The 54,639-nt window shown below is 63.9% G+C and carries 62 protein-coding genes and 1 pseudogene (1 of these 63 only partly in view); 32 read left to right on the plus strand and 31 right to left on the minus strand.

Going from position 1 to position 54,639, the window contains the following annotated elements; all coding sequences use genetic code 11:
- Positions 1-105 precede the first annotated feature (105 nt).
- Complete coding sequence (locus tag R4P47_RS20720) at positions 106-576, minus strand: hypothetical protein (RefSeq protein ID WP_317785592.1); 471 nt, start codon at positions 574-576, stop codon at positions 106-108.
- A 60-nt stretch (positions 577-636) separates the two neighbouring features.
- Between R4P47_RS20720 and R4P47_RS20725 the strand changes: the two genes are divergently transcribed.
- The 3 genes and pseudogenes from R4P47_RS20725 (at position 637) to R4P47_RS20735 (ending at position 2,143) form a co-directional block, all read left to right on the plus strand.
- On the plus strand, positions 637-1,005 hold the full coding sequence (locus R4P47_RS20725) for a glyoxalase (RefSeq protein WP_317785593.1): 369 nt from the start codon (positions 637-639) through the stop codon (positions 1,003-1,005).
- Positions 1,006-1,185: 180 nt separating this feature from the next.
- On the plus strand, positions 1,186-1,629 hold the full coding sequence (locus R4P47_RS20730; RefSeq protein ID WP_317785594.1) for a tetratricopeptide repeat protein: 444 nt from the start codon (positions 1,186-1,188) through the stop codon (positions 1,627-1,629).
- Between the two features lie 82 nt (positions 1,630-1,711).
- Positions 1,712-2,143: pseudogene (locus R4P47_RS20735) on the plus strand (PPOX class F420-dependent oxidoreductase).
- A gap of 107 nt (positions 2,144-2,250) precedes the next feature.
- Here the strand turns inward: R4P47_RS20735 and R4P47_RS20740 are convergent.
- A complete protein-coding gene (locus R4P47_RS20740; RefSeq protein WP_317785595.1) occupies positions 2,251-3,120 on the minus strand; it encodes an AraC family transcriptional regulator in 870 nt (289 codons plus the stop codon).
- 69 nt (positions 3,121-3,189) lie between these two features.
- On the opposite strand from R4P47_RS20740, the gene R4P47_RS20745 reads away from it, so the two are divergent.
- Complete coding sequence (locus tag R4P47_RS20745; protein WP_317785596.1) at positions 3,190-3,720, plus strand: aldo/keto reductase; 531 nt, start codon at positions 3,190-3,192, stop codon at positions 3,718-3,720.
- A 7-nt stretch (positions 3,721-3,727) separates the two neighbouring features.
- On the opposite strand, the gene R4P47_RS20750 is transcribed toward R4P47_RS20745, so the two are convergent.
- Together R4P47_RS20750 and R4P47_RS20755 are read right to left on the minus strand one after the other, a co-directional pair.
- Complete coding sequence (locus R4P47_RS20750) at positions 3,728-4,192, minus strand: GNAT family N-acetyltransferase (protein ID WP_317785597.1); 465 nt, start codon at positions 4,190-4,192, stop codon at positions 3,728-3,730.
- Entirely contained in the window at positions 4,189-4,563 is a 375-nt protein-coding gene (locus R4P47_RS20755) for a cupin domain-containing protein (RefSeq protein ID WP_317785598.1), read from the minus strand. Before R4P47_RS20755 ends, R4P47_RS20750 begins: the two co-directional genes overlap by 4 nt.
- A gap of 573 nt (positions 4,564-5,136) precedes the next feature.
- Here R4P47_RS20755 and R4P47_RS20760 point away from each other — a divergent pair.
- Positions 5,137-5,541: an HAD hydrolase-like protein gene (locus tag R4P47_RS20760; protein ID WP_317785599.1), complete on the plus strand. Its 405-nt coding sequence runs from the start codon at positions 5,137-5,139 to the stop codon at positions 5,539-5,541.
- Positions 5,534-5,776: a hypothetical protein gene (locus R4P47_RS20765; RefSeq protein ID WP_317785600.1), complete on the plus strand. Its 243-nt coding sequence runs from the start codon at positions 5,534-5,536 to the stop codon at positions 5,774-5,776. Before R4P47_RS20760 ends, R4P47_RS20765 begins: the two co-directional genes overlap by 8 nt.
- Before the next feature lie 46 nt (positions 5,777-5,822).
- Here the strand turns inward: R4P47_RS20765 and R4P47_RS20770 are convergent, their stop codons facing one another.
- Positions 5,823-6,272 carry a MarR family winged helix-turn-helix transcriptional regulator gene (locus R4P47_RS20770; protein ID WP_317785601.1) on the minus strand — a complete coding sequence of 150 codons (450 nt, stop codon included), beginning with the start codon at positions 6,270-6,272 and terminating at the stop codon, positions 5,823-5,825.
- An 80-nt stretch (positions 6,273-6,352) separates the two neighbouring features.
- Here R4P47_RS20770 and R4P47_RS20775 point away from each other — a divergent pair, with 80 nt between their 5' ends.
- Complete coding sequence (locus tag R4P47_RS20775; protein WP_269595828.1) at positions 6,353-6,997, plus strand: hypothetical protein; 645 nt, start codon at positions 6,353-6,355, stop codon at positions 6,995-6,997.
- A gap of 6 nt (positions 6,998-7,003) precedes the next feature.
- On the opposite strand, the gene R4P47_RS20780 is transcribed toward R4P47_RS20775, so the two are convergent.
- From R4P47_RS20780 to R4P47_RS20790, 3 genes are all read right to left on the minus strand, one after another.
- Positions 7,004-7,216: an oxidoreductase gene (locus R4P47_RS20780; protein WP_068045421.1), complete on the minus strand. Its 213-nt coding sequence runs from the start codon at positions 7,214-7,216 to the stop codon at positions 7,004-7,006.
- A gap of 14 nt (positions 7,217-7,230) precedes the next feature.
- Positions 7,231-8,301 carry a phospho-N-acetylmuramoyl-pentapeptide-transferase gene (mraY, locus tag R4P47_RS20785; RefSeq protein ID WP_068045417.1) on the minus strand — a complete coding sequence of 357 codons (1,071 nt, stop codon included), beginning with the start codon at positions 8,299-8,301 and terminating at the stop codon, positions 7,231-7,233.
- A gap of 116 nt (positions 8,302-8,417) precedes the next feature.
- Positions 8,418-9,242, minus strand: coding sequence for an AraC family transcriptional regulator (locus tag R4P47_RS20790; RefSeq protein WP_269595826.1), 825 nt, complete (start codon positions 9,240-9,242; stop codon positions 8,418-8,420).
- Positions 9,243-9,288: 46 nt separating this feature from the next.
- Here R4P47_RS20790 and R4P47_RS20795 point away from each other — a divergent pair, with 46 nt between their 5' ends.
- Both R4P47_RS20795 and R4P47_RS20800 read left to right on the plus strand, forming a co-directional pair.
- Complete coding sequence (locus tag R4P47_RS20795) at positions 9,289-9,666, plus strand: VOC family protein (RefSeq protein WP_269595825.1); 378 nt, start codon at positions 9,289-9,291, stop codon at positions 9,664-9,666.
- Between the two features lie 18 nt (positions 9,667-9,684).
- Entirely contained in the window at positions 9,685-10,071 is a 387-nt protein-coding gene (locus tag R4P47_RS20800) for a VOC family protein (protein ID WP_068045411.1), read from the plus strand.
- Between the two features lie 4 nt (positions 10,072-10,075).
- Here the strand turns inward: R4P47_RS20800 and R4P47_RS20805 are convergent, their stop codons facing one another.
- From R4P47_RS20805 to R4P47_RS20820, 4 genes are all read right to left on the minus strand, one after another.
- Positions 10,076-10,468: a VOC family protein gene (locus R4P47_RS20805; protein ID WP_317785602.1), complete on the minus strand. Its 393-nt coding sequence runs from the start codon at positions 10,466-10,468 to the stop codon at positions 10,076-10,078.
- Entirely contained in the window at positions 10,465-10,977 is a 513-nt protein-coding gene (locus R4P47_RS20810) for a DUF664 domain-containing protein (RefSeq protein WP_269595823.1), read from the minus strand. The genes R4P47_RS20805 and R4P47_RS20810 overlap by 4 nt, the downstream gene beginning before the upstream one ends.
- Positions 10,978-11,078: 101 nt before the next feature.
- On the minus strand, positions 11,079-11,432 hold the full coding sequence (locus R4P47_RS20815; RefSeq protein WP_269595822.1) for a PLD nuclease N-terminal domain-containing protein: 354 nt from the start codon (positions 11,430-11,432) through the stop codon (positions 11,079-11,081).
- 87 nt (positions 11,433-11,519) lie between these two features.
- Positions 11,520-12,137 carry a LysE/ArgO family amino acid transporter gene (locus tag R4P47_RS20820; RefSeq protein WP_269595821.1) on the minus strand — a complete coding sequence of 206 codons (618 nt, stop codon included), beginning with the start codon at positions 12,135-12,137 and terminating at the stop codon, positions 11,520-11,522.
- 75 nt (positions 12,138-12,212) lie between these two features.
- Between R4P47_RS20820 and R4P47_RS20825 the strand changes: the two genes are divergently transcribed.
- The gene (locus R4P47_RS20825; protein ID WP_269595820.1) at positions 12,213-13,067 is read left to right on the plus strand and encodes a LysR family transcriptional regulator ArgP; all 855 of its coding nucleotides are present in this window, start codon (positions 12,213-12,215) and stop codon (positions 13,065-13,067) included.
- A gap of 1 nt (position 13,068) precedes the next feature.
- On the opposite strand, the gene R4P47_RS20830 is transcribed toward R4P47_RS20825, so the two are convergent.
- Positions 13,069-13,473, minus strand: coding sequence for a hypothetical protein (locus tag R4P47_RS20830; protein ID WP_269595819.1), 405 nt, complete (start codon positions 13,471-13,473; stop codon positions 13,069-13,071).
- A gap of 129 nt (positions 13,474-13,602) precedes the next feature.
- Between R4P47_RS20830 and R4P47_RS20835 the strand changes: the two genes are divergently transcribed.
- On the plus strand, positions 13,603-13,929 hold the full coding sequence (locus tag R4P47_RS20835; RefSeq protein ID WP_269595818.1) for a hypothetical protein: 327 nt from the start codon (positions 13,603-13,605) through the stop codon (positions 13,927-13,929).
- On the opposite strand, the gene lat is transcribed toward R4P47_RS20835, so the two are convergent.
- The gene (gene lat, locus R4P47_RS20840) at positions 13,926-15,254 is read right to left on the minus strand and encodes an L-lysine 6-transaminase (protein WP_269595817.1); all 1,329 of its coding nucleotides are present in this window, start codon (positions 15,252-15,254) and stop codon (positions 13,926-13,928) included. The two genes, R4P47_RS20835 and lat, sit on opposite strands and share 4 nt — an antisense overlap.
- Before the next feature lie 124 nt (positions 15,255-15,378).
- Here lat and R4P47_RS20845 point away from each other — a divergent pair, with 124 nt between their 5' ends.
- The 3 genes from R4P47_RS20845 to R4P47_RS20855 are packed head-to-tail and all read left to right on the plus strand — an operon-like array spanning position 15,379 to position 18,648.
- The gene (locus tag R4P47_RS20845; protein ID WP_300515835.1) at positions 15,379-16,914 is read left to right on the plus strand and encodes an aldehyde dehydrogenase family protein; all 1,536 of its coding nucleotides are present in this window, start codon (positions 15,379-15,381) and stop codon (positions 16,912-16,914) included.
- Positions 16,915-16,930: 16 nt separating this feature from the next.
- Positions 16,931-18,163 carry a hypothetical protein gene (locus R4P47_RS20850; RefSeq protein WP_317785603.1) on the plus strand — a complete coding sequence of 411 codons (1,233 nt, stop codon included), beginning with the start codon at positions 16,931-16,933 and terminating at the stop codon, positions 18,161-18,163.
- Between the two features lie 53 nt (positions 18,164-18,216).
- Positions 18,217-18,648 (plus strand): hypothetical protein, encoded by a 432-nt coding sequence (locus tag R4P47_RS20855; protein ID WP_317785604.1) that lies wholly within the window; start codon positions 18,217-18,219, stop codon positions 18,646-18,648.
- 88 nt (positions 18,649-18,736) lie between these two features.
- Here the strand turns inward: R4P47_RS20855 and R4P47_RS20860 are convergent, their stop codons facing one another.
- The gene (locus tag R4P47_RS20860) at positions 18,737-20,440 is read right to left on the minus strand and encodes a cutinase family protein (protein ID WP_411567365.1); all 1,704 of its coding nucleotides are present in this window, start codon (positions 20,438-20,440) and stop codon (positions 18,737-18,739) included.
- 104 nt (positions 20,441-20,544) lie between these two features.
- Here R4P47_RS20860 and R4P47_RS20865 point away from each other — a divergent pair, with 104 nt between their 5' ends.
- Genes R4P47_RS20865 through R4P47_RS20895 form a run of 7 tightly spaced genes read left to right on the plus strand, consistent with a single transcriptional unit; the run spans position 20,545 to position 27,157 of the window.
- On the plus strand, positions 20,545-21,057 hold the full coding sequence (locus R4P47_RS20865) for a GNAT family N-acetyltransferase (protein ID WP_317785607.1): 513 nt from the start codon (positions 20,545-20,547) through the stop codon (positions 21,055-21,057).
- Between the two features lie 26 nt (positions 21,058-21,083).
- The gene (locus tag R4P47_RS20870; protein ID WP_317785608.1) at positions 21,084-21,986 is read left to right on the plus strand and encodes a hypothetical protein; all 903 of its coding nucleotides are present in this window, start codon (positions 21,084-21,086) and stop codon (positions 21,984-21,986) included.
- Positions 21,983-24,169 carry a heavy metal translocating P-type ATPase gene (locus tag R4P47_RS20875; RefSeq protein ID WP_317785609.1) on the plus strand — a complete coding sequence of 729 codons (2,187 nt, stop codon included), beginning with the start codon at positions 21,983-21,985 and terminating at the stop codon, positions 24,167-24,169. Before R4P47_RS20870 ends, R4P47_RS20875 begins: the two co-directional genes overlap by 4 nt.
- A gap of 43 nt (positions 24,170-24,212) precedes the next feature.
- Positions 24,213-24,446 carry an RNA-binding S4 domain-containing protein gene (locus R4P47_RS20880; RefSeq protein ID WP_032397061.1) on the plus strand — a complete coding sequence of 78 codons (234 nt, stop codon included), beginning with the start codon at positions 24,213-24,215 and terminating at the stop codon, positions 24,444-24,446.
- Positions 24,443-25,180, plus strand: a complete 738-nt coding sequence (locus R4P47_RS20885; RefSeq protein WP_094638467.1) for a class I SAM-dependent methyltransferase — start codon at positions 24,443-24,445, stop codon at positions 25,178-25,180. The genes R4P47_RS20880 and R4P47_RS20885 overlap by 4 nt, the downstream gene beginning before the upstream one ends.
- Complete coding sequence (locus tag R4P47_RS20890) at positions 25,177-26,694, plus strand: NAD(P)/FAD-dependent oxidoreductase (protein WP_317785610.1); 1,518 nt, start codon at positions 25,177-25,179, stop codon at positions 26,692-26,694. The genes R4P47_RS20885 and R4P47_RS20890 overlap by 4 nt, the downstream gene beginning before the upstream one ends.
- A gap of 13 nt (positions 26,695-26,707) precedes the next feature.
- Entirely contained in the window at positions 26,708-27,157 is a 450-nt protein-coding gene (locus R4P47_RS20895; protein WP_411567366.1) for a GNAT family N-acetyltransferase, read from the plus strand.
- Between the two features lie 293 nt (positions 27,158-27,450).
- Here the strand turns inward: R4P47_RS20895 and R4P47_RS20900 are convergent, their stop codons facing one another.
- Entirely contained in the window at positions 27,451-27,900 is a 450-nt protein-coding gene (locus tag R4P47_RS20900; RefSeq protein ID WP_269595807.1) for an Hsp20/alpha crystallin family protein, read from the minus strand.
- 229 nt (positions 27,901-28,129) lie between these two features.
- Here R4P47_RS20900 and R4P47_RS20905 point away from each other — a divergent pair, with 229 nt between their 5' ends.
- Positions 28,130-28,474, plus strand: a complete 345-nt coding sequence (locus R4P47_RS20905; protein ID WP_094670403.1) for an ArsR/SmtB family transcription factor — start codon at positions 28,130-28,132, stop codon at positions 28,472-28,474.
- On the plus strand, positions 28,471-28,965 hold the full coding sequence (locus tag R4P47_RS20910; RefSeq protein ID WP_068045342.1) for an SRPBCC family protein: 495 nt from the start codon (positions 28,471-28,473) through the stop codon (positions 28,963-28,965). Before R4P47_RS20905 ends, R4P47_RS20910 begins: the two co-directional genes overlap by 4 nt.
- On the opposite strand, the gene R4P47_RS20915 is transcribed toward R4P47_RS20910, so the two are convergent.
- The 3 genes from R4P47_RS20915 to R4P47_RS20925 form a co-directional block, all read right to left on the minus strand.
- Complete coding sequence (locus R4P47_RS20915; RefSeq protein ID WP_176460232.1) at positions 28,935-29,954, minus strand: DUF5914 domain-containing protein; 1,020 nt, start codon at positions 29,952-29,954, stop codon at positions 28,935-28,937. The two genes, R4P47_RS20910 and R4P47_RS20915, sit on opposite strands and share 31 nt — an antisense overlap.
- A gap of 164 nt (positions 29,955-30,118) precedes the next feature.
- Entirely contained in the window at positions 30,119-31,264 is a 1,146-nt protein-coding gene (locus R4P47_RS20920; RefSeq protein WP_269595805.1) for an NAD(P)/FAD-dependent oxidoreductase, read from the minus strand.
- Positions 31,261-31,596 (minus strand): bifunctional 3-phenylpropionate/cinnamic acid dioxygenase ferredoxin subunit, encoded by a 336-nt coding sequence (locus tag R4P47_RS20925; RefSeq protein WP_269595804.1) that lies wholly within the window; start codon positions 31,594-31,596, stop codon positions 31,261-31,263. Before R4P47_RS20925 ends, R4P47_RS20920 begins: the two co-directional genes overlap by 4 nt.
- Before the next feature lie 177 nt (positions 31,597-31,773).
- Here R4P47_RS20925 and R4P47_RS20930 point away from each other — a divergent pair, with 177 nt between their 5' ends.
- Genes R4P47_RS20930 through R4P47_RS20940 form a run of 3 tightly spaced genes read left to right on the plus strand, consistent with a single transcriptional unit; the run spans position 31,774 to position 36,489 of the window.
- Positions 31,774-34,206, plus strand: coding sequence for an FAD-dependent oxidoreductase (locus R4P47_RS20930; protein ID WP_269595803.1), 2,433 nt, complete (start codon positions 31,774-31,776; stop codon positions 34,204-34,206).
- A 1-nt stretch (position 34,207) separates the two neighbouring features.
- Positions 34,208-35,347 (plus strand): N-methyl-L-tryptophan oxidase, encoded by a 1,140-nt coding sequence (solA, locus tag R4P47_RS20935; RefSeq protein ID WP_269595802.1) that lies wholly within the window; start codon positions 34,208-34,210, stop codon positions 35,345-35,347.
- Positions 35,344-36,489 carry an aromatic ring-hydroxylating dioxygenase subunit alpha gene (locus tag R4P47_RS20940; protein WP_317785611.1) on the plus strand — a complete coding sequence of 382 codons (1,146 nt, stop codon included), beginning with the start codon at positions 35,344-35,346 and terminating at the stop codon, positions 36,487-36,489. The genes solA and R4P47_RS20940 overlap by 4 nt, the downstream gene beginning before the upstream one ends.
- On the opposite strand, the gene R4P47_RS20945 is transcribed toward R4P47_RS20940, so the two are convergent.
- The 3 genes from R4P47_RS20945 to R4P47_RS20955 are packed head-to-tail and all read right to left on the minus strand — an operon-like array spanning position 36,463 to position 38,249.
- Positions 36,463-37,224 (minus strand): IclR family transcriptional regulator, encoded by a 762-nt coding sequence (locus tag R4P47_RS20945; RefSeq protein WP_269595800.1) that lies wholly within the window; start codon positions 37,222-37,224, stop codon positions 36,463-36,465. The two genes, R4P47_RS20940 and R4P47_RS20945, sit on opposite strands and share 27 nt — an antisense overlap.
- An 18-nt stretch (positions 37,225-37,242) precedes the next feature.
- A complete protein-coding gene (locus R4P47_RS20950; RefSeq protein ID WP_269595799.1) occupies positions 37,243-37,554 on the minus strand; it encodes an AzlD domain-containing protein in 312 nt (103 codons plus the stop codon).
- Positions 37,551-38,249 carry an AzlC family ABC transporter permease gene (locus tag R4P47_RS20955; protein WP_317785612.1) on the minus strand — a complete coding sequence of 233 codons (699 nt, stop codon included), beginning with the start codon at positions 38,247-38,249 and terminating at the stop codon, positions 37,551-37,553. The genes R4P47_RS20950 and R4P47_RS20955 overlap by 4 nt, the downstream gene beginning before the upstream one ends.
- A 66-nt stretch (positions 38,250-38,315) precedes the next feature.
- Between R4P47_RS20955 and R4P47_RS20960 the strand changes: the two genes are divergently transcribed.
- Together R4P47_RS20960 and R4P47_RS20965 are read left to right on the plus strand one after the other, a co-directional pair.
- Positions 38,316-38,873, plus strand: coding sequence for a helix-turn-helix domain-containing protein (locus tag R4P47_RS20960; RefSeq protein WP_068045319.1), 558 nt, complete (start codon positions 38,316-38,318; stop codon positions 38,871-38,873).
- 168 nt (positions 38,874-39,041) lie between these two features.
- Positions 39,042-39,869 (plus strand): SDR family oxidoreductase, encoded by an 828-nt coding sequence (locus R4P47_RS20965; RefSeq protein WP_317785613.1) that lies wholly within the window; start codon positions 39,042-39,044, stop codon positions 39,867-39,869.
- 118 nt (positions 39,870-39,987) lie between these two features.
- Here R4P47_RS20965 and R4P47_RS20970 read toward each other — a convergent pair whose 3' ends face one another.
- The 4 genes from R4P47_RS20970 to R4P47_RS20985 form a co-directional block, all read right to left on the minus strand.
- Positions 39,988-40,374: a hypothetical protein gene (locus R4P47_RS20970; RefSeq protein WP_317785614.1), complete on the minus strand. Its 387-nt coding sequence runs from the start codon at positions 40,372-40,374 to the stop codon at positions 39,988-39,990.
- A 28-nt stretch (positions 40,375-40,402) separates the two neighbouring features.
- Positions 40,403-40,909, minus strand: coding sequence for a DUF3558 family protein (locus R4P47_RS20975; protein WP_317785615.1), 507 nt, complete (start codon positions 40,907-40,909; stop codon positions 40,403-40,405).
- Between the two features lie 325 nt (positions 40,910-41,234).
- Positions 41,235-41,858 (minus strand): class I SAM-dependent methyltransferase, encoded by a 624-nt coding sequence (locus R4P47_RS20980; RefSeq protein WP_317785616.1) that lies wholly within the window; start codon positions 41,856-41,858, stop codon positions 41,235-41,237.
- Positions 41,855-42,091 carry a DUF2892 domain-containing protein gene (locus R4P47_RS20985; RefSeq protein ID WP_068045302.1) on the minus strand — a complete coding sequence of 79 codons (237 nt, stop codon included), beginning with the start codon at positions 42,089-42,091 and terminating at the stop codon, positions 41,855-41,857. Before R4P47_RS20985 ends, R4P47_RS20980 begins: the two co-directional genes overlap by 4 nt.
- 135 nt (positions 42,092-42,226) lie before the next feature.
- Here R4P47_RS20985 and R4P47_RS20990 point away from each other — a divergent pair, with 135 nt between their 5' ends.
- Together R4P47_RS20990 and R4P47_RS20995 are read left to right on the plus strand one after the other, a co-directional pair.
- Positions 42,227-44,407, plus strand: coding sequence for an MMPL family transporter (locus R4P47_RS20990; protein WP_094670408.1), 2,181 nt, complete (start codon positions 42,227-42,229; stop codon positions 44,405-44,407).
- 115 nt (positions 44,408-44,522) lie between these two features.
- Positions 44,523-44,786, plus strand: a complete 264-nt coding sequence (locus R4P47_RS20995; protein ID WP_011331580.1) for a metal-sensitive transcriptional regulator — start codon at positions 44,523-44,525, stop codon at positions 44,784-44,786.
- 283 nt (positions 44,787-45,069) lie between these two features.
- Here R4P47_RS20995 and R4P47_RS21000 read toward each other — a convergent pair whose 3' ends face one another.
- The gene (locus R4P47_RS21000) at positions 45,070-45,477 is read right to left on the minus strand and encodes a DUF302 domain-containing protein (RefSeq protein ID WP_068045290.1); all 408 of its coding nucleotides are present in this window, start codon (positions 45,475-45,477) and stop codon (positions 45,070-45,072) included.
- Between the two features lie 349 nt (positions 45,478-45,826).
- Between R4P47_RS21000 and R4P47_RS21005 the strand changes: the two genes are divergently transcribed.
- Positions 45,827-47,077 (plus strand): reverse transcriptase family protein, encoded by a 1,251-nt coding sequence (locus tag R4P47_RS21005; RefSeq protein ID WP_317785617.1) that lies wholly within the window; start codon positions 45,827-45,829, stop codon positions 47,075-47,077.
- A 78-nt stretch (positions 47,078-47,155) separates the two neighbouring features.
- Here R4P47_RS21005 and R4P47_RS21010 read toward each other — a convergent pair whose 3' ends face one another.
- The 4 genes from R4P47_RS21010 to R4P47_RS21025 are packed head-to-tail and all read right to left on the minus strand — an operon-like array spanning position 47,156 to position 52,458.
- Positions 47,156-49,288, minus strand: a complete 2,133-nt coding sequence (locus R4P47_RS21010; protein WP_317785618.1) for an alpha-galactosidase — start codon at positions 49,286-49,288, stop codon at positions 47,156-47,158.
- Positions 49,285-50,214, minus strand: a complete 930-nt coding sequence (locus R4P47_RS21015) for a carbohydrate ABC transporter permease (protein WP_269595789.1) — start codon at positions 50,212-50,214, stop codon at positions 49,285-49,287. The genes R4P47_RS21010 and R4P47_RS21015 overlap by 4 nt, the downstream gene beginning before the upstream one ends.
- Complete coding sequence (locus R4P47_RS21020; protein WP_068045284.1) at positions 50,214-51,113, minus strand: carbohydrate ABC transporter permease; 900 nt, start codon at positions 51,111-51,113, stop codon at positions 50,214-50,216. The genes R4P47_RS21015 and R4P47_RS21020 overlap by 1 nt, the downstream gene beginning before the upstream one ends.
- A 49-nt stretch (positions 51,114-51,162) precedes the next feature.
- A complete protein-coding gene (locus tag R4P47_RS21025; RefSeq protein ID WP_317532959.1) occupies positions 51,163-52,458 on the minus strand; it encodes an ABC transporter substrate-binding protein in 1,296 nt (431 codons plus the stop codon).
- A 211-nt stretch (positions 52,459-52,669) separates the two neighbouring features.
- Between R4P47_RS21025 and R4P47_RS21030 the strand changes: the two genes are divergently transcribed.
- Positions 52,670-54,639 carry the 5' portion of a beta-galactosidase gene (locus R4P47_RS21030; protein ID WP_317785619.1) on the plus strand. The gene runs 64 nt beyond the window's last position, so only the first 1,970 of its 2,034 coding nucleotides appear in the window; it begins with the start codon at positions 52,670-52,672; the stop codon falls past the right edge of the window.

Genomic DNA, 54,639 nt, shown 5'->3' on the forward strand with positions numbered 1-54,639 from the left:
CACCTTCGAAGGACGCATCACCCCGAACGGAAACTAACCGACGCCAAGGTCGGATCCACCGTTAATCTGACACTCCCGGTGCACCGAGCCGAATGCCGGGCAAATCTAGAGTTGCCGCAGTTTCTTCTCGAATGCGTCGAGGCGTGTGGTGTCCTCGAAGAAGTCTTCTTGGGAGATGATTTTTCCCCAGCTCGTGCGGACCAGCAGCACTGTGCGGTTGTTGTAGATCTGGGTGCCGTCGGCTGCGTGGGCCTGGTCGTCGAAGCGGGCGAGCAGGGTCATACGCCAGGGTGCGCCGCCGCTGTAGATTTCGGTGATCTGGCCTTTGATTCCGGCGGCGACAAAGTCCTGGAAGAATTTTTCGATGGCCGGGCGGCCGCGGTGTGTGCCCGACCAGCGGCTGTCACCATCGGCAAACTTCAGCACTGCGTCGCGATGGATGGACGACAGTAGCGGGCGGTAGTTGCCGTTGTTCAGTGCTTCGATGTCTCGCTGCAGCTTGAGTGTCAGCGCTCGCATCAGCAGGAGCTTGAATGCGAAGGCCGTCGAGATGCCGGCCAGAAATCTCAGTTGCATGCCCATACGTTTGCCTACCGTTCACCGGCGTGTCAATCGAGATGGCGGTAGGTTCGTTCGATGATCCACCACGTGCAAGTCGCATGTCCGGCGGGCGGCGAAGACCGCGAGCGGGAGTTCTACTCGGGTGCTCTGGGCTGGCAGGAGATCGCGAAGCCGCCGCTGTTGGCGGTCCGCGGCGGCTGTTGGTTTCGCGTGCCGGGAGTGGGCGGCCCCGATGGCGAAGTACATGTTGGCATCGAGGACGACTTTCGCCCGGCGCTGAAGGCGCACCCGGCCTTCGTCGTCGATGTCGATGCGACTGCTGCGGCGTTGACATCTGCCGGCTACCCAGTGAATTGGGCCGACCCTGAGGAGATCCCCGGCCGACGACGGTTCCATACCCGCGACGGTGTGGGTAATCGGATCGAATTCGTAGCAGCTCGATAGTTGTCGAGTGTCATCGCTGCGTCGGGGGAACCGGCCTCGTCCCTTTTCTGACCTACATGTCTCGTGTCGCGAAGACGACGCACCTGCCTAGAGATACAGCGGTGGCGGCAGGGCGCAGCATCGTGGACGATCGATTCCATGCTGAGTTGGGAAGATCGAATGGCCGAATTCTGGCGCGACGTGGACGATACAGACCCCGTTCGTATGCGAATCCAGATCGGTCAATTGCTCGCCGCTGCACCATGTTCTGATGCGCGTGCACTGTTCGAGCAAGCTTCGCTGGAAGACTTTTTGGGCGAAGAATCTGCGGCTGTTCCGCTGTACGAGGCGTCGTTGTTCCACGGGCTCGATATCGACAGGGAGAACGAGGCTCGGATTCAACTGGCGAGTTCGCTCCGCAACGTGGGTCGACAAGACGACGCCTTGCGAGTGCTGGAGGAGTTCGAGTTCTCAACCGAATACTCGTCTGCGCGAGATGCATTCGTGGCACTCGCACTTTGGGACAAGGGCGACGGTGCACAGGCTCTGCGGAACGCACTGCGTGCCGCAGACCCGGCGCTGGGCAGATACCGTCGAGCGATCGGGGCGTACGCGGCGGAACTGTTCGACGACAGACAACCGTGAGGTCGGACGGAACAACCGCGTCGTCGACGGCGTTCTACGGTGAAGTTCGTGCACGCTTGTTTCGACGACCGAAGGGGACTCCATGACCGGAACCACCTACGATCCACATGCGCTTCTCGAACAGAGCAGAATCGGCGTGCTCGCCACCATCAAAGCCAGCGGAATTCCGCAGCTGTCACCGGTGACGCCGTTCTACGATCGGGCAGCCGGCACCATCGCGATCTCGGTCACCGAAGGGCGAGCGAAAACGGCGAATCTACGTCGAGACCCTCGCGCCGCGCTCGAAGTGACCAGTGCCGACGGCACAGCGTGGGCGACAGCGGAAGGAACCGTCACCCTCACCGGCCCGGGATCGTCACCCGAGAGCCCCGAAGTCGATGCCCTGGTGGACTACTTCCGCGCCGCCGCCGGCGAGCACCCCGATTGGAACGAATACTGAGCCGTCATGGTCGCCGACCGACGAGTACTGGTGACCATCTCGGTGACACACGTTTACGGCCAATCGATCGCCTGACACCTGATCCAGTCCACTCGATGTGACATTGACCCCCGAAAAGGCCACTGAATGTCACATCGAGTGGACATGGTGGGCCGCGACGGGAGGGGAGGAGAGAAGGACGGCTAGTGGCTTCGTTGGACTGGAATCCAGAGTTCTCCCGCTCCCGAGGTCCAGTCGGGGGAGGTTTCTTTGACGGTCAGGATTTCCGGCCCCGGGATTGTTTCGTAGGGGTTGGAGGGGAACCATTCGCTGAAGGCGTCGGCCCAGAGTTGTTGGAGTGCGGGGGCGAGTGCGGTGTCGCTGCTCGTCTCGAACACCGCCCAGGTCGATGCGGTCACGGCGAGGGTGTCCCAGTCGGATGTTTCAGCCGAAGTGCTTGCAACGGCAAAGTAGTAGTCGAAGAGGCTGCCGTCTTCGCGTTCGGGCTCGAAGCCGTCGCTGACGAAGAGGATGTCAGGAAGCTCGGGCAAGTCTGCCAGTTCGAGTAGTTTTTCCCCGGTTCCAGGGGCGAGGCTACGGTGGAATTCGGTCATTGCGGTGTTCTCGCCGCGGAACCGCAGCGGGATTCGGGTGGATTTGCCGACGATGTGAAATGCCGGCAGTTCGGTGATGCGGTATCGCATGGTGCTTCGTCCTTCGATGGTCAGGTGAAATGTCACGGCTTGTCTGGAACGAAGGACTGCTCCGGATCGGCGGGCCTGAGATGGCGTGATGCCGTGCAGGTCTCGGAAGGCGCGGGTGAATGCGTCTGCCGTGTAGCCGTACTTGGTCGCGACGTCGAGCACCGCTGTACCGTCGAGAATGTCTGCTGCTGCCAATGTCATTCGGCGTTGCCAGATGTAGTGCGACAGAGGCAATCCAGCCAGTGCCGAGAACACGCGTCTGAAGTGGTATTCGGATGTCAACGTGATGCGGGCGAGCTCCCTCGCATCGATCTCGCGGTCGAGATTGTTCTCGATGTGGTCGAGTGCCGCGTTCCATCGTTCGAGCATGTGCAGGTGACCTTCCTTCGTTCTGTCCCAAACGATAGGAGCACTGCATCATCGGAGTCTCGACTTCCCGTGCCGCGAAAGGTCGGATTCAGATGGTGCGAAGGTGCCGTTGACGAGAGCGCAGGCGGTCGAGTTCATCGATCGCAGACGCGTCATTCCCTGGGCACTCTGGGCGGTGGAGTGCTGACCGGCAAGTACACCACGGCGGACCTCGCGGTGCCGGGTTCCGATGCGCCGGCGGGTACTCGACGCGATCATGCGAAGGCGAGCGGAACGCTGACTGCGCGGGGGCTCGCGATCGCGGACACGGTTGTCGGGGTCGCTCGCCAACTCGACGTGACTCCTGCTCAGGTGGCGTTGGCGTGGACGCTTCGGCATCCGTCCGTCGTCAGCTCGTTGATCGGCGCACGGACTCCGGAACAGCTGCAGCAGAACATCTCTGCCCTCGACGTCACCTTCGATGAATACCAACTCGCCACACTGTACGCAGCCAGCGCTGTCGACCTCGGGTTCCCGCACGGGTTCCTGATGCGACCCATGGTGCGCGGCGTCACGACCGGCCGTACCACGGTGAGACCCCGTCCCATCAGGACCTGGTGAAGCGAAATCACTGCCTCGGAGGAGACCGAAAGGTCATGGGATCACCGTCGTCGACCAGTGTGAACCCGGCGCGCTCGAGCACCCGACGCGAGGCGCTGTTGGCCCGGTGAACCTGCGCTGCCATCGGGAGACCATCCGTATGATCCTGCGCAAGAGCGATCAGTTCGCCTGCGTAGCCACGACCCCACTGGGCCGGATGCACCCAGTACCCGACCTCGAAGTGGTCGGACCGTCGAATCAGGCTGAGCAGACCGACGGGGTGCCGATCATCGTTGGTGCCGATGAACCATCTCTGTACGTCCGGCGTTCGGGCGTCCTTCGCGCTCAGGGCGCGCGAGAAACGGCTATCGAAATAGGCTCTACTCCAGGGCTTTCCGTCACCGACCCAACGGACGACATCGGGATTCGATGCCATCGAGAACAGGAAGTCGGCGTCGGACCCCACTGCGGGCCGCAACAGAATCCGTGTCACAACTCTCGGATCTGTGAGGTCAGGTTCCCGCCCGCATCGCCGGTGTTGACGGTGCCTGATCGCTCGAACAGAAGTGCAGAGACTTCTTCGACGGCTTTGGGGCAGTGTTCGACGCCCGCTGGGACCACAAAGACGTCACCGGGACCGAGAACGACATCGCGGTCGCGAAGCTGGATGGTGAGTTCTCCGCTGTGGACGAAGAACATCTCGTCGGTGTCGGGGTGTGTGTGCCAGACGAATTCGCCGAGCAGCTTCACCACCTTGACGTCGTAATCGTTGATGCTGGCCAGTCGGTGAGGCTGCCAGGGCTTCTCGATCGTGTTCAGCGCTTCGGCGACGTTGCGCACCTCGTCGTCCTTGCCCATATTCATGGGTTCTGCCTTTCATCGTCAGCCGATCGACTGTCACGATGAACTCTACCGTCGATCAGCTCGGATACAGGACCGATGTGAACAGCTCGATACACTCTGTGGCGCAGTAGATTTGCTTCCCGGTCGGTCAGCGTCCGCATCGACAGCCGGACAAGCGAGTGCAGATGACGGGCAGTACGATGCTCATGACCTGCAGACGGTATCGGCACGAAGAATCGGCCGCCATCGAATTTTCGCAAGGAGGCCCGGCCACATGAATCTCGCCGACTACGACGTGTTGAGCTTCGATTGCTACGGAACACTGATCGATTGGGAAACCGGCATCCTCGAGGTGCTCAGGCCATGGGCACAGCAAGCCGGTTCGCCGTTGTCCGACGACGAGCTGCTTGCGGCATACGGCACCAACGAATCTCAGGCGCAGCGTGATTCACCCGCTGCTCTGTACCCCCGGATCCTTGCCGACGCCTTCGTGGGGACCGGTGACACGCTGGGATACCTGTCTCGGCCGAGTGGGCGGACACGCTCGGGGCCTCCGTTCCGGACTGGCCGGCATTCGAGGACTCGGCCGACGCGTTGTCGTCCCTCGGCGAGAGCTACAAGCTCGTCATCCTGTCCAATGTGCATCGCGACGGCTTCGCGGGTAGCAACCGCCGCCTCGGCGTGCAGTTCGACTCCATCGTCACCGCCGAGGACGTCAAGGCCTACAAGCCGGCGGACAATCACTTCGACGCGCTCGACGGAGTTCTCGAGACGCTGGGTGTCCCACGATCACGACTGCTCCACGTCGCGCAGAGTCTGTTCCACGATCACGTGCCTGCCAAGCGCCATGGCATCCCGTCGGTGTGGATCGATCGGCGGCACGATCGCCCCGGATGGGGAGCAACGCCGGAGCCATCCGGGGAACACAGTGTCGACATGAAGTTCCCGAGTATGGCCGCTTTCGCAGCAGCGGCCCGCGAGGCTCGCTCGGATGCGTAAGGCCTCCACGTTCATCGGCTTCTCACTCGGGCTGATCGCGTCGATCGGTATCGTCCTGCGGGACGGCGCGCCGCGTCGAGTTAATTATGCATTCGTCGGCGGCGATTCGCAGTACTCGGAGTTCCTGGGTATGCCTGGGCAGTTGGCCACCCTCGTCGTCGGTTTGCCTGTTCTGGGCGCGGTACTCGGATTGGTTGTCGGTATTGTGATTTCAAGAGTGCGACGGATGCGCTGACCGGAGGTCGGTGAAGGCGAATGGCATTCGCCCCTGACCGGTGTCGTCACCAATGCCAGGCGTCGCCTCCGACGTTCTGGATCGTTCGCTGCAGCACTCGAATAGTGGTGACGTACTCGGTCTGTCCGATTCCCTGCATGCGTTCGTCCTGCAACATCTGTTGAACGTCTGCGGCTCGCCGAAATTGTGCTTCACCTTTCGGGGTGAACGTCACGCGCGAATTCGATTCCACGACCAAGCCTTTGGCGCGCGCGGACTCGATGGCCTCGACGATTGCTTCCGGCGTGTCGTTGTGCCCGATCTTCTCGACGGTCTCGGCGCGATCGGCCCCCGTGGGGTGCAGCGAGATCTGGTGCAGGAGCCACCATTCAGGTTGGCTGACACCGACCTCGGCCAGTGCTGCGCGGATCCGATTTCGAATGGCGTCGCCGGCGCGTGCGGTCCAGAATCCGATGGGCTGAAGTTCGGGTGGCTGCATGGGTCTCAGTGTGTTCATGAAAGCGACGATAGAACCTCGACAAAGCTTCAGGTCAAGTACTCGAATGGACCGGACAGGCCATGAGTAGAGTCCCGATCGTGGACAGGCCATCCGGTAAAGCGCTCGTCGCAGTGCTGGCCGCCGTCGGCGCGTCGATAGGCGCTGCGGCAGCGGTCGTCTGGCATGTCGCCGTAGCCGATGCGCAGGAACTCGGCGTGACCCACGCCCGCCCGAGTTGGTTTCCCGTGACGCTCTATCTCGTCGCAGCAGGGGTAGCAATAGGCCTGGTGGTGGCCTCGTTTCTCGTCGATTCGGGTCTGCGCATCGTTCAGGATCGGCAGCACAGCCGCGTACACCTGTTCGTGTTGTTGATCGTCGTGGGTGCGGCACTGGGAGCGGGCAGTGCACTCGCCTGGACGCACTGGCCACCGCAACCAACCGAAGCCTCGTGGGATTGGTCGTGGGAGCATCCGTGGAGTATCGAGATCAACTCGCCTCCTGCAGCCGACTTCGGCTGGACAGCGACGGACACCTACATGGCCGAAACGTATGCGACCGACGCAGTGTTTGTGCCGTATCTCGGCGACGACCTTGTCACATCGACCTTCACCCCCACCATCGGCGATCCGTGGCTGGTGTTTCCGATCGGTGGAGTAGCGATTGCAGCGTTGGCCGCACTCACGCTGTCACTCAGAGATTTTCGCCTGACCGTGGTGTCGCGTTCGGATCAGGACGCTGTGTAGCGAGTCCTATTCGTCGGTGCGGAGTTCGTCGACCAAGGTGAACAGTCGTCCCAGGTAGTCGCTGTGAAAAACCTCGGTCGCACGGATTTTGGCGTCTCCGTCGAGGCCGAATTGGAGGTTGACGAGTTCGACTCCGATGGCGACGCGTCGAGCATCGAGTTGTTCGAGTTCGGCGGCGAGAGCGTCGACCTTGGCAACCGGAGACAGTTCTTCAGTCATCCCAGAATCGTAGGTCAGCCGACGGCTGCGAGGAATTCGCTGTAGAACAATCCGAGTCCCAGCGCCGACGCGATGGCCGCGAACAGCCACAGTCGGATGATGACCGTCGTCTCGGCCCAGCCGGCAAGTTCGAAGTGGTGGTGGATCGGGGCCATTCGGAACGGCCGCTTACCGGTGCTCTTGAACGACGCGACCTGGATGACGACGGAGGCACTCTCGGCGACGAACAGGGCTCCGAAGACGAGGGCGATAAGTTCGGTCTTGCTCACGATCGACAGGCCGGCGAGCAGTCCGCCGAGGGCGAGTGAGCCGGTGTCGCCCATGAAGATCTTGGCCGGAGCCGCGTTCCACCAGAGGAATCCGATGCAGGCACCCGCGGCCGCAGCGCAGACGACGGCGAGGTCGAGCGGATCCCGTACCTGATAGCACCCGGCGACCGAATTGGTCGCGCAGGACTGCCGGTACTGCCAGAACGTCATCACCGTGTACGCGCCGAGGACGAGCGTCATCGACCCCGCCGCCAAACCGTCGAGCCCGTCGGTGAGATTGACCGCGTTGGACCACGCGACGACGAGGAAGACACAGAACAGGACGAAGACGATCGGGGCCATGGTGAAGAACGTGGATTGGCGTACCAGCGACAGTTCGACGTTGCCCGGAGTCAGCCCGTTCCCATTGCGGAACTGCAGCGCCAGTACCGCGAAGATCACCGCTGCACTGATCTGCCCGACGTACTTGCCGGTCGCCTTGAGTCCGAGGCTTCGTTTCATGCGTAGCTTGATGTAGTCGTCGAGGAATCCGACGACGCCGAGTGCCGTCGCGAGACCGAGAATCAACAGCGCCGACGCCGAGGGCCCGTCACCGCCCATTGCGACGAGGTGCGAGCCCAGGTAGCCGGCCCACAAACCGACGATGATCGCGACGCCGCCCATCGTCGGCGTTCCGCGCTTGGCGTGGTGACTTGCCGGACCTTCGACGCGGATCTCCTGGCCGAAGCCCTGCCGGGTGAACAGTGCGATGAGAAATGGAGTCAACAGAATCGAGACCGCCAACGCGATTCCACCGGCGACGAGAATGTTGATCATGCGTTGAAGCCCACTCTTCCTCTGTGCTGCTGTTCCCCACCACGATGCTTATCGGGCACCGCGAATACTGTGCCAAACGAATCGGCAAAAGTCGCATTGCGTGACGAAGGCGTTACTCAGCGCTGGTATGCGCTCGGCGGCATTCCGACCAATTCGGTGAACTCCCGAGTGAAGTGAGCCTGGTCGAACCACCCGTACCGCGCGGCCAGGTCTGCCAGCGGACCCGAGTAACCGCTGTCGAGCTCGCTGAGGGCGTCGTGAATCCGATACCGCCCGAGTACCCACTTGGGCGTCGCGCCGACATAACGCTCGAACAGCCGCTGCAGTCGACGAGTGCCGATGCCACACCGCTGTTCCACCTGCGCGACGCGAACCAGCGCCCGATCTCCGAGCATGGTCGCAATGACGTCCAAGACCACCTCGTACTCCGGCTCGACGTCACGGGCGTAGGGCGTGAGAACCGCATCGACGACGGTTCGGCAGTGGTCGGCATCGAAATGCCCATCCAGCTCGGCCAGTGCAGCGACGGTCTCGGACCGGAACGGGGTCGGTGGCGCTACCGGGACGTCGCGCAGTGTTCTCGCCACGGTTCCGGTGAAACTCGCGTAGCCGCCGGGCCGGAACTTGACGCCGAAGACCCACCCGGACTCGGCGAGGACGACATCGAAGCGGCGCGTGAGGACCCCGGTCACGACCACCGGCTCGACAACGCCCTCGCGGGTCCAACCATGTTCGACGCTCAACGTGCAGGCCGGGTGCGGGAGCGTCGAGCTGTGATGCGTTGTGCCGGGCGGCAGTTCCCACTGCAGCTGCCAGTAGTTCTCGACCCACGGTTCCAACGACTCCGAACACGGTAGCCGTACGAGGTCGACATGCTGCGCCAGCTGATCGGGCCGCAGGACGCCGGACTGGGTCGCTGTCGCGTTTTTCCTATCCGGCACGCGCGTCAGTGTAGGAGTCTGGTCCGACACGAGAAGGAGGAACACCATGACCGAGACACCCCTGGCCACGCTGAAGATGGTCACCCTGGATTGCGCCGACCCCAAGGCCAGCGCGACATTCTGGTCGTCGCTGCTGGGCTGGAGCGTCGTGCATGCGGAGCAGGAGTACGCGATGCTGCAGGGGCCGAGCAGTGCGCTCGGATTCGGCCGCGTCGACGATTACCGACCGCCGCCATTGCCGAATGCGAACGGCAGCAAACAGTTTCATTTCGATCTTGCCGTCGATGATCTCGATGTCGCGGCGACGGCTGCCGTGGAATTGGGCGCGACGCTGCCCGAGAACCAGCCCGGTGAGACCTGGCGCGTACTCCTGGACCCGGCCGGGCATCCGTTCTGTCTGACGAATGCCGCGAACTGGGGGTGACGGACTAATCTTTGCGTTGTGAAACCGCGCCTGGCAGGAATCGAAATCATCGTTGCCGACATGGCGTCGGCGCTGGCGTTCTACCGCGTTCTCGGGCTGGATATTCCGGCCGAGGCCGACGGTGAGCAGCACGTGGAAGTCGACCTCGGCGGAGTTCGCCTGCTGTTCGATCTACCGTCGACCATCACCTCGTTCGATCCGTCGTGGACGCCGCCCAGCGGGGGCCATCGCGTAGCGCTCGCGTTCGACTGTGGGACGCCCGACGGGGTGGACGCGGCGTGGGCTGCGGTGACGAAAGCCGGGTACACCGGTCACCTGCAGCCGTGGGATGCGTTCTGGGGACAGCGTTATGCCGTCGTACACGATCCCGACGGCACCACCGTCGATCTGTACGCGAACGTCTGAGGCGTCAGCTCGACGGAGCGACGATCTGAATCAGGTTTCCGCAGGTGTCGTCGAACACCGCGGTGATCACCGGACCCATCTCGGTGGGCTGCTGAGTGAACCGAACGCCGAGGCCGATGAGCCGATCGTATTCTGCTGCAACACTGTCCACTGCAAACTGTGTGAACGGGATGCCGTCCGCGAAAAGAGCATCCTTGAACGGTGCGGTTGCAGGATGACCGCTGGGCTCGAGCAGCAACTCGGTGCCCTCTGGATCCTGCGGTGAGACGACCGTGAGCCAACGATCGGGGCCACCCATGGCTACATCGTGTTTGACTACGAAGCCCAGTACCTCGGTGTAGAACGTCAGCGCCTTGCTCTGATCGTCGACGAAGACGCTGGTGATGTTGATTCTCATGCCGGTCCCTCACCTCTGGGCCCGCCGGCCAGTTCGACTGCGACGTCGAGGTGACGGGCGTATTCCTGGAGTACATGCAAGCAGATCCAGATCAGCGTCGGCCTCTCATCGCTAAATCGTCCGCCGAGAGCTGCCAATTCGTCCATTCGGTGTGAGTTCAGTACTTCTTCTGTGAGCCTGGCACCGTCGTCGAGCCTGGCCAGCAGGGTCTCGGCGTCCACGTCGGCCGGCACATGCCAGGAGCCGTCCTGCTCGTCACCCCAGGGTGCGTCCACTGCTCTGCCGAGGAATCCCCAGACGAACCACCGCTGCTCCATGTGCACCAGATGGGTCAGCATCTGCAGCGGAGTCCACTCGGATGGAACGGCCGTGCTGGTCAGTGCATCGTCGCTCAGCGAAGTGATGCGTCGAACGAGCTCCCTGCGATAGAACGCCAGGTACTCGCGAAACAACTCGGCGGGATCAGAAAGGGCGGAGTTCGGCTCGGGAAATGTCGTCAGCTTGGCCATCGCATCCCTAGTCGTCGGGTAGTGAGCTGAGTGTCCACAATTCGGCTCGGCAGGCGGAAACCGTCCGCAGACGAAAATTGTGGACACTGAGCGCTGTTGGCTCAGTCGTTCCTGCGCTGCTCGCGGGCGATGCGACGCTGTTCCTCGGCCCGGGCGCGGCAACGGCGGAGGAATTCCTCGTCGCTACCCTGCGATTGGGCAACGGCGCGTCCGGGTTTGGCGTCGTACTCGGGGTAGGCCGACGAGGTGCGTGGTGCGCCGCTGCCACCCCAGATGCCGCCGTTCTCGGGCCGGCCGACGACGAGCCACGCGATCGATCCGGCGAGCGGCAGAACGATGACGAGCAGCAGCCACACCATTTTCGGAAGGTGGCGGATGCCGGAATCGTCGGCGGTGATGACATCGATCAAGCAGAAGATGGACAGCAGCATGATCAGCAGGCCGAGGTACGGCACGGGAAATCCTCGAGGTTTGTCAGACCGCGCGGTCGGTCTTTCGCAACCATCAGATCACTCGTTGTACTGCGGATCAAGTATCCAGGTTCAGCCGAGCACCAGCAGTGCTGCGAGAGTCAGCATCATGATGCCGATGCCGAGGTCGAGTACTCGCCACGCCGACGGCCTCGCGAACAATGGACTGAGCACCCGCGATCCGTAGCCGAGCGCGGTGAACCACAGCACGCTGCCCAGCATCGCGCCGGCGGCGAACCACCATCGCAGTTCACCGGGCTGACGGTTCCCGATGGAACCCAGGAACACCACGGTGTCGAGGTAGACGTGAGGATTGAGCCAGGTCAGAGCCAGGCACGTGGCCACGGCGGCGATCAGCGAACCGCCTCCGTGCGCCTCCGCGGTCATGGTGGACGGCGTCCGAGCACGGTTCAGTGCCATCAGGCCGTAGACGAGCAGAAACAGTGCACCGAGGACGGTCACGACGCGTAGCGCGACAGGAAACCGGTCGACGAGAACGCCGATTCCTGCCACCCCGGCCAGGATCAGAACCGCATCGGACAGTGCGCACACTGCCACCACCGGCAGTACATGGGCGCGCTGCAGGCCCTTACGCAGCACGAACGCGTTCTGCGCTCCGATGGCGACGATGAGGGAGAGTCCGACGCCCAATCCGGTGAGGGTCGATTGTGCGGCGGCGAGCGAGGTCATGACGGCAACGCTAGGAGCCGGTCATGATTAGGTCCAGCGAATGTATTTCAGTAATGATCAGCGTAGCTTCATATTATGGAGATCGAGCAGCTCAGAGCCTTGCGGGCCGTGGTCGACGGTGGAACGTTCGAGGCCGCTGCTCGCGCGCTGTACGTGACCCCGTCGGCGGTGAGTCAGCGCATCAAGTCGCTGGAGCAATCGCTCGGTCGGACTCTGCTTCAACGCAGCAAGCCGGTGGTGGCAACCCAGTCGGGCGTAGCAGTGCTCCGTTTGGCGCGCCAGATCGACACCCTCACCGAGCAGACTCGGGCAGAACTGAGTGACGACGGCGTCGCTGCGCCCATTTCGCTTGCTGTCAATGCGGATTCGTTGGCGACCTGGGTGCTGCCCGCGCTCGCGCCACTGGCGCGCAACACCATTTTCGATCTGCATCGGCAGGATCAGGACCGGACCGCGCAGTTGCTGCACGACGGGATCGTCTCCGCTGCAATAACCTCCGTGGCAGATCCGGTTCGTGGCTGCACCGTTCGACGCCTCGGTGCGATGCGCTACCGGCCCTCGGCCACGCCGGAGTTCATCGATCGGTGGTTCGCCGCTGGAGTGACGGCAGAGGCTTTGCGCTGTGCTCCGGTGGTCGTCTTCGATGCAGACGACCGATTGCAGGACAACTACTTACAGCGCTTCGGTGTCGCCCCCCACGAGCCGCCGCGTCACCTGGTGCCGGCTTCTTCCGACTACGCGCGAGCTGTCGACCTCGGCTTCGGCTGGGGCATGATCCCCGATCTGCAGGACCGTGACTCGCTGAAGTGCTTCGACGACAACGGGATCGACGACGTGCTGCTGTACTGGCAGCAGTGGTCGCTGTCGTCTGTCGCACTTCAGCGAGCGGCCGACGCCGTGGCAGCTGGTGCAGAACGAATGCTGCTGTAGCTCACGCCGGGGTGTCGGTCGGGACGATCTCGGGCAGTCCATCGCCGACGGGATCGAGAATCGCCGCCGATCGGGCGCCCCATCGCTCGTGCGCAGATTGCCGCGACATTCCGACCGCCGTCCCGATCGTCGCCCACGTTGTGCCCTGAACTCGAAGCACCACAACGGTTTCGATGCCATCGAGGCCGGCTGCGAGTTGCACACGCAGGCTCAACAAATGCCACGCGACGCTTCGCCGTGCGGGCAGGTCGGTAGATTGCTCGGCCTCCCAGTCCGGTGTACCCGGCAGGGGCCCTGTGCCGATGATCTCGTCGGCGATGCGTCCGGCCTCGGTGGCTGCTGCCGTCACGACGGCCCGCGTCGCAGCAGTGATATCTGCCTCGGTTGCGAGGGTGATGGGATCCATGACCGACCTCCTGTGTCAGGAAAAGCCTGACAGCAGGAGGTGGGCGTGTCAAGAATTACCTGACGCACGGAACGGGGGGCAAACCGAAAATCGCTGTACCCGACAAGTTGCCGTTGCTATTTTCGGCGGATGACCATTCGCTATCACGTGACCTCGGTACTCAACCGTGAGTCGATTCGGCGGCACGGACTCGACTGGCGTCGTATGGGTGCCGCTCGCGGTATTGCTGGTAGCAACCAGCCAGAGCAGGCGGGTTGTTTTCTGGCAGCCGATGCGTGGGAACGTGATTGGTTCGTGGGCATGAACAACACCGGTGGACCGGTCGATGTCTGGGAAGTCAGTGGAGTCGAAGAGGGTGACCTCGTGCAGTCGCCGGAGAACTTCTACTTTCGTCCCGGTGTCATTCCGACGTCACAGATTCGGTTGGTGCAGAGAGACATCCCTCCCGAGCGCTAGAGCATGCTCAGCACCCGGTCGATGGACTCGACTGCCTGTGTCAGTTCGGCTTCGGTGATGGTCAGTGCAGGGCGGAATCGCACTGCAGCGTCACCGCAGCCGAGCGCCAGCACATGTTCCTCGGTACGCAACAGCTCGATCACTCGGTCGCGGGTGGAAGCGTCGGGCAGGGAGAAGGCGCACATCAGACCTCGTCCACGTACTTCGGATACCACTGTGTGTCGAGTTGCCAAGTCCTGCAACATTGTCAGCAGTACGGCTCCGAGCTCACCGGCACGAGGGATGAGCTTCTCGGATTCGACCACTTCCAGGATTCGACGCGACCGCACCATGTCGGTGAGGTTGCCACCCCACGTCGAGTTGATGCGGGAGCTGACAGCGAAGACGTTGTCGTCGATGTCGTCGACGCGACCGCCCGCCATGACGCCGCAGACCTGAACCTTCTTGCCGAAGGCGACGACATCCGGCACGACGTCGAGCTGCTGGAATGCCCATGCGGTACCGGTCATTCCGGCTCCGGTCTGTACTTCGTCCATGACGAACAGTGCATCGAACTCGTGGCAGAGTTCCCGTAGCTTCTGCAGGAAGCGCGGCCGGAAGTGGTGATCGCCGCCCTCGCCCTGGATGGGTTCGATGATGGCGCAGGCGATGTCGTGCGGGTTGGCCTCGAAGGCCAACCGAGCCGCCGCCAACGATGCATCCTCGAGTTCGTCCATGTTCGCGCCGGATCGGATGAACGGGGATGGGATTCGCGGCCAGTCGAACTTCGGGAAGCGCGCGACCTTGTTGGGGTCGGTGTTGGTCAAAGACATCGTGTAGCCCGAGCGTCCGTGGAACGCATGCTCGAAGTGCATCACCTGAGAACCCAAGGACGCGTCCAGACCATGACTTTCGTTCCATCGCGATTTCCAGTCGAATGCGACCTTCAACGCGTTCTCCACTGCCAGGGCGCCGCCTTCGACGAAGAACAGGTGCGGTAGTCGATCGTCACCCAGGACGCGAGCGAACGTGTCGACGAATCGAGCCATGGGGACGGTGTAGATGTCGGAGTTGCTGGGCTTGTTCATCGCCGCCTGCATCAGATCGGCCCGGAAGTCCGGGTCGTCGATCAGCGCCGGATGGTTCATGCCCAGCGCGTTGGACGCGAAGAACGTGAACAGGTCCAGGTAGCGGGTGCCGTCCCTGGCGTCGACCAGCGTGGATCCGGTCGACGCATCGAGGTCGAGCACCAACTCGAAGCCGTCGGCCAGTAGGTGTTCACCGATCACGTCGCGGACGTTGGCGGCGTCGATGGTCACTCCAGTGCGCTGTAATACTTGCGTCATAAGGACGAAGATACGCGTTAATATTCCGTAAGCAAGTCCATAGAACAGGAAAATATACGGTCCGAGCCTCGATCGGTAGGCTCATCTCCGACGGTTCGGTTCTCTCCACGGAAGGTGTACGCGCATGTCTGCATCCATCACCCACGACGAGTTGAGTGTGCGCACTCGCGCGATCCTCGACCGGCTGGGTGCCACGATCGCGCTCGACGCCCCCGCGGGACCGGACGCGATCATCGCGCGCTCGCCCATCACCGGCGGAAACCTGGCGTCGCTGGCGTGTGCTTCGGCGGCCGATGTCGAGACCGTCGTCGCCGATGCACGCACCGCGTTCGTGTCCTGGTCGCAGGTGCCTGCCCCCGTGCGTGGTCAGGTGATCCGGGAACTGGGCGAACTGCTGCGCGTACACAAGGAGGATTTGGGCGCGCTCGTGTCCATCGAGGCCGGGAAGATCGTCTCGGAGGGGCTCGGTGAGGTGCAGGAGATGATCGACATCTGCGATTTCGCCGTCGGACTCTCCCGTCAGCTGTACGGCAACACGATCGCCACCGAACGGCCCGGGCATCGCATGATGGAGCAGTGGCATCCGCTCGGTGTCGTCGGCGTCATCACCGCGTTCAATTTCCCTGTCGCGGTGTGGAGTTGGAACACCGCTCTCGCTCTCGTCGCGGGTGACACGGTCATCTGGAAGCCCTCGGAGAAGACTCCGCTGACGGCCGTCGGAGTACAGGCGTTGTTCGAGCGTGCGGCCGCCGCAGCCGGAGTGGACCCCAAGATCGCGCAACTGCTGATCGGTGACCGCGCGTCCGGCGAAGCGCTGGTGGACGATTCGCGGGTTGCGTTGGTCTCGGCAACGGGTTCGACGCGGATGGGCCGTGCTGTTGCGCCCCGTGTCGCCGAGCGATTCGGCCGGGTGTTGCTCGAGCTCGGCGGAAACAATGCAGCGATCGTGACGCCGTCGGCCGATCTCGATCTGACGACGCGTGGGTTGGTGTTCTCGGCCGCCGGGACTGCAGGGCAGCGATGCACCTCGCTCCGACGCGTCATCGTGCATTCCTCGGTCGCGGACGAGTTGGTCCGCAAGCTGGTAGCGGCATACGAGACGCTGTCGATCGGATCTCCCTTGGCCACAGACACTCTGGTGGGCCCGCTGATCGATGCCACCGCATTCGCCGGTTACCAGAAGGCTCTGGAGGCGGCGGTGTCCGACGGCGGAACGGTCGTGGTCGGCGGCGAGCGAGTGAACGTGGTCGACGAGTACTCGTTCTATGTTCAGCCTGCGATCGTGACGATGCCCGCGCAGACCGACATCGTCAAGCACGAGACGTTCGCGCCCATCATGTACGTGTTGACGTACGACACCCTCGACGAGGCCATCGCATTGCACAACGATGTGCCTCAGGGCCTTTCGTCGTCGATCTTCACCACCGATCTGCGCGAGGCGGAGCGCTTCCTGTCCGCCGCCGGCTCGGACTGCGGCATCGCCAACGTCAACATCGGACCCTCCGGCGCAGAGATCGGCGGCGCCTTCGGCGGCGAGAAGGAAACCGGTGGCGGTCGCGAATCCGGTTCGGACGCATGGAAGGCCTACATGCGGCGAGCGACGAACACGGTCAACTACTCCAACGAACTGCCCCTGGCGCAGGGAGTGAAGTTCGGCTGACGGCATGATCGGCAGTATGAAAGTACTGTCGATGATCCTCGCCGGCTTCGTCGTCGGCTATGCGATCAGTGATATCCGACCGCTCGACTCTCTGCTGAGCAGTACGGCCGAATTCGGTTCACCGGCAACGGTCGTCAACGGGCTCACTGTCCTCGCGCTGACCGCCTGCCTGGTGAGCGTCGTGCTGGCGCGTTCGAGCGCACGGGGCGTGCTCATCATGGCGATCGGAGCAGTACTCGTCATCGTGTTCCGGACAGTCGGCATGGTGACCGGAATGTTCGGAGACTGGGCCGGAGCTGTGGGAGCAGGCGCGCTGCTCGGTGCGTCCGCCGTACTCGCCGGGCGACATCGCGGTGCGCAGGCATCGTTGGCCGTCGCCGCTGTCGGAGCCGGTCTCCTCAGTAAAGCGCTGGATGCCCTGCTGCAAGCCGACGACGGTCCGGTGTTCGTGTGGGATGTCGTCGGTGCCGAGGACGATGTGAGCCCGCAGCGGGCGATCGTCATGGTGATCGTGGCCTCGGCCGCGGCGATCGCACTGTTCCTGGCGTACCGCCACGAGGAGCTACAGCCGTACGAGACCCGGCGAATCCTGCTCGTCGGGATCCCGCTACCCGTCGCCGCGGGAGTCCTGACTTGGATTGCCGCCGGTCACGACGCTCGAAGTGTCGAATGGCTCGGTGCTCTCGCCGGCATGACGGCCGTGGCACTCGTGGCGTCGTTCCTACTGCCCGGGCGGAACGGACGGCTGCTGCTGGCGCTGTTCGCGTCATCGTCGGCCGGGATGGGCTCGATCGGCTTCAATGCCGGTGACAGTGCGCAGCTTGCTCTGAGTGTGGGTCTGTTGGTCGTCGGAGGGGGCCTCGGCTACCGCTGGCCGCAGCTGTACATCGGACTGGGCGGGCTGTTCGTCATCGCCGTTGCGGGCGTGATCGAGGGCTATGCCGAGGTGTCGACGGGATCGGAGTTCGCACTGCCGTTGGTCGCCGCGTACGTGGTGGTGTCGGCCCTCGCGACGTCGCCGGGCTCTCTCGCGGTCTCGCTGCCTGTGCTGTTCACCATGACTCTGCCGGTGGTGGTGTATTCCGCGAGCTACGAACCGTCGTTGTCCATGGACGAATCGGTCATCTCGCGCACAAGCGAGCCCGACTACCTGGCATTGTCCGTGGCCGGGCTCGTGGTCGTTGCTGTGGTGACGATTGCCTGCGCGGTGCTGATGCGCCGACCCGTCCACAATCCGGCGGCTCGGTAGCTGCCGACGGCGGCGATTCCCGCGACGGCACCCTTGTCCGTAGCGTGCATCTCATGTCCGATCACAGCCGGAACACAGATCTGCCCGACGACGTCTCCGACGTGACTTTGGGTTTCTGCGTCGCCGCCGCGATGTTTCTGCCGTCGTATTTCGGCGCGACGCTCATCGCCGACGCGTTGCTGGGCCGGGCAGGTCTGCCGCTGTCCCCGCTGCTGTGGCTCGTCGTGGCGGTACCTCTGGCGATTGTCATGGTGCGTGTGGAAGACCGGGTCCAGAGTCGTTCTGATTGGGACCGACTCAAGGGGGTCTGGTACACCGGCGGCGTCGGTGCACTGACTCTGCCGCCGCTGTTGCTGGCGCTGCTCGCACCGCTTCCGACGCTCACCGGTCTCGACCGGGGCGGTCCGTCGATGGTGGTGTTCGTAGCAGTGGCGCTTCTGATCGTGGGCATCGTGGTCCGAGGGAAGCTGCGCGGCACGGCCTGAGTCACGGGCACTTCGATGTGACAACACACGAGCCCGCCCACCGAATGAAACAGGTGGACGGGCTCGTGAGCGTTCTGCACGCTGTGGACTACGGCGCAGGTACAGCCTCGGTGGTCGTAGGAACCACGGTTTCGGTTGCTGTCTCGACAGCGGTTTCAGTCGCGGTGACGCAGACCGGCGGTGCGCCCTCGACGGGTGTCTCGCCCTCGACCGCGACGGTGCACTCGGGGGTCGTTGCCGTCTCGGTGGCGGGGGCCGGAGCGGGAGCCGGTGCCGGACTTTCAGCGGCCGGTGCCGGCGCAGCCGGGGTCACGACCGGGCTGGTGGTGACAGGTGCGGTAGTCGTGGCCTTGGGGGTTGCCGTTGCCGAGGTGGTCACCGGTGCCACGATGGTTTCCACCGCTGCTCGTCCGGCCTTCTCCTGTACCTCTTTGGTCTTCACCGGCTCGCCGCGGTTGGCTTCCTCGGCCAGTTCGGTCAGCCATGCCGCGGCGTACTGCACCGAGGTCAGCGGCTTGCCGTTGGCGGCATCGGCGTCGCGCCAGTAATCGAAGTGGTGTCCCGTGCCGGGGCCCAAGGTCAGGCCGTACGGGTCGTTCATGATCACCGGAACGGTGTTCTGGTTGGACGAGATGAATCCGGTGATCTCGCGGAAGATCTTCTGCGGCAGGTACACGAGGTCGATCATCTGACCGGTTTCGATCGGTTCCTGCTCGCCGTCGACCTTGGCCGAGACGGGGGTGGTGACCGTGCCGGGCTTGTAACCGGGCTCGGACACCTTGATCAGCACGTCGAGGAATGTCTCGTCGCTCTGCATCCAGTTGGGCTGCGAGGCGATGTCGTTGAAGGCGTTGACTGCGATGCGTCCCAGGGCCAGTGCGAGATCTGCACCGGTGGCGGGGGTGAGCTGCTCGTTCTGCAGTGCATCGGCGTTGACCTGACGACCGACGTTGGCGGCCAGATGAATCAGTGACGTGTTCTCCGGCAGTGCGCAGGTGAGGTCGCCGTCGGAGCAGAAGGACGCCACTCGGCCGTCGAGCGCTCCGAATCCGCCGGACGTGCCGGGCAGTGCGCCCTGTCCGGGAACTGCGGTGTTGCCGTTCTGGTACTTGGTGTCGAAGCCGTCCGGATTACCGAAGGGGTTCTCGGCACCGGGGAACGGTCCGTCTCCCGACACGCGGCCGGCGTCGGCGAAGATGACGACTCCGACGACCTGGTTGGGATCGACGATTCCGTACGTGCCGTCGGCCGAAACGACCTGGTTGCCGACCTCCATCGCGGTGCGGCGGGCAACGTCTGCGCCCTCGCTGTAGCCGACGATGGCGAATCGGGTGTCGGGGCAGGACGCTGAGATCGTCCGCATGATGGTCTGCGAGTTGGTGACGCCGGTCTGCACGGCGTTCTCGTAGCTCGCCAGGTCTGCCGGGTACTCGACGTACACCGCGGCGTAGGAGTCGGGAACCACGTTGCCGTTGTTGGGGGCTCGCACGGCCTGGTCGATCCAGTCGCTGGAGTAGTCGCCGGACATCGCTGCGGGGAGCCGCTCGCCCTCGGGGGTGGTGAGCCACTTGACGCCCTCGCGCGGGGTGTCGCCGCGACCGCCGATCGCGATGCTAACCATGTCGTAGCACGTGGCCGTCGACACCAGTTCGATGGATGCTTCGGTGGTCGTGGAGGGAGTCGACCACGGTGCGGCCACAACTACTCCGGCACCGAGGGCTCCGATCGCGAACGCGCTCAACGCAACGCGCGCACGCTTCGACTTGCCAACATTCATGTTTTCGATCCCCATCATGTCCGCCCGAACTGATCCCGACTGCAGTTGCCAGTGGGTTACCCGGCATTTCGTCCTCGGGATGGTTCGCGTTACAAAGTGGATGATTTACCGTCGTGCGCATGACAATTCACCCTCGAATTACATTGATGGAATTCGACCTGTCCGACGGGTCGACGTGCGTTGTGCGTGAAGCGGTGGCGTCGGATCTCGAATCGATCGTGGCATTGCTGGTCGACGACCCGCTGGGTGTCACGCGGGAGTCCGCAGACGAGATGGATCGATATCGCGCAGCGCTGGAGGACATCTCTTCGGACCCGCGAAACCTGCAGGTCGTCGTGGTGCACGGTGACGCGGTGGTGGCAACGCTGCAACTGACCTTCATTCCCGGGCTCTCGCGCGGAGGCGCACTGCGGGCACAGATCGAAGCAGTTCGGGTGGGCGCGCAGTGGCGCAGTCGCGGACTCGGCGGTGCGCTGATCAGGTGGTCGATCGACGAGGCCGAGCGCTGGGGATGCGCTCTGGTGCAGCTGACCTCCGACGCCAGTCGAACGGACGCTCATCGCTTCTACACCCGACTCGGCTTCGTCGACTCCCACATCGGTTACAAGATGGCCCTCGGAACTACCGCTTAGATACCCTGGGGGGGTAGGGTAGTGCTGTGAACTCAGCACGGCAGGAACTCGACGCACCCACCAAGCTCGTCGGCTTTGTCGTCGGGATCGCGTTCCTGTTCCTGGCGGCGCTGTTCGTCGGGGACAAGATCGGACCCGACGCCCAGGCGACCCCGGCCGCGTCACACACCGGTCACGACGCGCACGACGAGCCGGCCGCCCCGGCCGCAGTGCCTGCCGGGCTCCAGGCCACCCAGGACGGCTACACCCTCGAGCTCGATCGGTCCGTCGTCGAGTCCGGACCGGAAGTACCGGTCACCTTCACGATCAGCGAACCGGATGGGTCTGCGCTGACCGACTACGACGTCATGCACACCGAGGAACTGCACCTCATCGTCGTTCGACGCGATCTGATGGATTTTCAACACGTACATCCGACGCGTGACGCGTCGGGAACATGGTCGACGGCTCTCGATCTCACCCGGCCCGGGCCCTACCGTCTGTTCGCCGACTTCACCCCGACCGGCGGCGAGAACATCACCTTGGGAGCGGAGCTGACCGTTCCCGGCGACTATCGACCGGAGCCCCTGAGTGCGCAGCCCCCGAGTACACCGAATGTGACATCGAGGGTCGACGGTTACACCGTGACGCTCGCCGGTGCAGTGACTGCGGGCGAGAACTCGACCGTCTCTCTGACGATCGATCAGAACGGACGCGAGGTCACCGACCTGGAGCCGTATCTCGGTGCCTACGGACATCTGGTCGCCCTCCGCGCCGATGACCTCGCCTACCTGCACGTCCACCCCGAGGACGGGCCGCCGGGGCCGACGGTCGACTTCACCGTCGACGCGCCGACCGCGGGAACATATGCGCTCTATCTGGACTTCCAGCACCAGGGCGTCGTCCACACAGCCGAATTCACCATCGAGGCACAGGAGGGTGGGGCATGAGCCAGGAAACGGAACTTCTCCTCGGCGGTATGACGTGTGCGTCGTGCGCCAACCGCATCGAACGCAAGCTCAACAAGCTCGACGGGGTGTCGGCGACGGTCAACTACGCCACCGAGAAGGCCCGCGTCACCAGTGACGGCGTGGCCACCGAGGACCTGATCGCAGCCGTCGAAGCCGCTGGCTACACCGCATCCTTGCCGGCTGCCGAACCGGCGGACGAACCCCCGACCGATCCGCTGAAGCAGCGATTGATCGTCTCGGCAGTGCTCAGCGTGCCGGTGATCGCAATGGCGATGATTCCGGCGTTGCAGTTCACCAACTGGCAGTGGCTCTCGCTCACGCTGGCCGCTCCCGTCGTCGTATGGGGAGCCTGGCCCTTCCACCGCGCCGCCTGGACCAATCTGCGGCACGGCACCTCCACCATGGACACGCTCGTCAGCATGGGAACCCTTGCGGCCCTGGGATGGTCGCTGTACGCGCTGTTCTTCGGCACCGCAGGCACGCCCGGCATGACGCATCCGTTCGAGTTCACGATCGCGCGGACGGACGGGGCGAGCAACATCTACCTCGAGGCCGCGGCGGGCGTGACCACCTTCATCCTGGCCGGACGATGGTTCGAGAGCCGATCCAAGCGTCAGGCCGGGGCGGCGTTGCGCGCCCTGATGGACCTCGGAGCCAAGACCGTTGCTGTACTGAAAGACGGTAAGGAACAGCAGATTCCGATCGAGCAGTTGGCCGTCGGCGATCTGTTCGTCGTTCGCCCGGGTGAGAAGATCGCCACCGACGGAACCGTCGAGAACGGTTCCTCGGCCGTCGATCGGTCGATGCTGACCGGTGAATCCGTGCCGGAGGAAGTCGGCGTCGGCGATGCGGTGGTCGGTGCAACGGTGAACGTCGGTGGCCGAATCACGGTGCAGGCGAGCAGAGTCGGTGCCGATACTCAGTTGGCACAGATGGCGAAAGCAGTCGAGGACGCGCAGACCGGTAAGGCGCAGGCGCAGCGTTTGGCCGATCGTATCTCCGGCATCTTCGTGCCGATCGTCATTGCGATCTCGGTCGCGACACTCGGATTCTGGCTCGGTGCAGGCAATTCCGCGGCGGGAGCGTTCACCGCTGCAGTCGCGGTGCTCATCATCGCCTGCCCGTGCGCGCTCGGCCTGGCCACACCCACCGCACTGATGGTCGGCACCGGACGGGCCGCGCAACTCGGAATTCTGATCAAGGGGCCCGAGATCCTCGAATCCACCCGTCGCGTCGACACCGTCGTGCTGGACAAGACCGGCACCGTCACCACCGGTGAGATGACTCTGCAGTCGGTGCACGTGGCTCACGGCGAGGACGAGGACGTGGTCCGTGCCGTGGCGGCGGCGTTGGAAGCGGGTTCGGAGCACCCCATCGCCCGAGCCATCGCGAGTGCGACCTCATCGATGACCGTCGAGGAATTCACGAGCCTCGAGGGCCTCGGGGTGCAGGGTGTCGTGGACGGCCGTGCCGCAGTGATCGGCCGTCGCTCGCTGCTGGCCGACTGGTCGATGCCACTGCCGGCCGAACTGGCCGACGCCTTCGAGACCGCCGAGAATCAGGGGCGCACCGCCGTCGCGCTCGGCTGGGACGGCAGGGCTCGCGGAGTGCTTGTGATCTCCGACTCCGTGAAGCCGACTTCGAGGCAGGCCGTCGCGGAACTGCGCGCACTCGGCCTGACTCCGGTCATGCTGACCGGTGACAACGAGGCCGCCGCCCGCACGATCGCCGCCGAGGTGGGAATCGATCAGGTCATCGCCGGGGTGTTGCCGACGGGCAAGGTCGATGCCGTCCGAGAACTGCAGGCGTCGGGCAAGGTCGTGGCGATGGTCGGCGACGGTATCAACGACGCGGCCGCGCTGGCCACGGCCGATTTGGGACTTGCGATGGGTACCGGCACCGACGTGGCGATCGAGGCCAGCGACCTGACGCTCGTGCGCGGTGACCTGCGGGCCGTCGGTGATGCCATTCGGCTCTCCCGACGCACGCTGAGCACCATCAAGGGCAACCTGTTCTGGGCGTTCGCCTACAACGTCGCAGCAATTCCGCTCGCCGCTGCGGGCCTGCTCAACCCCATGCTCGCCGGTGCCGCGATGGCGTTTTCCTCGGTGTTCGTGGTGAGCAACAGTCTCCGATTGCGCAGGTTCCGCTCGGCGATGTGACTCGTTGGTAGCAGCGAACGGCGCGCTAGTACAGGATGGAGACATGTCCGACGCACACGATGTCCCCATTCGCGACGAATCGATCAGGCTGGGTCAGTTCCTCAAGCTCGCCAACCTCATCGAATCCGGTGCCGAGGCCAAGGGCGTCATCGCCGACGGTTTGGTGAGCGTCAACGGGGACGTGGATGTGCGGCGCGGACGGCAGTTGCAGCACGGTGATGTCGTATCGGTCCAGGGTGGGCCCTCGGCCCGCGTGAGCAAGGAAGAGGCACTGTGAAGGTCGGAAAGAGCGGACTGCCGCGAAACGAAGTTCCCGGGGCATTCGACGTCGGCGCGAAGGCGTACGACCGACTTGTCGGAGCGAACCCCGGTTACCACGAGCACCTGCTCAAGTCGGCCAAGCGGCTGCGGATCCCCGATCTCGGTGCCGGCCTGCGCTTGCTCGACATCGGTTGCGGTACCGGCGCATCCACTGCCGCGTTGCTCGAAGCCGCCCCGCACGCCGAGATCGTCGCCGCCGACGCATCCGCCGAAATGCTCGAGGTCGCTCGGAGCAAGGACTGGCCGTCGAACGTGACGTTCGTGCACTCACGCGTCGAGGATCTGGCCGTGAACGGGGTCGACGGTCCGTTCGACGCGATCCTGGCCGCATACCTCATCCGGAATGTCGACGAACCCGACACCGAGCTGAAATCGCTTCTGGCGCTGCTGCGTCCGGGCTCGACCATCGCGTTCCACGAGTACTCGGTACACGATTCGCTCCGCGCCAGGATCTCCTGGAACGTGGTGAGCTGGGGCATCATCATTCCGCTCGGCTGGCTCGCGACACGTGACGCCACCCTGTACCGGCACCTGTGGCGCAGCGTCGTGACCTTCGACGGCGCGTCGGCCTTCATGCGGCGGATGCAGCGTGCGGGATACACCGGCGTCGCGAGAGAAACGATGACCGGGTGGCAGAACGGTGTGGTGCACACGTTCCTCGGCTCTCGTCCCAGGGAGGAAGAGCGTTGACCGACTCCAAGAAGGTCACCCATGCTGCCGCGCAGGGATATTCGGATGCCGGTCAGCTGGCTGACGTCCCGCACGTGGTGGTGGTCGGCGGCGGTATCGCAGGCCTGAGCGCCGCGACAGCACTGGCCGAGCGTGGTGTGAAGGTGCACCTGGTCGAGCGCGAGAGCTACCTCGGTGGCCGCGTCGGCGGCTGGGACACGACGCTGGAGGACGGATCGCACGCGACCATGAGCCGCGGCTTCCATGCGTTCTTCCGACAGTACTACAACCTGCGAAACCTGTTGCGCCGCACAGATCCAGGGTTGTCTCGGTTGCGTCCGGTCGACGACTATCCGCTGATCGACGGTGACGGCCGGATCGACGGTTTCAAGGGCCTGCCCGACACTCCGCCGCTGAACGCATTCGCGTTCGTCAAGCGCAGTCCGACGTTCCGGTGGAAGGATCTCACCGACCTCAACGGTATTGCCGCCCTGCCGTTGATGACGGTGAGTGTGCCGAAGACCTTCGACGAATTGGACACCACTCCGGCCGCAGAATTTCTGCGCAACATCAACTTTCCCGAGGCCGCGCGGCACCTGGCGTTCGGCGTGTTCTCCCGCAGCTTCTTCGCCGATCCCGAGAAGATGTCCGCCGCCGAGCTGGCGATGATGTTCCACATCTACTTCCTCGGCTCCTCCGAGGGCCTGATCTTCGACGTTCCCCGTGACCCGTATCCACAGGCGCTGTGGGACCCGCTGGGGGAATACCTCACCGGACTCGGAGTCGACATCAGAACCTCCACACCGTGCGGTGAGATCACCCGCGGCGGCCTGCGAAAGTTCCGCGTCGACGCGGGCGGCATCATCGACGCCGACGCGGTGGTTCTTGCCACCGACATCGCCGGATTGCAGAGTGTGCTCGAGCAGTCATCCGAGCTCGGGACACCTGATTGGCGCAAACAGGTTGCAGCGCTGCAGAACACACCGCCGTTCCTGGTGCACCGCGTGTGGTTGAGCAAGGCCGTCAACGCGGACCGTCCCGCTTTCATCGGCACCGGAGGCATGCCCCCGATCGACAACATCAGCGTGCTCGAACGCTTCGAGGACGAAGCGGCGCAGTGGGCTGCCCGCACCGGCGGCTCCGTCGTCGAACTGCACGCGTACGCCGCCGAGGAATCCGAGGAGGTCACACGGGCGCAGCTGATGGATCGGATGCATCAGATCTATCCGGAAACCGCTGATGCAGAGGTGATCGCCGAGCGATCCGAGTGGCGCGACGATTGCCCCATGTTCGGCCTCGGCGCGTTTGCCGAGCGCCCGACCGTCCGCACTCCGGAACCTGCTCTGGTACTTGCGGGCGACGGCATTCGTATCGATCTGCCGGTGGCGCTGATGGAACGCGCGGCCACCACCGGACTGCAGGCCGCGAACACACTGTTGGCGAGCTGGGGTATCACCGGACACGACATCGAAACAGTGCCGACCAGTGGACGATTCAAGATGTTCGACGCCATCGAGAGACTCATGAACAGGTGACTTCGGGCATGCGATCGAGGTCGACGATCTGTCGCGTCCGGAGGTGCACGCGCTACTCAGCGAGCATCTCGAGGACATGCACGCCACCTCGCCTGCCGAGAGTGTGCACGCCCTCGATCTGTCGGGTCTGCGCGGACCTGGCGTCACCGTCTGGACCGCCTGGGAGGCGGACGCTCTGCTGGGAATCGTTGCGCTGAAGAAGCTCTCACCTGATCACGCTGAGCTGAAGTCGATGCGGACCACGGGGGCAGCGCGGGGACAGGGTGTGGCATCGCGGCTGCTCGGCTTCGTATTGGACCAGGCTCGGGAGCGGGGCTATGTCAGGGTGAGCCTGGAGACGGGAACTCAGGAGTACTTCGCCGCCGCCCGCAGATTGTATGTGCGCCACGGATTCGCCGAGTGTCCGCCGTTCGCGGACTACGTGGTGGATCCATCGAGTGCGTTCTTTTCGTTGTCCCTGTAGACGTTCCGATGAGAAGGGCCGGCACCGAGTGGTAGGTGCCGGCCCTTCTCGTCAGGCTGCGTGCTGCGTGTGCGGGTAGAGATCGTCGTCGAGAGGCACGGCTCGACACTGATCGAGCACATCCGCCGTCGAGCGTTCCCTCATGCTCGTTTCCACGCCCACTACCGTGCGCCACCACTGTTCACGGTCGGTCGATTCCGTCCACACCACCGCCTCGGACTGCATAATGCATCACCCCAATGGTTTTCGTGATCTGTTCGCCGGAGTGTTTGGGATGCCCGTGTGTTCTCGGATCAGGTCGACTCGTGTGCGATGGACTTCTGTTCGGCTGCAATGTCGCCGTGTGCGATGTCGACCTTGCGCGGCTTCGCGCGTTCTGCGAGGGGAATCGTGATCGACAGAACGCCGTTGTCGTACGACGCGGAGATGCGCTCGGTGTCGACGCCGTCGCCCAGCGATACTTGGCGACGGAACGTGCCGGCGAATCGCTCCGAGGTGATCCACTGCACGCCAGTGCTTTCCGGAGCGGATCGGTGAGCGGTGAGCGTCAACGTACCGCGATCGACGTCGACATCGATCGATCCGGGGTCGACGCCGGGCAGATCGGCACTGAGCACGTAGTGGTCGTCGACTTTGTAGAGGTCCATCGGCATGAATCGCGGGGCGCGGTCCGAACCGGAAGAGGCACCCAGCATGGCCGAGGTGAGGGAATCGACATCACGGAACGGATCGAAACGAAGCACAGCAACCACCTCCTGTACCCAGATGCACTCACCCCTGTGGTGAGTCGCTCCTCAACTGTGCAGAACAGAAATTAGCACTCTCACCCCTGGAGTGCCAAGAGGGATTTCGAAGGTTCTCAGAAATTTTTCAGATCCAATAGTGCTGTGCCGCAGTGGGGGTCGCGATCGCACTAGCTCGTTCGAACACTTAACCCTTGCGCTAAGTATTGCTGCAGCGATAGTGTGCCTTATGGCTCAGTATTCGACCGTTCTCGACGATGTGTTTCAGGCACTGGCCGACCCGACCCGGCGGGCAGTGTTGAGCAGGTTGGGATCCGGACCGGCCACGGTGGGCGAGCTCGCCGAACCGTTCGACATGACTCTTCCGTCGTTCATGAAACACATTCATCTGCTCGAGCGCAGTGGCTGGATTCGCACGCGCAAGGTGGGCCGCGTACGTGCGTGCACGATCGAGCGAACCAATCTGGATGCAGCCGGTCACTGGCTGCAGGAACAACGCGCCGTCTGGGAATCCCGGACGGATCGCCTCGAAGACTTCGTCACCCGGACCTCGAACGAAAGTGAACCGCAATGACATCGATCGATCCTGCTACGGACTTGACCATTTCCCGCGTCATCAGGGCTCCACGGGCAGCAGTGTGGAGTGCGTGGACGGACCCGTCGAAGTTCGAGAAATGGTGGATTCCCGCACCGGCACTGTGTCGCGTGGATGCCTGGGATCCGAAGCCCGGAGGAGCATTCCGCACACTGATCAGTGAATCAGGCGGTGCCTACGAGCCACACATGGACGGCTGCTTTCTCGCCGTCGACGACGGTGAGCGCATCGTATTCACCAACTCGCTCGTCGAGGGTTGGCGGCCGGCACCGCAGTTGTTCATGACCGCGGTGATCACCCTCTCCGACCACCCCGATGGAACCGAGTACCACGCCCACGTGATGCACCGCAACGAAGAAGATCGAAAGATGCACGAGGAGTACGGCTTCCACGACGGCTGGGGCACCGTCATCGCACAACTCGCCGAGTTCGTCGAGGGTCAGGCGCGGCCCTGCGACCGCAACTCGTAGCGTCGCTCGGCGTAGTCGAGGTCGTCCTTCCACAGCCGTGCAGCAGTGAAGTTCATCGCCGGCCGCAACAGACCGGATGCCTTGCGTGCCATCTGGAATCCCGGACGATCCGAGCTGGCGATCGTGGCCTCGATGACGGCGGTGCGCGGTGTGCCGTCGGCTGCGGGAGCGAGCGGCGTCGCATGCGTTTCGACGACGCTGCCCGCTCCTTCACCGTCGAGAATGCGCATGACGATGGTGCGGGGACCGGGGCAGACGAACTCGGCCCGCACCGGAACTCCGACGCCCCGGCTGACGCGGAAGGTCACGTCGACGAGGAAGCGATCGTCCTCGTCGGGCACATCGATGTCGGTGGGCGCGCTGACGACCTTCAGTCTCGCGAACGAGTACGGGTGGAACCAAGCACCGTGCCAGGGGTCGAGTCGATTGGCGATGATGTCGTCGGGCTCGCACTTGCCGACGAGGGTGACCACTCCGGCGATGGCAGTCGAGGCCGGCGGGCGGATCGGGACCACGGGGACGGGCGTCGGCTCCTCTCCGCCGAGCTCGTCCAGACGAACCCACACCAGAACCCCGTCGTCGAATGCGGGAACCGGACGCCAACCGGGCTTGCCCTTCGGCCCGAGCGCAAGACCGTGCCAGCGGCAGACCAATGTGTCGCATTCGATCTTCGCGGTGTCCAACGCGGCACCGAGATGCGGACATGCGCCCGGCCCGATGTGCACCTTGCCTGCCGAGTCACGCCACGCGACGAGTTCGGTGGTGCCCACATAGCGGCCGAACGGCTTGTCGGCCTTGACGTCGCGACTGGCAGCGAACACGAACCAGTTGCCCGAGGTCCGCGTCTTCGCACGCTTCAAAGCAGACTCGATGACCTGCGGATTCGCACCCTTCCAGGTGGGCTCCTGCTTGGCCCACGACTCCGACGGCAGCGGCTGCAACGGCATCGTCTTCGGCCAACGTCGTCGTACTGCATCCAGCGCGGTCATTGTTGCTCCCAAAGTCGACAATCGATTCCCGTGTTCTTTCACCATTGTTCCCGTTCGTGGGTACTCAATGTGACATCTGGTGGCCTTTTCGGGGGTCAATGTCACATCGAGTGGACTCGGGGAGCGGTTGTGGGAGGTTGTCGGCGGAGGGAAATGGTGGACGCTCAGGCCGTTGGGTTCGCGGTATCGACCACCTGGCGGCGCCATTTGCCGAATGATCGGGGCGAGGACACTGCGAGTACGGCGACCGGGTGATTGTCGTGTCGGTAGAGCGCGACGAAGGGGCCGGTGGCGGGGTCGCCTTCCACGATTTCGGCGACGCAGTGGGGTCCGTGATGTCCGGCGAATTGGATTCGTGCGGCGTATTGGTCCGACCACACGTACGGCAGTCCGGTGAAAGTCTTGGACCCACCGGTGAGGAGCGCCTCGACGGCGACGGCCGGTCGGGTGGCGGCGGAGGTCCAGTGTTCGTCGCGTCGAATCACCCCCGCGGCATCTCGCACCGCAGCGCAGTCACCGACGGCGAGCACAGCCGGGTTCGAGGTGATGCCGCGCTGATCGGTCACCACCCCGCCGCAGATCTCCAGTTCGGATCCGTCGAGCCAGCCGACATTGGGCACCGAGCCCACTCCGAGCACGACCACATCGGACTCGATCGTTGAACCGTCCGCCAATTCCACCGCACGCACCCGCCCCGCCGCGACGACGAATCCGGCCACCGACACCCCGGTCAGTAGTGCCGCACCGGCGTTCCGATGCCAGCCGGCGATGAGTGAACCCAACTCACCACCGAACACGCGGGCAAGCGGGGTCTTCGATGCCTCGACCACCGTCACCGATGCGCCCAATCGAAGTGCCGTCGAGGCCACTTCGCTGCCGATGAATCCGGCACCGACCACCGTGACTCGAACGCCGGGCACCAACGAACTCCGCAGGGCCAGCGCATCGTCGAGGCTGCGGAGCACGTGAATCCCGTCGACGCCGATGGTCCCCGGCAGGCGGATGGCGGATGCACCCGTCGCGATCACCACGGCATCCGCCGTCACATCGCCGGAGACGGTGGATACCGTCGTTCCCGACAGGCCCGTCGCCGCGCATCCGAGGCGCCAGTCGAGATCGAGGTCGTCGACGTCCAGCGATACGGCCGATTCGTCGCCGAGCAGAAAAGCCTTGGACAACGGGGGACGGTCGTACGGCTGGTGCACTTCGTCGCCGATCATCGTGATGCGGCCGTCGAAACCCTGATCACGCAGGGCCCGGGCCGCGGCGACTCCGGCGAGCGAGGCACCGACCACCGTCACCGATTTCACGGGGTGACCGCGATGCGGATGACCCCGTCCTCGACGTGTACGGCGTGCGTTCGCACCGGAACCTTGGCGGGCGCGCCGAGTGCAGCACCGGTGCGGAGATCGAAACATGCTGTGTGCAAGGGGCATTCGACGGCGCAGCCTTCGACCCAACCCTCGGACAGTGAGGCGTCCTGGTGGGTGCAGGTGTCGTCGATGGCGAAGAACTCACCCTCGACGTTGAAGATCGCGATCGGCGGTGCCCCGGCCGGGGTGATGCGCAGGGCCTCCCCGTCGGGGAGATCCTCGGCGCGACCGACGTCGAGCAGGACGCGGGTGGAGAACGTTGCGGTCATGGTCGGGCCTCCGGGGACCTGAGGGTGTGCAGTGCTCGTGTTGTACCCAGCGTGAGATCACCCCGTTGCGGCGATGGAACGCTCGAGTTTCGATCGTGTGAATCTGTTGCGCTATACGAAGTGCAGTTCGTATTGTGCAACTAAATCAACTCGACGTACACCCCCTAGGAGCGTGTCATGTCCTCGAGCATCCCGAGGGTTGTGATCGTCGGTGCCGGAATCGTCGGCTGCAGCCTCGCCGACGAACTCACCGCGCGCGGCTGGACCGACGTGACAGTCCTGGACAAGGGCCCGCTACCGCTCACCGGCGGTTCCACCTCGCATGCGCCGGGACTGGTGTTCGCCACGAACTCCTCCCGATCGATGTCGCGATTCGCGGCCTACACGGCGTCGAAGTTCAAGAACCTCGACTGCTTCCTCGACGTCGGCGGACTGGAAGTGGCGACGACGCCGGAGCGCGTCGACGAGCTGCATCGACGCCACGGCTTCGCGTCGTCCTGGGGACTGACGTCGGAAGTGGTGGACGCCGAGCGATGCCTCGAGCTCTACCCCTTGCTCGACGGCAGCCGAGTCCTCGCCGGTTTGTTCACACCGGACGACGGATTGGCCAAGGCCGTGAAGGCCAGCGCGACGCAGGCCGAGCGGGCCACCGCCCTCGGTGCGCGCTTCATCGGCGGCATGGAGGTCACATCGATAGACCAGAGCAACGGCCGAGTGACGGCTGTGCGCGCGGGCGAGCACACGTTCGACGCCGACATCGTGGTCTGCTGTGCCGGGTTCTGGGGGCCGGAGCTCGGTGACCTTCTCGGCATGCAGGTACCCCTGCAGCCGCTGGCGCATCAGTACGCACACACCACGGCACTGGACCTGCCCTCGCGTCGAGCGGGAACCGAGGCCACGCTGCCCATCCTGCGGCATCAGGACGAGCGGTTGTACTACCGCGAGCACGGCGACCATCTGGGAATCGGCTCGTACCACCATCGGCCGATGCCCGTCGATTCGCGCGAGCTCGGATCGAGCGAGGACGTGACCGCCGAGAGCATGCCGTCGTCGATGCCGTTCACCGAGAACGATTTCGCCGACGCCTGGCAGCGCAGCACCGAGCTGATTCCCACACTCGGAGACGCGAAGATTCAGCACGCGTTCAACGGCATCTTCTCCTTCACCCCGGACGGAGCGCCGATCGTCGGCGAATCCCGAGAAGTCCAGGGACTGTGGGTATCCGAGGCGATCTGGGTGACGCATTCTGCCGGCGTTGCAAAGTCACTCGCAGAGCAGATGATCACCGGGCACAGCGAGATCGACATGCACGAGTGCGACCTGTACCGATTCGAGAAGACGGACCTGGTGCCGTCCAACGTCGCGCGGACGAGTGCGCAGAACTTCGTCGAGGTCTACGACATCATTCACCCGCTTCAGCCGAAGGTGGAACCACGACCACTGCGCGTGAGCCCGTTCTACGGTCGCCAGCAGGAACTCGGCGCGATGTTTCTCGACGGTGCCGGCTGGGAGCGGCCGCACTGGTACGAATCGAACAGTGTTCTGCTCGAACAACTTCCGGAGCAGTGGCAGGCACCCAAGCGCGAGCCGTGGTCGGCGCACTTCTGGTCGCCGATCAGCGCCGTCGAGGCCTGGCGCACTCGTGAAGCCGTCGCGATGTACGACATGACGCCGCTACGACGCCTCGAGGTCGGCGGACCCGGTGCACTCGCGCTGCTGCAGAAGTTGACGACCAACCAGCTCGACAAGAAGGTCGGCAGCGTCACCTATGCTCTGATGCTCGACGCGACCGGCGGCATCCGGAGCGACGTGACCGTGGCGCGGGTGGCCGTGGATCGTTTCCAGGTGGGAGTGAACGGCCCGCTCGACGAGGACTGGATGCTCCGTCATGCCGGTAGCGATGTCTACGTTCGCGATATCACCGGTGCCACAGCCTGTATCGGACTCTGGGGGCCACTGGCCCGAGAGGTGCTGGCACCCCTCACCTCGGCCGACATCTCGCATACGGGTCTGAAGTATTTCAACGGCCGAGCGATTGCTGTGGGCGGAGTCGACGTCCTGGCGCTGCGACTGTCCTATGTGGGCGAGCTCGGCTGGGAGCTCTACACCGACGCCGATACCGCACTGCGCCTGTGGGACACGCTGTGGGAGGCAGGGCAGGCGCACGGCGTCGTGGCCGCAGGACGGAGTGCGTTCAACAGCCTCCGGCTCGAGAAGGGCTACCGATCCTGGGGCACCGACATGACCACCGAACACGATCCGTATCAGGCGGGTCTCGGGTTCGCGGTGCGAAAAGCCAAGGGCGACTTCATCGGAGCCTCGGCGCTGCAGGAAGGACGCGGCGGACCGGTGCTGACCTGCCTGACGTTGGACGACCCGTCGCACGTGGTGATGGGCAAGGAACCGGTGTTGATCGACGGCACCGTGGCTGGCTACGTCACCAGTGCCGCCTACGGATACACGATCGGCAAGACGGTGTCCTACGCCTGGCTACCGGCAGGGCTGCAACCCGGCGATCACGTTGCAGTGCAGTACTTCCGTGACCTACTACCCGCGACGGTCATGGCCGAACCGCTGGTGGATCCCGACATGAACAAGATCAGGTGTTGATATGACGTATGACGTGATTGTTCTCGGTATCGGCGGAATGGGCAGTGCCGCCGCCTGTCACCTCGCCCGACGCGGACAGCGGGTGCTGGGTATCGACCAGTTCGGTCCCGCGCATGCGCTGGGATCGAGTCACGGTGGCTCCCGCATCTACCGGCAGTCGTACTTCGAGGACCCGGCCTACGTACCGTTGCTCCTGCGCGCGTACGAACTGTGGCACGACCTTGCCTCGGACAGTGGGCGGGACGTGTTCACCGAAACCGGTGGTCTCTACGTGGGAAGGCCGGACGGGCTCACGTTCGGCGGTAGCCTGCGTGCCTCGGAGCAGTGGGGCCTGAAGCACGATGTGCTCGACCCCACCGAGGCGCAGCGGCGCTTCCCGACGGTACGGCTGCAGCCCGACGAGTTCGCCCTCTTCGAGGAGAAGGCGGGAATCGCGCGACCGGAGACGACGGTCGCCGCGCATCTCGATCTGGCCGAGGCTGCGGGTGCGGAACTGCGATACGACGAAAAGGTGCTCGGTTGGGAATCCACCGACTCCTCGGTGACCGTCACGACGGTCGCCGGCACGTACACCGCTGGTGCACTGGTCATCTCACCGGGAGCGTGGGCACCGAAGCTGTTGGCCGAGATCGGCGTACCGATGGTGGTGGAACGGCAGGTGATGCACTGGATCACCCCGGAGTCGGGCGAAGCGGCCTTCGACAGCTCGCACCACCCCGTCTACATCTGCGGGGACGGGCCCGATCAGATCTACGGCTTTCCGGCCATCGACGGCGACGGCGGCGGCGTGAAGATCTCGTTCTTCCGGGCCGGAACGCCGTGCGATCCCGACACCATCGATCGCACAGTGCATCCCGAGGAGATCGCGCGACTGCAGCAGCGCATCGTCACCACGTTTCCGGCGCTGTCCGGACCGCATCAGGATGCGAAGACCTGCATGTACACCACGACGCCGGACGAGCACTTCGTTGTCGCTAAGCACCCGGATCACGCGAATGTGACAGTGGCGTGCGGCTTCTCGGGGCACGGCTTCAAGTTCGTCCCCGTCATCGGCGAAGTCCTCGCCGACCTCGCGATCGACGGCACGACGAAGCATCCCATCGCACTCTTCGACCCGGCGAGATGCGCGGTGACGGCATGACCATGGTCGATCCCGAACTGCAGCCGACTCTGCTTCCGACGCTGGGAGGTGAAACCTACGTCGATCCCGCATATTTCGTCCGCGAGCAGGATGGGATATTCGAGCAGATGTGGTTCTGTGCCATCAGGTCGGACGACATCGTCGAGCCTGGCAACTTCCGGACGGTTCAGATCGGGCGAGAGTCGGTTCTGATCAGTCGCAATCGAAAGGGCGGTGTGACCGCGTTCTTCAACATCTGCCGTCATCGCGGCGCGACACTGTGTACCGAGGCGTCGGGAACGGTGCGTCGAAACTTCCAATGCCCCTATCACGCATGGACGTACGATCTCGACGGGAAACTGATCGCAGCTCCCAACCTGATCGACATGCCGATGATCGACCGGGTGGAGTACGGGCTGCGGAAGGTGCATGTTCGGGAGTGGCTCGGCTACGTCTGGGTGTGCGTCGCCGAGGATGCGCCGTCGTTCGAGGACACGGTGCAGGGTGATGTTCGCGAACGGCTCGGCGGTGTGGGTGCTATCGATTCGTACGACATGGACTCGCTCGCCCTGGGACGTCGGATCGTCTACGACGTCAAGGCCAACTGGAAGCTCATCGTCGAGAACTTCATGGAGTGCTATCACTGCGCAACGATTCACCCCGAGCTCACCGAGGTGCTACCGGAGTTCGCCGACGGCATGGCAGCGCAGACATACGTGGGCCACGGTGCCGAGTTCGGCAGCGACATCGCCGGTTTCACGGTCGACGGTTCCCATGGGTTCGACGCCCTCGACGGTGTGAGCGAGGACCGTGATCGGCGGTACTACGCGATCACGGTTCGGCCGACGGTGTTCGTCAACCTCGTCCCCGATCACGTGATCATCCATCGCATGTTCCCGATGGCCGTGGATCGCACTGTCGTCGAATGCGATTGGCTGTATGCGCCCGGGGTGGTCGCCGATCCGACCAACGCGGCAACGATGGACAAGTCGGTGGAGCTGTTCCATCGCGTCAACGAGCAGGATTTCGAGGCGTGCGAGCGGTGTCAGCCGGCGATGTCGTCACGGATGTATCGCGACGGCGGGGTGCTGGTGCCGGCCGAGCATCACATCAGGGTGTTCCATGACTGGGTCGGATCACGCGTGGCCGGACCAACCCAATAGCGTCGAGACACGCTGTGCTGCTTCGAGAACCGAGGATCCAGCAGCGGTGAGACGGTCCTCGTCGAGGCGGTAGGCGGGACCGGAGACAGTGATGGCACCCACCGCGGAACCGTCGTAGCTGATGATGGTAGCTGCTGTCGCGTTGAGTCCTATCTCCAACTCTTCACGGGCGTAGGCAATCCCGGTGGCACGGACCGTCTCGATCTCGTCGAGCAGATCGGCCTTGGTGGTGATGGTGTTCGCGGTGAACAGTTCGAGATGACCGTCGACGCCGGCTTTGAGGAGCGAGTCGTCGTACGCCATCAGGGCTTTCCCGCTGGACGTCGCGTGCAGAGCCGATCTCTCACCGAGCCAGTTGTGACTGATGATCGACGAGCCGCCCCGAACCTGATCGATGTTGACGGTCACGTTGCCGTCGGGCACAGCGATGTTGACGGTCTCGCCGATGGTGTCGGCGAGTTCCTGCAGGATCGGTCGGGCGATGCGGGTGATGTCGAGTTGAGCGGATACGGACGTGGCGAGGCGGATCAGGCCGATGCCCAGGCGATACTTGCCGCGTTCACCCGGTTGTTCGACGAGTCGGCGAAATTCCAGTGCGCTGAGCAGGCGAAAGGCCGTGGACTTGTGGACCTCGAGGTGCGCCGCAACGTCTTGAACCCCGGATTCGCCGTGGTCGGCCAGGTATTCGAGCACCTCGATCGCACGGTCGACGGACTGGACAGGGGACTCGGACACCAACCCAGTCTTGCAGACTCAGCTGACGCCGACCCATCGAAGTGCCGCAGTAGTGGCAGCAGCGGCGAGAACGATGACGACGAACGGCGCTCGTCGCCAGGCAAGTACGGCGGCAACGGCGACTCCCGCGGGCAACGCGAATCCGGCGAAGTCCTTGCCCACGAGGAGGGTCGATGTGGCGACCAGTGCCACGAAGATGACGGCGACGGCAGTGGTCATCACCTTGTCGATCCGGGGTGAGATGGCGACTCGGGTCCTCAGTGCCGGGCCGGCGATGCGGAGCGCGTAGGTGCCGATGACCAGTGCGAGCAGGGGAATCGTGAGGTTCATGCGGATTCCTTCTGTGCAACAGGAGCATTGGAGAGCATGACCGGTACGACGGCGACCAGTGCCAAGAGCACGGGTAGTCCGCTGGGCAGGAACATCGAGGCGACGAGCGCAATGCATGCTCCGACGAGGGCTGCGTTGCGGGTGGCCCGGTCTCGGAGCGCGGGCATGATCAGTCCCAGCAGGATCGCAGGGAATGCGGCATCGAGACCGAGTGCGGCGGTATCGGTGATCGCACCGCCGCCGAGCGTGCCGATCACGACGCCGATGTTCCAGGTGACGAACAGTCCGATCCCGCACAGCCAGAACGCTGTTCGACGGCTGCCCTCGTCCTTTTCGGCAACGCTGAAGGCCACTGCCTCGTCGGTGATGAGGTGAGTTCCGATTAGTCGCTTCATCGGAGAGACGTTGCGAAACACCTCACCGATGGAGAAGCCGAGCGGAACCAGTCGGATGTTGGCGAGCAACGCGCTGGCGACGGCGGCAACGGGATTGCCGCCTGCCGCCAGAATGCCGACGAAAATGAATTGGGACGACCCGGCGAAGACCACCAGTGACATCACGACCGGCAGCCACAGGGGCAGACCCGCTGCCACCGAGATGGCACCGAACGATGCCCCGACCAGAGCGTCGGCCACACAGACCAACGCGATGTCGCGGATGTTGACCCCGTGCAGGGTTCGCCATGTCGAACGCATGGTCGTTATAGTGGACGATGTTAGGCTGTTCGTCAAATCAAACGAACGTACCGATGGAGTGAACGAATGGCGGATACCGGTCCACCGATCGCGGCAATAGCTGCCGCTCTCCAGCAGGAACGACGACGGGTGGGACTTTCGCTCGCAGAAGTTGCGCGTCGTGCAGGGATTGCGAAATCGACTCTGTCGCAGCTTGAATCGGGTACCGGGAACCCGAGCCTCGAAACTCTCTGGGCGCTCAGTGTCACCCTGGACGTGCCGTTCTCCAGGTTGGTCGAGCCCGCGAAGCAGTCGGTCCGCCTGATTCGTGCGGGGGAGGGTCCGAGATTCGCGTCGGACAGGGCGGACTACACGGCGACGCTGCTGGCGTCGTCTCCACCGAACGCTCGGCGGGACATCTATCTGATCAGCGCCGACGTCGGTGAACCGAGGCGCTCCGACCCACACTCGCCGAATGTCGTCGAGCATGTGGTGCTCAGCGCGGGACGGGCGATGGTGGGCCCGATGGGGGAGGCCGTCGAACTGGTGCCGGGCGACTACGTTGCCTACCCCGGCGACGTGCCGCATATCTTCGAGGCCCTTGAGCCGAACACCATGGCAGTGATGATCACGGAACACAGCTGACGTAGGGGGAATAGTCGGCGGGCATGCCTCGTTGGACTCTTTCGACGGCGTTCGCTTGGCAAGCCCCGGGCCTCACCCCATTTGTCGCTTCGAGCGACCACTCGCCGAGAGGCGTTTGCAGCGGACGTCGTCCCTACTTTTGTCCGCAGATCGAGAGGGGCAGGATTCATGGCAGCGAAGACGTGGTTCATCACCGGCACATCCAAGGGATTCGGACGCGAGTGGGCCATCGCAGCCCTCGAACGCGGAGATCGGGTGGCAGCAACCGCTCGCAACACCGACACGCTGAAGGACCTCGTCGAGCAGTACGGCGACGCGATTCTGCCGATCGAACTCGACGTGAACGACCGGGCGGCCGACTTCGCGGCCGTGCAGCAGGCTCACGAGACGTTCGGCTCACTCGACATCGTGATCAACAACGCCGGCTACGGCCAATTCGGCATGATCGAGGAACTGTCCGAAGAGGACGCCCGGGCGCAGATCGAGACCAACGTCTTCGGTGCGCTGTGGGTGACCCAGGCCGCACTGCCGTTCATGCGTGCGCAGGGCAGCGGCCACATTCTGCAGGTGTCGTCCATCGGCGGTATCTCCGCGTTCCCGAACGTCGGTGCGTACCACGCCTCCAAATGGGCCCTGGAAGGATTCAGCCAGGCGTTGGCGCAGGAGGTCGAGGACTTCGGTATTCACGTGACGCTGATCGAGCCGGGCGGGTTCTCCACCGACTGGTCCGGCCCGTCTGCGAAGAAGTCCACCGACATCGCCGCATACGACCCGATTCGGGACAAGGCCACGAAATTGCGCAGCGCCCGGCGGGCGACTCCCGGTGATCCGACTGCAACGCGGTCGGCTCTGCTGAAGGTCGTCGACGCCGAGAAGCCGCCGCTGCGAGTCTTTTTCGGCGAGGCTCCGCTGCAGATCGCGACGAAGGACTACGAATCGCGACTCGCGAGCTGGCGCGAATGGCAGCCCGTGGCCGTCGAGGCACACGGAGGCTGATCAGGCCGCACCTGAGCGTTCACCATCGCATCCGATCGGCGACTTCCCGCGCATCGATGTCGATGGTGAACCGTCAGGTCCGGTTGGAGCCGCCCCTTTCGCGTCGTGGTGCTGTCGATCAGTTCCCCGGAGTAAGCGCACTGATGTTCGCCGACGTCCGCTCATCGGTGTCGGAAGTCTCTTGAAAGTAGCGACGGAAAAGCATCCGCATAGATTCGATGACGTCGATGTGCTGCTGAAGAATGATGTCGAGAGAGCGATCTGTGCCGGTGGCCAGGCTGAGAAACTTTGCCTGCAGATCCTGAGCGGACTTCAAGTTGCCCCATTCTTGGAATTCACCCAGCTGGGTCGCTTTGCGCTTCATATCACTGAGATGCGCGAGGTAGGCGGCACAGGCTGCATCACATTCGCTCGCCACGTCCGGCGGAATGGTGATCGTGCCCGCATCGGCCTGGGCATTGAGGTTTTGCCAGTGTGCAATGAGGTTGGGCTGTGATTCCGTCACGTCGTCGGCATCCTTCGATCGGTAGGCACTAGGTCGGCAGTTCGGAATCGAGCGCGGAGACTATGGCGTTGAGTTCCGTGCACGGGTCGTATGGAGGGTTGCGGACCGTTGCGTCCGTGATGATGGTGGCCCTGAGCAGCAGGGCCCCCGCGGCGAAGGCAACGCCGCAATTGAGGGACGCATCAGCACCGACCTGCTGGTACTGGGTGGCGTTACGAGTGCCCACTCGAACAGGAGAGAGCCGGTCGAAGGCGCTCGGATCGTCGATGTAGTCGATGTCCTTCAATCCAGCAAATATTGAAAAGTAATACATGTTGTTCGGCGGGCGATCTTCCCATCCACAGATTTTGATTCCGTACTGATCGCGTCCGAATATCCCCGATTCCTTGGTCTCGGCGTTCAGTCCCGCTCGCTCGATGGCCTCGTCGGGGATGGTGCAGGGATCCCATGGCGTCGTGGGTGCTGCGATGGTGGTGCTGGTCGCGGTCGGAGTCGCGTCGTCCCCTGTAGCGCTCGCACAGCCCGTGAGCAGCATAAGTATCGCCATTGCCGGGAGCCATCGACGTGCCCTGTGCATCGCTGTCGTCCATTCCTCGAGAACACCTATGTTCTTGGACGCAGTTCCGCATCGTCCGGTTCCCGAGACGGTCGAATTCACGCCCCTCGTGGGGATTCGCACCGCGTCCAGGGGGTGCGGATTCCCGCGAGGGGCGTAGATCGGCGGTACTCGAGCGCGATCGCCCGATGGGTTGCCATCGTAGGTGCGTCACTGTGCGGCGTCGGTGAAACAGCCTCGATGACTGCACGATCGAACGGACGCCACCGACGATTCGACTCCATGATCCCTGCGTCGGGCTGTGTCACAGTCGCTTTCGCGCTTGCAGACGCTCCACGAGTCCGAGGTTAAATCTTTCGATGTCCTCGACGGTGAAGGTGTCGTCGCCGACAAGTGCGAGCGATGGGCGTCGCAGGAAGTGCTCACCGCCCACGGGGATGCTCACCAGTTCGACCAGGCGCTGGAGCCATCGAACGACCCGCAAGGACGAGGGGACGTGGTCGGCCAGCAGAAGGGTTCCGCCGGGCCGCAGCACTCGTGTCATTTCCGCGAGAGCGACGTCGGGTGAGGGGATCGCGCACAGGGAGAAGGTGCAGACGACGGTGTCGAACGATGCGTCGGGAAACTGCAGTCCATGCGCATTGCCGAGCATCAGATTGGCATCGGGCATCACCGACTCTGCACGAGTTCGACCGCGCGCCAGCATGTCCGGGCTCAGTTCGATCCCGGTCAAGGCCGCCCGCTCCGGGTAGTGGTCGAGGTTGAGGCCGGTTCCCACCGCGATCTCGAGCACCTCCCCGGTGGCTCGAGAGCAGATCCAGGATCGGGTGTCTCGAAACAGAACGCGGTCGAGAAAGTTCATGTGCTTGTCGTAGTGGACCGACTGCTTGTCCCAGTATCGCTGCCACCTGTCATGCCGTCGATTCATGGCTTCGCGCACGGTGTCGATTGCTCCATGCCCAATCGTCGCATCACAAGACTCGCCGGACACCATCCCACTGCCGAGTAGAACACGAGGTTTCCGCCGACGAACGCCGTCAGTGCTTGCCATCGACGGTCGTGTAGTCGGGTGAGCGCGAGGCTCGCGAGCACCACGGTGCCTGCCAATGCCGGTACTGCGCGATCGATACTCGGGCGGACGGATCCTGCAGCACATGACATGAAGAGATGCTCGATTCTCTGAGTGAACGGTGTTGTTCATGTATACCCTAGGGGGTACAAGTTCGGGTGTCATTTATACCCCCGGGGGTACCGTGCTACCGTTCGGATACCGCCCCCGACCTTTAAGGACACACAGTGAGTTCTACGGACGTTCGAACCGACGAGAGTTCTGCAGACAGCTCGCCGCCAGGGATCACCGGGGGGCCGTTGGCGCGCTTCGGTGCGCGCATGGCAGGCAATTTCAAGTGGGTGGTCACCGCGTGGCTCGTGGTCATCATCGGATTGGGAGCGTTTGCCCCGTCGGTGTTCGGCTCTCTCGCCGGTGCCGGTTGGCAATCCAACGGATCGGAGTCGGTCCAGGTTCGCGAACTCGCACAGGAGCACTTCGGCGGCAACTCTTCTGCCGCGATACAGGTGGTCGTGCACTCGGACACCGAGCAGGTGACGGATCCCGCTGTCGCGGCTGTCATCTCCGAGGTCACCGACATTCTGGCCGCTGACTCGCGGATTTCCGAGGTGATCCCCCCGCAACCGGGGATGTCGATCAGTCCCGACGGGCACACCGGAATCCTCATCGGTGGAGCGAACGGGACGACCGACGAGATGGTGAAGGCCGTCGACGATCTCAAGGGCGACTTGACCGCAGCCTCCACGGACTCGATCGAGGTCTACCCGACCGGAGCATCGGCGCTGTGGAGTGACTTCAACAAGGCCAACCACGACGCGATGATCAAGGCCGAAATCATCTCCTGGCCCGTCACATTGGCGATCATGGTGCTCGCGTTCGGATCCCTCGTCGCGGCAGGCCTGCCCCTGCTGTTGACGCTGGCCGGTCTGGTCGCATCCGCGGGTGGCTTGGTTCTGCTGAACGAAATCACGCCGATCTCGGTGTGGGCCATGAACTTTGCGATGATGTTCGCGCTGGCGCTCGGTATCGACTACGCGCTCTTCCTCGTCGTTCGATTCCGGGATGCGCTCCGAAAGACCATCGACGCCGGACGGATCGACCCGCAGCGTGCAGTGGCAGAAACGATGGACACGGCAGGCAAAGCAGTCCTGCTGTCCGGTCTGACCGTGCTGATCAGCTTGTCTGCCGTGCTTCTCGTACCGGCACCTGCGGTACGCACGATGGCCGTGGGCATCATGCTGGCGGTGGTGTTCGTGCTAGCGGCCACCCTCACACTGCTCCCCGCAGTTCTGGGCAAGCTCGGAGCCAAGGTCAATGCCGGCTCCCTCCCGTACGCGAAGCGTCAGGTGCACCGTTCGCCGAAATTCGCGTCCTGGGGTCAGTTGCTGCACAAGCATCCGTGGCCGTTCGCCATTGGCTCGCTGTTGATTCTGGTGGCGCTGTCGATTCCGGCTCTGGGTCTCAAGGTCGCCATGCCGTCCATTTCGGTTGTGCCCGAGGACGCTCCGGTCCGGCAGGGCTACGAATTGGTGCAGGCACAGATGGGTGAAGGTGCACCAGGAATGCTGCAGATCATCGCCCCCACATCGGAGGCGGAGCAGACCGCGCAGATCGCAGCGAGCGTCGACGGCGTATCGATGGTGACGCCGCCCATGCCCGCCATGGACGGATCCGACTTCGTCATGCTGCAGGCCATCCCGAACGTGGACCCGTCGGACCCCGCACTCGAGACCACACTCGACGCCTTGCGCGCCGAGCTGCCCGAGGGAGCGATCGTCGGCGGTGCACCCGCGGAGAACCTGGACCTGCAGACCGCGTTGAACGAGTATCTGCCGATCGTGGTGTCGGTGATCCTCGTGCTCGGATTCCTGCTGCTGCTGATCGCGCTGCAGGCGCCGCTGATCGCCCTGCTGGGGACCGTGGTCAGCCTGCTGTCCACCGGAGCGGCATTCGGTGTGGCGAAGCTGATCTTCCAGGACGGTCACGGCTCGTCGCTGCTCGGCTTCACGCCGCAGGGATTCCTGAACGGTTGGGGCCCGGTGTTCTTCTTCGCGATGATCTTCGCAATCGCGATGGACTACACGGTGTTTCTGCTGTCGAGCGTCAAGGAACACTACGAGAACACCGGTGATCCGCACGGTTCTCAGGTCGACGGAATGGCGCATTCGGGTCGGGTGATCTTCGCGGCGGCAGCGGTGATGATCGCGGTGTTCTTCTCGTTCGCGCTCGCCGAACCACTGCCACCCAAGGAGATGGGAATCATTCTGGGTGTCGCCGTATTGCTGGACGCGATTCTCATCCGCTTGGTTCTGCTGCCGGTGTTGTTGCGCTTGACCGGCCACGCCGCATGGTGGTCACCCGCGTGGTTGCGTGCGGTACTCCCCAAGATCGGCTTCTCGCACAGCTGAGTGTCACCGATCCAGAGCAACACAGTGGTGGCCGAGGCCGTCCGGCTTCGGCCACCACGACCACTCTTACCCCTAGGGGTAAACTGGAGTTTCATCGAACGAAGGACTGAACGACATGACCGGTGACACCGAAAGCATCGCATTGGTATTGAACCGTCTGCGGCGTGCGCAGGGTCAGCTTGCAGGGGTGATCGCCATGATCGAGAGCGGTCGTGACTGCAAGGATGTCGTCACCCAGCTGGCCGCGGTGTCGAAGGCTCTCGACCGGGCAGGCTTCAAGATCGTCGCCACCGGACTCCGTGAGTGCATCACGGGAGCGGAGACAGGCGAGAAGATGAGCGAAGCGGAACTCGAGAAGCTGTTTCTCGCCCTCGCCTGAGAATCTTCTGCCCACCCCGCAATGGAACGGGGTGGGCAGGACTATTTTCTGGAGAACATGCGGGACAGAAATCCTGGAGACGGCGGATCGGCGTCGTGACCCTTGCATCGATTCGACGAGGGAACGCCTCGCATCACCTGGTCGATGTGCTGGCCGCACCCTGCCCACGTCGTCTTTCCGCACTTCTTGCACGTGACGGCTCTACACATGATTTCTCCTCTGTCACTCGAACACCTGACTCCACTATACCCAAGGGGGTATAGTGGTCAGGTCGAGTGGTGGTTCACACGACGGCGCTGTCGCCGCCCAACGTCATGATTGCCGCCTGCAGCAGCGCAGTGGCCTCATCGGCCACGTCGGCAAGCCCGGAGGCATCGGACAATCCGACCATGACCTGCGGATTCATCGCCTCCACGATCGTGCTGCCTCCGTCGGCTCGGACGACGACGTTGCAGGGCAGCAGCAACCCGACCTGCCGATCCGTGTCGATCGCTCCCTTCGCCAATCGCGGATTGCAGGCACCGAGGATGACATAGCGTTCGATGTCGGCGTCGATCTTCGACTTCAACGTGGCCTGCATGTCGATTTCGGTGAGGATGCCGAAACCTTGTTCGGACAGCGCTTTTCGAGTGGCGTCCACAGTGTCCTCGAACGTGGTGTTCACTCGCGTGCTGATGGCCAATTCGGTCATGATGTTCCGATCCTTCGGTTGTCGAGGGTGACAATGCCGAGCATACCCGCATGGGTATCGCACAGCCGGTGAGATGTCGCGTATCCCGCTGACAGACCGGCGTCGATTTGGCATGGTGGAGGTATGCAGCGGCGCGCGGGCGAGAGTTGGTCCGCGGGACCGGTCTCAGTGTTTTGGGTCGCTCCGCGGGCTCCGCTCTCAGGGGCAACCCCTGGGTACACACGAGAATCGAGCACTGCGTCCGAAGCAGCTCGGCACGCTTCGCGTGCTTGACTGCTCCGAGGACGAAAGATTTCGGTCGCCCCGCGCCGTTGCATGTAACAGCGCTTCACCTGATCGACAGCCGTCCATGACCGAACGCGAATTGTCCCCACGGGCCGCTGCGACACTGGCTCGGTTGGCGGCCGATGCCGAGTGGACGCGATCAGGCCTCGAGGTCGCGTTCGCGCGTCTCACGCCTGAGAAGGCGTCGTGGTTGGCCGATCGCATCATCAATCTGTATCCCAGCCCGCCGTTCGACGAGGCATCGATATTCGTTCTGCTGCGTGACCTTCCGTTCATCTCGGAGCCTTCGAGGTCTTCGCAGCGACCGCAAGTGCGTACCGGCCGCAAACCCTGGCGCTTCGAGGTGCCACGCTACGAAACGACCGGTCAGCTCGCTCGTTCCCTCGACCTGACGATCTCCGAAATCGAATGGTTCGCCGATCTGCAGGGCAGACTCCGAACCGCACCGTTCCCGTTGCAGCACTATCGGTCTGCGCGACTCGACAAGCGGCAGGGAATCCGCCTGCTGGAGGTTCCGAAACCACGACTGCGCGAGATCCAGCGAAAGATACTGCGCCGCATCCTAGACCTAATACCGGCGCATCCGGCGGCGCACGGCTTCCGAAAGGCGCGCAGCCCGCGAACATTTGCGATGCCCCACGCCGAGCGCGACGTGGTGATCTCGGTGGATCTCCGACGATTCTTCCCGTCCATCGGGTTCGACCGAGTGGTCGCGATCTTCGAGGCAGTCGGCTACCCACGGAGGGTCGCGGCAAATCTCGCGGCGCTGTGTACGACGGTCACCCCGGCCGGCGAGTTGATCGGGATGGACCGTCCCACCGCAGCGAGGCTTCGTGCGACACATCTGCCGCAGGGTGCGCCCACGTCTCCTGCGTTGGCCAATCTCGCTGCACGACAACTCGATATCAGAGCCAGCGGACTGGCCCGATCTGTTGGAGCCCGCTATAGCCGATACGCAGACGACCTGGCGTTCTCCGGCGGTGCGGACGTCGACGTCGACAGACTGCTCTGGCTGACCTCCCAGATCGCCCACGACGAGGGCTTCACGATCCATCCGGACAAGACCAGGGTCCGACGCGCGCATCAGAGACAACAGCTCACCGGACTCGTCGTCAACTCGTGGCCGGCAGTGCCGCGAGAAGAGTACGACAATCTCAGGGCGCTGCTGCACAACTGCATCACCGCCGGCGTTGCCGAACAGAACCGGAACGACCACAACGACTTTCGGGCCCATGTCTACGGACGCATCGGCGAGACCAACGAGACGCGACGAGCAAAGCTGCTGAGTATGGCGTCGCAGGTGAACTGGGACTGAGCCGCGAATCAGCTCCTCGGATTCGGATTCCATCCTCCGATCGCAGGCGGGAATCCAGAACTGAGGAGCCGATACACCTCAGAGGGCTCGCACTCGCAGAAGCGCTCCGGTCTGTGGGAACAACACCGGGAGTGCCACGCCGGCCTGCGCGAGCATCGCACCCGACAGTTCCAGTACACCGCCGTCGGCGATCCACGGTGGCAGCGCAATGCCGTTGCCGAGATCGCTGAGCTCACGGACGAATCCGACGCGATACCTGAGGGAGGGATCGAGACCCGGGAGGCGCACGCGATCCGTGCGGTCCTCGGCCGAGGTGTCCATCCGCACCACTGCGTACGCGGCCTCGGAGAAGTCCGCTGCCACGACGCCGTGGACCCAGACGCTCGGGTCGGGGTGGTCGGAGCGCACCACGTCACCGGTGTGCAGTAGCCCGCGCAGTTCCTTGTACAACGTGGTCCAGGCTGCCAGGTACTCGTGATCCTCGGACGAGAGTTCGGTGACGTCCATCTCCAACCCTGCGTGACCGAACAGGGCTGTCAAGCAACGGAATTGGAGCGTGGACCAACGGCCGGACGTGTGCGCGATCTGCGGCCCGACATGGGATCCGATCAGCTCCGGCGGCAGCAACTGCGTCGTCCACCGCTGCAGCCGTTGACGTTCGAGTGGATCGTTGGTGTCCGACGCCCAGACCCGGTCGGTGTGTTCGAGGACCTCGAGGTCGATGCGGGCTCCGCCCGATGCGCAGGACTCGAACTCGACCTGCGGGTGTCGGGACCGCAAGGCGTCGAGTAACCGATAGAACGCCGAGGTCTGGGCATGCACGGCAGCGCGCCCGTCGGTATCGACCGCGAGCATCAAGTCGCGGTTGTGATCCCACTTCACGTAGTCCGGCCGCTCGGTCGCCAACACCGTATCGATGGCCGAGAGGAGATAGTCGAAGACATCCTGGCGCGTCAGATTCAGCACGTGCTGATGACGCCACTCGAGTGGAACTCGACCCGGTGCTGCGAGCAGCCAATCCGGATGCGCCCGAGCGATATCGGAGTCGAGGTTGACCATCTCCGGCTCGAACCACAGGCCGGGGCTCATGCCGAGCTCTCGGACGTGATCGAACAGCGGGGCCAGGCCGTCGGGCCAGACGCCGTCGTCCACCTGCCAGTCGCCGAGGCCGGCCTTGTCGTCGCGGCGGTGGCGGAACCAGCCGTCGTCGAGCACGAACCGTTCGACGCCCACTCGTGCCGCGACGTCCGCGATGCCGCGAAGCCGGGTGAGATCGTGGTCGAAGTAGACGCCCTCCCACACGTTGAGCACCACAGGCCGCGGGGATGTGGGATGTGCTGGGCGAGAGCGCATCCAGCGATGCAGCGATTGCGCCGAACCGTCCAGTCCGGCAGAGGAGTACACGAAATGCACCCACGGAGTCGTGTACGTCTCACCTGGCTGGAGCACCACCTCACCAGGGGCGAGCAGCTCACCGCCGCCCAGTACGCCGGAGGCCTGACCGGCACGCTCGGGCAGGCGCTCGGCCAGGTGCAGGTGATCGCCGCTCCAGGCTACGTGAGCGCCCCATACCTCGCCGCTGCGAAAGCCGAAGCCCTCGCTGCCTGCGGTGAGTACCAGGGTGGCGTCGTGCCCGGTTCTTCCGCGACGCGAAGCGCGCGCCACCGTGCCGTGCTCGAACCGTCGACGCTGCGGGGTGCGTTCGCGGCAGTGCCGGCCGGTGAGGTCGAGAAGTTCGGTTGCATTGTCCGGCAACGGCATCAGGGTCACGACGCCGTCGACGGTCAAGGGGACGCCCGAGACGTTCCGGACACCCTGACGCACCCGCATCGATCCGCCGACCTCGAGCGACAGTTCGATCCACCACGAGACGCCGAGCTCGCCATCGGAAGCGTCCACAGTGCAACCGAATTCGGTAACGGAGATGGTCACATCTGCCCACCGCGGGTACAGCACCGAACCGTCGCGATGCATGGCCAGAGCGGGGGTGCCCTGCCAGGCGTCGTCGCCGCCGGGTGCCAGGGTGAGCCACCGAGGTACGTCGACACTCGAGTGCGGAACCGCTGGTATTGCGGCCCGGCGCAGTTCGGTGAGGTCGCGATCGGAGAGTTCACCGAGATCGGTACCCCAGTGCAGCACGGCCGGAACCGCGGTGGAGGACGGGCCGAGGATCACCATGACTCCGTCACGGCGCAGGACGGTGAAACTCACTTGTTGGCACCCATCGTCAGACCGGAGACGAAATGTCGTTGCAGCGCAATGAAAACCAACACTGTCGGCAGGGCCACCAGCACCGATCCGGCGGCGAGCAGGTTGGTGTCGGTGAAGAAGCTGCCCTGCAGATTCTGCAGCGCCGTTGTCACCGGAAGTTTGTCACCGCTGACCATCAGGGCCAGGGCCCAGAAGAAGTCGTTGTAGATCCACGTCACCATGAGTGTCGCGAGTGCAGCCAACGCAGGCCGACACAGCGGCATGACGACCTGCCAGTACTGCCGGAACAGTCCGGCTCCGTCGACGGTCGCGGCCTCGAGTAGTTCGTGGGGCACGGTCTTCATGTAGTTGCTGAGCACGAAGACACAGAATCCGGTCTGGAATGCGACGTGCACGATGATCAGTCCCCAGTAACTGTCGTACAGCGAGCCCGAGGAGCTCATCCAGTACGGAACCGGAATTGCGTTGTACAGCCGGAACAGTGGGGTCAGCAGTGTCTGCTGGGGTAGCAGATTTCCGGCGATGAACACCGCCAACATGAAGATGTTGAACTTCCAGCTGAACCGCGCCAGGATGAACGCCGCCATCGAGCCGAAGAACAGGATGAGCAGCACCGACGGAACGGTGATGATCAGCGAGTTGAGGAAGTAGTGCGGGATGCCGCCGATCTGCCACGAGTCGATGTAGTTGTCGAACGTGAAGCCGCCAACAGACAGGTAGCCGTTGAGCAGCACGTAGTCGTAGCTGCGGAACGAGTTGTACACCGCCCACGCCAGTGGAAACAGCCAGGCCAGTGCCATGACCGTCAGCAGCACGTATATCGCGATCTGCGCGGTGCCCGCGCGTCGACGATTGGCTACGGCCGCGCGATTGCGGGTCAGCGGATCGCGCTCGGGAGGTGCTGTGCGCGTGAGTGAAGTGGTCATCAGTCTTTGCTCCGAAGAACGATGGCGAGGTACAGGGCGATGAAGACGAGCGAGATGCCGAGCATGATGGTGGCCAGTGCCGAACCGAAGCCGATGCGGCTCGCCTCACCGACGACGTTGGCCGTCACGAGTGCCGAGATCAGCTCGAGTCCGTTGCGGCCCTTGTTGATCACCCACACCAGGTCGAAAGCGCGTAGCGCCTCGATGACGGTGATCACGATGATCAGCAGGTTGGTGTTCTTCATCAGCGGGAAGATGACGCTGAAGAACGTGCGAATCGGTCCGGCTCCGTCCATCACCGCGGCCTCGCGGACGGACGGGTCGATGGCCTTGAGGCCGGCCAAGTACAACAGCATGATGTAGCCGGTGTGCCGCCAGCCTGCTGCGACCATGACGGCCCAGATGTTGATGTCCGGATCGCCGAGCCAGTCGACGTCGGTACCGAGCAGGCTGTTGAGGACGCCGCCCTCGGTGGAGTAGATGAGCTGCCAGATGAAGCCGATGAGGGCCATCGACAGCACCACGGGGATGTAGAAGATGCTCTGGTAGAGCCGAGATCCCTTGAGGTTCTTGTCCAGCAGGATCGCCAGCAGGATGCCGATGACGGTGGGGACGAGGAACAGGAACACCAGCCACAGCACGTTGTTCTGCAACGCCTGCTGGAACGGTGGGTATGCCTGGACCGCGTCGACGTAGTTCTGGGTACCGATCCACTCGATACTCGACGTGCCGCCGATGCCGTCCCACCGTGCGAACGACAGGATCACCGTGAAGACCGTGGGGATCCAGACGAGTCCGATGACGATCATCGCGGGAACGCCGAGCATCATCGCGATGGTCCACTTCTCGCGAACACTGCGCCTGATCTTCGGCGACTTGACCCGTTCGGGTGCGGTCATGGCATTACCTGATCTCGACGTGGGTGAATGGTGTGGGGGCGAACGGGATTCATGTTCCGAACACCGCCGACTTCTGACGCTCGATGCTGCGGACCAATCCGTCGACGTCGTTGGGGTTGCCGATGAACTGTTGCAGGGCCGGGATCATGACGATCGACGCGAAATCGGGACGAGTGTCGCGGTCGAAGAACTGCGTGATCTCTCCGGCGTTCTGGACCAGGTCTGCCGACTTGCGGACCAGCGCAGGGAAATCCGACAGGTCGGCGTCTCGGTGTGCCGGGATGGCCTGCGGATCCTGCTTCGCGTAGGCGACGGCAGGTTCGGGGCCGGTGAGGAAGGTCAGCAGCTTCTCGGCACCGGGGCGATTGCGCGGATCGGCCCGCATCATGAAGCCGTCCATCGGGGCCTCGACCGCGGAACTGCCGATGGCGGAGTCGAGTTCGGGGAAGGGAAAGAAGTCGAGGTCGTCGCGGTCGGGTCCGGCGGGAAAGCTCTGTGCGACGAACATGCCGGCGACCAAGGACCCGACGCTCTTGTTGAGCAGCGCCGTCTGAGCGTCGGCGATCTTTCGACCCAGCGGTTGCGGCTGATGGAACGGCAGAAGCTCACGCCACGTGTCGAATACGGTGCGGACTCGATTGTCGGTCCAGCTGACGTCACCGGCCAACAGGGTGCGGTGGAAGTCGACTCCGTTGAGGCGCAGGTTCAGGTAGTCGAACGTCCCCATCGGCGGCCAGCCGTCACGCGCACCGAAGCCGATCGGGGTGACGCCGTCGGCCTGCATCTGCTTGCTCAGGGTGACCCACTGGTCGTAGGTCTTGGGTGGTTCGTACCCACGCTCGGCCCACAGGCTCGGCCGGTAGAACACTGCCCACGGGTAGTAGAAGAACGGAATCAGATACTGATTGCCGTCGGATCCGGTCGAGTTCTCCTTGAAGGAGTCGCTGTATCCGCCGCCGTTGCTCGCCCACACGCTCGAGACGTCCTCCACCAGACCCTTGTCTGCGAAGTACTTCATTCGATAGCCGCCCATCCAGGTGAACACGTCGTCGGGCGTGCCCTGGAGGTAGTTGTTGACGTTCTCCTGGAACGACGTCGAGTCGACGGTGTTGACGCGGATGTCGCCACCGGTCTGCTGCCGATACATGGCGACGACGTCCTCGACGCCGACCTTGGAGTTCTTGTCCGACAGCCGTGAGCCGAGCGTGATCGTGTTGGGATCGAGACTGCTCGAGCACGACGACAGCACGCCACCTGCGGTGATCGCACCCGCGGCGACGAGCGCAGACCTGAGGAAGTCGCGCCGAGACGGCTGCCAGGTACGCGGCCACTCGTGTGGGTTCATGAGAGTCCTTCGACGGAAAATATCGATAACGATCAGAAGTGAACATTCCGCTGTGCGTTCCGCGGTACTCGACTGACCGTTCGGGGTGATGCAGGTTACAGAAACACGACGCCACGGCGCCTGTCAAGCTCTTCGATGCCCGCTCACCAGCGTCAGTAAGAAAATGTTCATTCATGTTGACATCTGAGAACGTCTCGTTCATATTGTGAGCATGGACACAGCGCGACGCAGCACCTGGCCGACCCAGGGAATCTCCTTCGGGGGCGACTACAACCCCGAGCAGTGGCCCGAGGACGTCTGGCGACGCGACGTAGAACTCATGCACGAGGCCGGCGTCGACTTCGTGACCGTCGGCGTCTTCTCCTGGGCTCGTCTGCAGCCGACCGCCACGACGTGGGACTTCGAGTGGCTCGATCGCGTCATGGATCTGATGCACGAGGGCGATATTCGCGTCGACCTGGCCACGGCAACCGCGTCGCCCCCGCCGTGGTTGGCCACTGCGTACCCGCAGATGCGCCCGGTGGACGAGCGCGGTTACCGGTACGCCATCGGCAGCCGTCAGACGTGGAGCCCCAGTTCTGCCGTGTATCGCGAACATTCACTCGCGCTCGTCGAGAAGATGGCGCACCGCTACGGCGAGCACCCCGCGCTCGCGATGTGGCACGTCTCCAACGAACTCGGCTGCCACAATGCCCTGTGCTACTCCGCCGACAGCGCGCACGCGTTCCGGGAATGGCTCAGCGCCAGGTACATCGACCTCGAAACCCTCAACACCGCGTGGGGCACCGACTTCTGGAGCCAGCGCTACAGCGATTGGGACGAGATCGTTCCCCCGTCGGTGAGCACCACGTTCGGTAATCCCACGCACCAACTCGACTGGCGCCGTTTCTGCTCCGACGCACTCCTCGAGCAGTACCGCGCCGAGAAGGCAGTGCTGAACCGCATCACCCCTGACGTGCCGGTCACCACCAACTTCATGGTGGGTATGGGCCAGGGCCCCGCGCTCGCAGGCAACATGGACTACGCGTCCTGGGCTCCGGAACAGGACATCGTCTCCACCGACCACTACCTCGTCGGCCCTGAGACCGGCGACGGCGCAGCGCATCACAAGCTCTCGTTCTCGGCCGACCTCACACGCGGCGTTGCCGGCCGTCGACCCTGGTTGTTGATGGAGCATTCCACCAGCGCCGTCAACTGGCAGCACATCAACCGCGCCAAGGTGCCCGGTGAGATGATGCGGAACTCGCTGGCGCACATGGCACGTGGAGCAGACGGCATCGCCTACTTCCAGTTCCGCGCCTCCAAGGCCGGCGCGGAGAAGTTCCACTCCGCATTGGTGCCGCACGCGGGCGAGGACTCCGCCCGGTGGCGTGAGGTCGTCGAACTCGGTGCGGCACTGCGTCGCATGGCCCCGGTGGCAGGCAGCACCGTCGACGCTCGGGTCGCCGTGCTCTTCGACTGGGCCTCCCAGTGGGCGTGCGAGCAGGAGGGTCATCCGTCGATGGCGATGCAGCCCATGGAGATTGCCCGCCGCGCCCATCACGGGTTCACCTCCGCAGGCGTGACCTGCGATGTCGTCCCGTCGTCGACGGACCTGAGCGACTACGACGTGATCGTGGTTCCGGCCCTCTACCTGTGCAGTGACGAGACCGCTGCGCGGATTGCCGACGCGGCCGAGGCGGGTGCGCAGGTGCTCGTCACTGCTTTCTCGGGAATCGCCGACGAGGACGACCACGTGCGACTCGGCGGCTACCCGGGGGCCTTCCGAGAGTTGCTCGGAGTCCGCGTCGAAGAGTTCTTCCCGCTCGCCGAGGGCGAGACCCTGTCCCTCGACGACGAGACCGTCGGTGAGATCTGGAGTGAATATCTCACCGCATCCGAGGATGTCGATGTGCTGGCGCGCCACACCAGGGGCCATCTGCGCGGTGTTCCCGCGCTGACCAAGCGGACCGTCGGCACCGGCGCTGCCTGGTATGCGGCCACCGTTCCCGACGCGGCCGGCTGGGCCACGCTGGCCGACAAGCTCTGCGCTGGAGCCGGTATCGAGACTCGACGAGATCTGGGATCCGATGTGGAGGTCGTGCGGCGCTCGGCGGGGGAGCAGTCCTGGCTGTTCGTGCTCAATCACGGAAGTGACAAGGTGAGCGTGCCGGCCACCGGTACCGACCTGGTCAGCGGCGC

Source organism: Rhodococcus sp. IEGM 1370, from assembly GCF_033142325.1.
Lineage (GTDB): Bacteria > Actinomycetota > Actinomycetes > Mycobacteriales > Mycobacteriaceae > Rhodococcoides.

Coding starts and splice junctions, on each gene's coding strand:
- lat (WP_269595817.1), bottom strand. CDS start 15,254: ATGACGCAAGTATTACAGCGCACTGGAGTGACCATCGACGCCGCCAAC.
- R4P47_RS21015 (WP_269595789.1), bottom strand. CDS start 50,214: ATGACCACTTCACTCACGCGCACAGCACCTCCCGAGCGCGATCCGCTG.
- R4P47_RS21025 (WP_317532959.1), bottom strand. CDS start 52,458: ATGAACCCACACGAGTGGCCGCGTACCTGGCAGCCGTCTCGGCGCGAC.
- R4P47_RS20960 (WP_068045319.1), top strand. CDS start 38,316: ATGGCGGATACCGGTCCACCGATCGCGGCAATAGCTGCCGCTCTCCAG.
- R4P47_RS20720 (WP_317785592.1), bottom strand. CDS start 576: ATGCAACTGAGATTTCTGGCCGGCATCTCGACGGCCTTCGCATTCAAG.
- R4P47_RS20755 (WP_317785598.1), bottom strand. CDS start 4,563: ATGAATATGGGCAAGGACGACGAGGTGCGCAACGTCGCCGAAGCGCTG.
- R4P47_RS20980 (WP_317785616.1), bottom strand. CDS start 41,858: ATGAATCGACGGCATGACAGGTGGCAGCGATACTGGGACAAGCAGTCG.
- R4P47_RS20950 (WP_269595799.1), bottom strand. CDS start 37,554: ATGAACCTCACGATTCCCCTGCTCGCACTGGTCATCGGCACCTACGCG.
- R4P47_RS21000 (WP_068045290.1), bottom strand. CDS start 45,477: ATGACCGAATTGGCCATCAGCACGCGAGTGAACACCACGTTCGAGGAC.
- R4P47_RS20830 (WP_269595819.1), bottom strand. CDS start 13,473: ATGGATCCCATCACCCTCGCAACCGAGGCAGATATCACTGCTGCGACG.
- R4P47_RS20795 (WP_269595825.1), top strand. CDS start 9,289: ATGACCGAGACACCCCTGGCCACGCTGAAGATGGTCACCCTGGATTGC.
- R4P47_RS20820 (WP_269595821.1), bottom strand. CDS start 12,137: ATGACCTCGCTCGCCGCCGCACAATCGACCCTCACCGGATTGGGCGTC.
- R4P47_RS20930 (WP_269595803.1), top strand. CDS start 31,774: ATGTCCTCGAGCATCCCGAGGGTTGTGATCGTCGGTGCCGGAATCGTC.
- R4P47_RS20865 (WP_317785607.1), top strand. CDS start 20,545: ATGACAATTCACCCTCGAATTACATTGATGGAATTCGACCTGTCCGAC.
- R4P47_RS20805 (WP_317785602.1), bottom strand. CDS start 10,468: ATGAGAATCAACATCACCAGCGTCTTCGTCGACGATCAGAGCAAGGCG.
- R4P47_RS20975 (WP_317785615.1), bottom strand. CDS start 40,909: ATGCTGCTCACGGGCTGTGCGAGCGCTACAGGGGACGACGCGACTCCG.
- R4P47_RS20985 (WP_068045302.1), bottom strand. CDS start 42,091: ATGTCATGTGCTGCAGGATCCGTCCGCCCGAGTATCGATCGCGCAGTA.
- R4P47_RS20965 (WP_317785613.1), top strand. CDS start 39,042: ATGGCAGCGAAGACGTGGTTCATCACCGGCACATCCAAGGGATTCGGA.
- R4P47_RS20850 (WP_317785603.1), top strand. CDS start 16,931: ATGAAAGTACTGTCGATGATCCTCGCCGGCTTCGTCGTCGGCTATGCG.
- R4P47_RS20740 (WP_317785595.1), bottom strand. CDS start 3,120: ATGCTCGAACGATGGAACGCGGCACTCGACCACATCGAGAACAATCTC.
- R4P47_RS20835 (WP_269595818.1), top strand. CDS start 13,603: ATGACCATTCGCTATCACGTGACCTCGGTACTCAACCGTGAGTCGATT.
- R4P47_RS21020 (WP_068045284.1), bottom strand. CDS start 51,113: ATGACCGCACCCGAACGGGTCAAGTCGCCGAAGATCAGGCGCAGTGTT.
- solA (WP_269595802.1), top strand. CDS start 34,208: ATGACGTATGACGTGATTGTTCTCGGTATCGGCGGAATGGGCAGTGCC.
- R4P47_RS20845 (WP_300515835.1), top strand. CDS start 15,379: ATGTCTGCATCCATCACCCACGACGAGTTGAGTGTGCGCACTCGCGCG.
- R4P47_RS20855 (WP_317785604.1), top strand. CDS start 18,217: ATGTCCGATCACAGCCGGAACACAGATCTGCCCGACGACGTCTCCGAC.
- R4P47_RS20875 (WP_317785609.1), top strand. CDS start 21,983: ATGAGCCAGGAAACGGAACTTCTCCTCGGCGGTATGACGTGTGCGTCG.
- R4P47_RS20925 (WP_269595804.1), bottom strand. CDS start 31,596: ATGACCGCAACGTTCTCCACCCGCGTCCTGCTCGACGTCGGTCGCGCC.
- R4P47_RS20905 (WP_094670403.1), top strand. CDS start 28,130: ATGGCTCAGTATTCGACCGTTCTCGACGATGTGTTTCAGGCACTGGCC.
- R4P47_RS20940 (WP_317785611.1), top strand. CDS start 35,344: ATGACCATGGTCGATCCCGAACTGCAGCCGACTCTGCTTCCGACGCTG.
- R4P47_RS20825 (WP_269595820.1), top strand. CDS start 12,213: ATGGAGATCGAGCAGCTCAGAGCCTTGCGGGCCGTGGTCGACGGTGGA.
- R4P47_RS21005 (WP_317785617.1), top strand. CDS start 45,827: ATGACCGAACGCGAATTGTCCCCACGGGCCGCTGCGACACTGGCTCGG.
- R4P47_RS20725 (WP_317785593.1), top strand. CDS start 637: ATGATCCACCACGTGCAAGTCGCATGTCCGGCGGGCGGCGAAGACCGC.
- R4P47_RS20780 (WP_068045421.1), bottom strand. CDS start 7,216: ATGACTGAAGAACTGTCTCCGGTTGCCAAGGTCGACGCTCTCGCCGCC.
- R4P47_RS20955 (WP_317785612.1), bottom strand. CDS start 38,249: ATGCGTTCGACATGGCGAACCCTGCACGGGGTCAACATCCGCGACATC.
- R4P47_RS20995 (WP_011331580.1), top strand. CDS start 44,523: ATGACCGGTGACACCGAAAGCATCGCATTGGTATTGAACCGTCTGCGG.
- R4P47_RS20860 (WP_411567365.1), bottom strand. CDS start 20,440: ATGGGGATCGAAAACATGAATGTTGGCAAGTCGAAGCGTGCGCGCGTT.
- R4P47_RS20910 (WP_068045342.1), top strand. CDS start 28,471: ATGACATCGATCGATCCTGCTACGGACTTGACCATTTCCCGCGTCATC.
- R4P47_RS20770 (WP_317785601.1), bottom strand. CDS start 6,272: ATGAACACACTGAGACCCATGCAGCCACCCGAACTTCAGCCCATCGGA.
- R4P47_RS20765 (WP_317785600.1), top strand. CDS start 5,534: ATGCGTAAGGCCTCCACGTTCATCGGCTTCTCACTCGGGCTGATCGCG.
- mraY (WP_068045417.1), bottom strand. CDS start 8,301: ATGATCAACATTCTCGTCGCCGGTGGAATCGCGTTGGCGGTCTCGATT.
- R4P47_RS20915 (WP_176460232.1), bottom strand. CDS start 29,954: ATGACCGCGCTGGATGCAGTACGACGACGTTGGCCGAAGACGATGCCG.
- R4P47_RS20810 (WP_269595823.1), bottom strand. CDS start 10,977: ATGGCCAAGCTGACGACATTTCCCGAGCCGAACTCCGCCCTTTCTGAT.
- R4P47_RS20880 (WP_032397061.1), top strand. CDS start 24,213: ATGTCCGACGCACACGATGTCCCCATTCGCGACGAATCGATCAGGCTG.